62 protein-coding genes (2 of these 62 cut by a window edge) are annotated in these 53,415 nt (G+C 63.9%); 29 read left to right on the forward strand and 33 right to left on the reverse strand.

The features are described from left to right. The 5 genes from JCM7686_RS01355 to JCM7686_RS01375 all read right to left on the reverse strand — a co-directional run. Window positions 1–816: the 5' portion of a serine hydrolase domain-containing protein gene (locus tag JCM7686_RS01355; RefSeq protein WP_020949071.1), read on the reverse strand. 321 nt of this gene lie to the left of the window's left edge; the window shows 816 of its 1,137 coding nt (coding positions 1–816); it begins with the start codon at window positions 814–816; its stop codon lies off the left edge, out of view. A gap of 118 nt (window positions 817–934) precedes the next feature. Then, window positions 935–1,879, reverse strand: coding sequence for an esterase-like activity of phytase family protein (locus JCM7686_RS01360; RefSeq protein ID WP_020949072.1), 945 nt, complete (start codon window positions 1,877–1,879; stop codon window positions 935–937). Continuing rightward, entirely contained in the window at window positions 1,852–2,733 is an 882-nt protein-coding gene (mepA, locus tag JCM7686_RS01365; RefSeq protein WP_020949073.1) for a penicillin-insensitive murein endopeptidase, read from the reverse strand. Before mepA ends, JCM7686_RS01360 begins: the two co-directional genes overlap by 28 nt. Next, a complete protein-coding gene (locus JCM7686_RS01370) occupies window positions 2,730–4,106 on the reverse strand; it encodes an MFS transporter (RefSeq protein WP_020949074.1) in 1,377 nt (458 codons plus the stop codon). Before JCM7686_RS01370 ends, mepA begins: the two co-directional genes overlap by 4 nt. A gap of 41 nt (window positions 4,107–4,147) precedes the next feature. Continuing rightward, on the reverse strand, window positions 4,148–4,720 hold the full coding sequence (locus tag JCM7686_RS01375) for an acyl-CoA thioesterase (protein WP_020949075.1): 573 nt from the start codon (window positions 4,718–4,720) through the stop codon (window positions 4,148–4,150). A 148-nt stretch (window positions 4,721–4,868) separates the two neighbouring features. Between JCM7686_RS01375 and JCM7686_RS01380 the strand changes: the two genes are divergently transcribed. Together JCM7686_RS01380 and recQ are read left to right on the forward strand one after the other, a co-directional pair. Beyond that, window positions 4,869–5,162: a YggT family protein gene (locus tag JCM7686_RS01380; protein ID WP_020949076.1), complete on the forward strand. Its 294-nt coding sequence runs from the start codon at window positions 4,869–4,871 to the stop codon at window positions 5,160–5,162. A gap of 1 nt (window position 5,163) precedes the next feature. Then, complete coding sequence (gene recQ / locus JCM7686_RS01385; RefSeq protein ID WP_020949077.1) at window positions 5,164–7,185, forward strand: DNA helicase RecQ; 2,022 nt, start codon at window positions 5,164–5,166, stop codon at window positions 7,183–7,185. Here the strand turns inward: recQ and JCM7686_RS01390 are convergent. The 9 genes from JCM7686_RS01390 to fliF form a co-directional block, all read right to left on the reverse strand. Beyond that, window positions 7,182–10,262, reverse strand: coding sequence for an efflux RND transporter permease subunit (locus JCM7686_RS01390; protein WP_020949078.1), 3,081 nt, complete (start codon window positions 10,260–10,262; stop codon window positions 7,182–7,184). The genes recQ and JCM7686_RS01390 overlap by 4 nt on opposite strands. Then, on the reverse strand, window positions 10,259–11,356 hold the full coding sequence (locus JCM7686_RS01395; RefSeq protein ID WP_020949079.1) for an efflux RND transporter periplasmic adaptor subunit: 1,098 nt from the start codon (window positions 11,354–11,356) through the stop codon (window positions 10,259–10,261). Before JCM7686_RS01395 ends, JCM7686_RS01390 begins: the two co-directional genes overlap by 4 nt. Next, entirely contained in the window at window positions 11,353–12,510 is a 1,158-nt protein-coding gene (locus JCM7686_RS01400) for an efflux RND transporter periplasmic adaptor subunit (protein WP_020949080.1), read from the reverse strand. Before JCM7686_RS01400 ends, JCM7686_RS01395 begins: the two co-directional genes overlap by 4 nt. After that, window positions 12,507–13,685 (reverse strand): aminotransferase class V-fold PLP-dependent enzyme, encoded by a 1,179-nt coding sequence (locus tag JCM7686_RS01405; RefSeq protein ID WP_084621010.1) that lies wholly within the window; start codon window positions 13,683–13,685, stop codon window positions 12,507–12,509. Before JCM7686_RS01405 ends, JCM7686_RS01400 begins: the two co-directional genes overlap by 4 nt. A 196-nt stretch (window positions 13,686–13,881) precedes the next feature. Further along, window positions 13,882–14,709 carry an aldo/keto reductase gene (locus JCM7686_RS01410; protein ID WP_020949082.1) on the reverse strand — a complete coding sequence of 276 codons (828 nt, stop codon included), beginning with the start codon at window positions 14,707–14,709 and terminating at the stop codon, window positions 13,882–13,884. Between the two features lie 107 nt (window positions 14,710–14,816). Next, entirely contained in the window at window positions 14,817–15,560 is a 744-nt protein-coding gene (fliP, locus tag JCM7686_RS01415; protein WP_020949083.1) for a flagellar type III secretion system pore protein FliP, read from the reverse strand. Then, window positions 15,557–15,814 (reverse strand): FliM/FliN family flagellar motor switch protein, encoded by a 258-nt coding sequence (locus tag JCM7686_RS01420; RefSeq protein ID WP_020949084.1) that lies wholly within the window; start codon window positions 15,812–15,814, stop codon window positions 15,557–15,559. The genes fliP and JCM7686_RS01420 overlap by 4 nt, the downstream gene beginning before the upstream one ends. Continuing rightward, window positions 15,811–16,377, reverse strand: a complete 567-nt coding sequence (locus JCM7686_RS01425) for a FliH/SctL family protein (RefSeq protein ID WP_020949085.1) — start codon at window positions 16,375–16,377, stop codon at window positions 15,811–15,813. Before JCM7686_RS01425 ends, JCM7686_RS01420 begins: the two co-directional genes overlap by 4 nt. After that, the gene (gene fliF / locus JCM7686_RS01430) at window positions 16,374–17,954 is read right to left on the reverse strand and encodes a flagellar basal-body MS-ring/collar protein FliF (RefSeq protein ID WP_051201496.1); all 1,581 of its coding nucleotides are present in this window, start codon (window positions 17,952–17,954) and stop codon (window positions 16,374–16,376) included. The genes JCM7686_RS01425 and fliF overlap by 4 nt, the downstream gene beginning before the upstream one ends. 240 nt (window positions 17,955–18,194) lie before the next feature. Between fliF and JCM7686_RS01435 the strand changes: the two genes are divergently transcribed. The 13 genes from JCM7686_RS01435 (at window position 18,195) to JCM7686_RS01500 (ending at window position 27,527) form a co-directional block, all read left to right on the forward strand. Then, on the forward strand, window positions 18,195–18,668 hold the full coding sequence (locus JCM7686_RS01435) for a flagellar basal body-associated FliL family protein (protein ID WP_020949087.1): 474 nt from the start codon (window positions 18,195–18,197) through the stop codon (window positions 18,666–18,668). Beyond that, window positions 18,665–19,015: a hypothetical protein gene (locus JCM7686_RS01440; RefSeq protein ID WP_020949088.1), complete on the forward strand. Its 351-nt coding sequence runs from the start codon at window positions 18,665–18,667 to the stop codon at window positions 19,013–19,015. The genes JCM7686_RS01435 and JCM7686_RS01440 overlap by 4 nt, the downstream gene beginning before the upstream one ends. Continuing rightward, window positions 19,008–19,547 carry a MotE family protein gene (locus tag JCM7686_RS01445; protein WP_020949089.1) on the forward strand — a complete coding sequence of 180 codons (540 nt, stop codon included), beginning with the start codon at window positions 19,008–19,010 and terminating at the stop codon, window positions 19,545–19,547. Before JCM7686_RS01440 ends, JCM7686_RS01445 begins: the two co-directional genes overlap by 8 nt. Before the next feature lie 9 nt (window positions 19,548–19,556). Further along, on the forward strand, window positions 19,557–20,423 hold the full coding sequence (gene motA / locus JCM7686_RS01450) for a flagellar motor stator protein MotA (protein WP_020949090.1): 867 nt from the start codon (window positions 19,557–19,559) through the stop codon (window positions 20,421–20,423). Further along, window positions 20,420–20,692, forward strand: a complete 273-nt coding sequence (locus JCM7686_RS01455) for a hypothetical protein (protein ID WP_020949091.1) — start codon at window positions 20,420–20,422, stop codon at window positions 20,690–20,692. Before motA ends, JCM7686_RS01455 begins: the two co-directional genes overlap by 4 nt. After that, on the forward strand, window positions 20,689–22,773 hold the full coding sequence (locus tag JCM7686_RS01460) for a flagellar biosynthesis protein FlhA (RefSeq protein WP_020949092.1): 2,085 nt from the start codon (window positions 20,689–20,691) through the stop codon (window positions 22,771–22,773). Before JCM7686_RS01455 ends, JCM7686_RS01460 begins: the two co-directional genes overlap by 4 nt. 34 nt (window positions 22,774–22,807) lie before the next feature. Then, window positions 22,808–23,563 carry a flagellar biosynthetic protein FliR gene (locus JCM7686_RS01465; RefSeq protein ID WP_020949093.1) on the forward strand — a complete coding sequence of 252 codons (756 nt, stop codon included), beginning with the start codon at window positions 22,808–22,810 and terminating at the stop codon, window positions 23,561–23,563. Continuing rightward, entirely contained in the window at window positions 23,560–24,714 is a 1,155-nt protein-coding gene (flhB, locus tag JCM7686_RS01470) for a flagellar type III secretion system protein FlhB (RefSeq protein WP_020949094.1), read from the forward strand. The genes JCM7686_RS01465 and flhB overlap by 4 nt, the downstream gene beginning before the upstream one ends. Continuing rightward, complete coding sequence (locus JCM7686_RS01475) at window positions 24,711–25,100, forward strand: hypothetical protein (protein ID WP_020949095.1); 390 nt, start codon at window positions 24,711–24,713, stop codon at window positions 25,098–25,100. Before flhB ends, JCM7686_RS01475 begins: the two co-directional genes overlap by 4 nt. Before the next feature lie 510 nt (window positions 25,101–25,610). Then, window positions 25,611–26,270, forward strand: a complete 660-nt coding sequence (locus JCM7686_RS01485; RefSeq protein WP_020949097.1) for a TetR/AcrR family transcriptional regulator — start codon at window positions 25,611–25,613, stop codon at window positions 26,268–26,270. Window positions 26,271–26,468: 198 nt separating this feature from the next. Further along, the gene (locus tag JCM7686_RS01490) at window positions 26,469–26,798 is read left to right on the forward strand and encodes a hypothetical protein (protein WP_020949098.1); all 330 of its coding nucleotides are present in this window, start codon (window positions 26,469–26,471) and stop codon (window positions 26,796–26,798) included. A gap of 26 nt (window positions 26,799–26,824) precedes the next feature. Continuing rightward, complete coding sequence (locus tag JCM7686_RS01495; protein WP_020949099.1) at window positions 26,825–27,103, forward strand: I78 family peptidase inhibitor; 279 nt, start codon at window positions 26,825–26,827, stop codon at window positions 27,101–27,103. A gap of 88 nt (window positions 27,104–27,191) precedes the next feature. Further along, the gene (locus tag JCM7686_RS01500; protein ID WP_020949100.1) at window positions 27,192–27,527 is read left to right on the forward strand and encodes a DUF2794 domain-containing protein; all 336 of its coding nucleotides are present in this window, start codon (window positions 27,192–27,194) and stop codon (window positions 27,525–27,527) included. Between the two features lie 10 nt (window positions 27,528–27,537). Here JCM7686_RS01500 and JCM7686_RS01505 read toward each other — a convergent pair whose 3' ends face one another. From JCM7686_RS01505 to cobA, 4 genes are read right to left on the reverse strand one after another with little or no spacing between them, the layout of a single operon-like run. Beyond that, window positions 27,538–28,464, reverse strand: coding sequence for an AEC family transporter (locus JCM7686_RS01505; RefSeq protein WP_020949101.1), 927 nt, complete (start codon window positions 28,462–28,464; stop codon window positions 27,538–27,540). After that, window positions 28,464–28,733 carry a sulfurtransferase TusA family protein gene (locus JCM7686_RS01510; protein WP_020949102.1) on the reverse strand — a complete coding sequence of 90 codons (270 nt, stop codon included), beginning with the start codon at window positions 28,731–28,733 and terminating at the stop codon, window positions 28,464–28,466. Before JCM7686_RS01510 ends, JCM7686_RS01505 begins: the two co-directional genes overlap by 1 nt. Then, a complete protein-coding gene (locus JCM7686_RS01515) occupies window positions 28,730–29,242 on the reverse strand; it encodes a DUF2478 domain-containing protein (RefSeq protein ID WP_020949103.1) in 513 nt (170 codons plus the stop codon). The genes JCM7686_RS01510 and JCM7686_RS01515 overlap by 4 nt, the downstream gene beginning before the upstream one ends. Before the next feature lie 36 nt (window positions 29,243–29,278). Beyond that, window positions 29,279–30,052, reverse strand: coding sequence for a uroporphyrinogen-III C-methyltransferase (gene cobA / locus JCM7686_RS01520; RefSeq protein WP_020949104.1), 774 nt, complete (start codon window positions 30,050–30,052; stop codon window positions 29,279–29,281). A gap of 134 nt (window positions 30,053–30,186) precedes the next feature. Here cobA and JCM7686_RS01525 point away from each other — a divergent pair, with 134 nt between their 5' ends. From JCM7686_RS01525 to plsY, 5 genes are read left to right on the forward strand one after another with little or no spacing between them, the layout of a single operon-like run. After that, entirely contained in the window at window positions 30,187–31,146 is a 960-nt protein-coding gene (locus JCM7686_RS01525; protein WP_020949105.1) for an aspartate carbamoyltransferase catalytic subunit, read from the forward strand. After that, a complete protein-coding gene (locus JCM7686_RS01530) occupies window positions 31,143–31,823 on the forward strand; it encodes a hypothetical protein (RefSeq protein WP_020949106.1) in 681 nt (226 codons plus the stop codon). The genes JCM7686_RS01525 and JCM7686_RS01530 overlap by 4 nt, the downstream gene beginning before the upstream one ends. Then, window positions 31,816–32,340, forward strand: a complete 525-nt coding sequence (locus JCM7686_RS01535) for a hypothetical protein (protein WP_020949107.1) — start codon at window positions 31,816–31,818, stop codon at window positions 32,338–32,340. The genes JCM7686_RS01530 and JCM7686_RS01535 overlap by 8 nt, the downstream gene beginning before the upstream one ends. Then, window positions 32,337–33,608 carry a dihydroorotase gene (pyrC, locus tag JCM7686_RS01540; RefSeq protein ID WP_020949108.1) on the forward strand — a complete coding sequence of 424 codons (1,272 nt, stop codon included), beginning with the start codon at window positions 32,337–32,339 and terminating at the stop codon, window positions 33,606–33,608. Before JCM7686_RS01535 ends, pyrC begins: the two co-directional genes overlap by 4 nt. Further along, window positions 33,605–34,189 carry a glycerol-3-phosphate 1-O-acyltransferase PlsY gene (plsY, locus tag JCM7686_RS01545; RefSeq protein WP_020949109.1) on the forward strand — a complete coding sequence of 195 codons (585 nt, stop codon included), beginning with the start codon at window positions 33,605–33,607 and terminating at the stop codon, window positions 34,187–34,189. The genes pyrC and plsY overlap by 4 nt, the downstream gene beginning before the upstream one ends. Before the next feature lie 76 nt (window positions 34,190–34,265). Here plsY and JCM7686_RS01550 read toward each other — a convergent pair whose 3' ends face one another. The 7 genes from JCM7686_RS01550 to JCM7686_RS01580 form a co-directional block, all read right to left on the reverse strand. After that, window positions 34,266–35,141 (reverse strand): 3-hydroxybutyryl-CoA dehydrogenase, encoded by an 876-nt coding sequence (locus JCM7686_RS01550; protein WP_020949110.1) that lies wholly within the window; start codon window positions 35,139–35,141, stop codon window positions 34,266–34,268. A 190-nt stretch (window positions 35,142–35,331) separates the two neighbouring features. Beyond that, window positions 35,332–36,258 (reverse strand): electron transfer flavoprotein subunit alpha/FixB family protein, encoded by a 927-nt coding sequence (locus tag JCM7686_RS01555; protein ID WP_020949111.1) that lies wholly within the window; start codon window positions 36,256–36,258, stop codon window positions 35,332–35,334. Further along, complete coding sequence (locus tag JCM7686_RS01560) at window positions 36,258–37,016, reverse strand: electron transfer flavoprotein subunit beta/FixA family protein (protein WP_020949112.1); 759 nt, start codon at window positions 37,014–37,016, stop codon at window positions 36,258–36,260. Before JCM7686_RS01560 ends, JCM7686_RS01555 begins: the two co-directional genes overlap by 1 nt. 119 nt (window positions 37,017–37,135) lie before the next feature. Continuing rightward, window positions 37,136–37,708: a cob(I)yrinic acid a,c-diamide adenosyltransferase gene (locus JCM7686_RS01565; RefSeq protein ID WP_020949113.1), complete on the reverse strand. Its 573-nt coding sequence runs from the start codon at window positions 37,706–37,708 to the stop codon at window positions 37,136–37,138. Continuing rightward, window positions 37,708–37,908, reverse strand: coding sequence for a twin transmembrane helix small protein (locus tag JCM7686_RS01570; protein WP_020949114.1), 201 nt, complete (start codon window positions 37,906–37,908; stop codon window positions 37,708–37,710). Before JCM7686_RS01570 ends, JCM7686_RS01565 begins: the two co-directional genes overlap by 1 nt. 9 nt (window positions 37,909–37,917) lie before the next feature. Beyond that, a complete protein-coding gene (locus tag JCM7686_RS01575) occupies window positions 37,918–38,739 on the reverse strand; it encodes an SDR family NAD(P)-dependent oxidoreductase (protein ID WP_020949115.1) in 822 nt (273 codons plus the stop codon). Further along, window positions 38,736–38,927 (reverse strand): hypothetical protein, encoded by a 192-nt coding sequence (locus JCM7686_RS01580; protein WP_041527050.1) that lies wholly within the window; start codon window positions 38,925–38,927, stop codon window positions 38,736–38,738. Before JCM7686_RS01580 ends, JCM7686_RS01575 begins: the two co-directional genes overlap by 4 nt. Before the next feature lie 183 nt (window positions 38,928–39,110). Between JCM7686_RS01580 and parC the strand changes: the two genes are divergently transcribed. Next, on the forward strand, window positions 39,111–41,339 hold the full coding sequence (parC, locus tag JCM7686_RS01585) for a DNA topoisomerase IV subunit A (RefSeq protein WP_041527051.1): 2,229 nt from the start codon (window positions 39,111–39,113) through the stop codon (window positions 41,337–41,339). 78 nt (window positions 41,340–41,417) lie between these two features. On the opposite strand, the gene JCM7686_RS01590 is transcribed toward parC, so the two are convergent. The 5 genes from JCM7686_RS01590 to leuD form a co-directional block, all read right to left on the reverse strand. After that, window positions 41,418–41,609, reverse strand: a complete 192-nt coding sequence (locus JCM7686_RS01590; protein ID WP_041527052.1) for a hypothetical protein — start codon at window positions 41,607–41,609, stop codon at window positions 41,418–41,420. A 118-nt stretch (window positions 41,610–41,727) separates the two neighbouring features. Further along, complete coding sequence (locus JCM7686_RS01595) at window positions 41,728–42,339, reverse strand: cytochrome b/b6 domain-containing protein (RefSeq protein WP_020949117.1); 612 nt, start codon at window positions 42,337–42,339, stop codon at window positions 41,728–41,730. Continuing rightward, window positions 42,339–42,791, reverse strand: a complete 453-nt coding sequence (locus tag JCM7686_RS01600; protein WP_020949118.1) for a c-type cytochrome — start codon at window positions 42,789–42,791, stop codon at window positions 42,339–42,341. The genes JCM7686_RS01595 and JCM7686_RS01600 overlap by 1 nt, the downstream gene beginning before the upstream one ends. 130 nt (window positions 42,792–42,921) lie before the next feature. Further along, a complete protein-coding gene (locus JCM7686_RS01605; protein ID WP_236635863.1) occupies window positions 42,922–43,983 on the reverse strand; it encodes an endonuclease/exonuclease/phosphatase family protein in 1,062 nt (353 codons plus the stop codon). 2 nt (window positions 43,984–43,985) lie between these two features. Beyond that, the gene (gene leuD / locus JCM7686_RS01610) at window positions 43,986–44,591 is read right to left on the reverse strand and encodes a 3-isopropylmalate dehydratase small subunit (RefSeq protein ID WP_020949120.1); all 606 of its coding nucleotides are present in this window, start codon (window positions 44,589–44,591) and stop codon (window positions 43,986–43,988) included. Window positions 44,592–44,690: 99 nt separating this feature from the next. On the opposite strand from leuD, the gene JCM7686_RS01615 reads away from it, so the two are divergent. Then, window positions 44,691–45,281: a hypothetical protein gene (locus JCM7686_RS01615; RefSeq protein ID WP_041527493.1), complete on the forward strand. Its 591-nt coding sequence runs from the start codon at window positions 44,691–44,693 to the stop codon at window positions 45,279–45,281. A gap of 3 nt (window positions 45,282–45,284) precedes the next feature. Here the strand turns inward: JCM7686_RS01615 and leuC are convergent, their stop codons facing one another. Then, the gene (gene leuC / locus JCM7686_RS01620; RefSeq protein WP_020949122.1) at window positions 45,285–46,724 is read right to left on the reverse strand and encodes a 3-isopropylmalate dehydratase large subunit; all 1,440 of its coding nucleotides are present in this window, start codon (window positions 46,722–46,724) and stop codon (window positions 45,285–45,287) included. A gap of 297 nt (window positions 46,725–47,021) precedes the next feature. Here leuC and JCM7686_RS01625 point away from each other — a divergent pair, with 297 nt between their 5' ends. From JCM7686_RS01625 to JCM7686_RS01645, 5 genes are all read left to right on the forward strand, one after another. Then, complete coding sequence (locus tag JCM7686_RS01625) at window positions 47,022–48,371, forward strand: mechanosensitive ion channel family protein (protein WP_020949123.1); 1,350 nt, start codon at window positions 47,022–47,024, stop codon at window positions 48,369–48,371. A gap of 90 nt (window positions 48,372–48,461) precedes the next feature. Beyond that, complete coding sequence (locus JCM7686_RS01630) at window positions 48,462–48,854, forward strand: hypothetical protein (protein ID WP_041527053.1); 393 nt, start codon at window positions 48,462–48,464, stop codon at window positions 48,852–48,854. 211 nt (window positions 48,855–49,065) lie between these two features. Continuing rightward, window positions 49,066–49,455, forward strand: a complete 390-nt coding sequence (gene rsfS, locus JCM7686_RS01635) for a ribosome silencing factor (protein WP_041527054.1) — start codon at window positions 49,066–49,068, stop codon at window positions 49,453–49,455. A 3-nt stretch (window positions 49,456–49,458) separates the two neighbouring features. Beyond that, window positions 49,459–49,926, forward strand: coding sequence for a 23S rRNA (pseudouridine(1915)-N(3))-methyltransferase RlmH (gene rlmH / locus JCM7686_RS01640; RefSeq protein ID WP_020949126.1), 468 nt, complete (start codon window positions 49,459–49,461; stop codon window positions 49,924–49,926). Between the two features lie 312 nt (window positions 49,927–50,238). Then, on the forward strand, window positions 50,239–50,931 hold the full coding sequence (locus JCM7686_RS01645) for a spermidine synthase (protein WP_020949127.1): 693 nt from the start codon (window positions 50,239–50,241) through the stop codon (window positions 50,929–50,931). Between the two features lie 51 nt (window positions 50,932–50,982). Here JCM7686_RS01645 and JCM7686_RS01650 read toward each other — a convergent pair whose 3' ends face one another. Beyond that, window positions 50,983–51,813 (reverse strand): LOG family protein, encoded by an 831-nt coding sequence (locus JCM7686_RS01650; RefSeq protein WP_041527055.1) that lies wholly within the window; start codon window positions 51,811–51,813, stop codon window positions 50,983–50,985. 94 nt (window positions 51,814–51,907) lie between these two features. Here JCM7686_RS01650 and dapD point away from each other — a divergent pair, with 94 nt between their 5' ends. After that, a complete protein-coding gene (gene dapD, locus JCM7686_RS01655) occupies window positions 51,908–52,732 on the forward strand; it encodes a 2,3,4,5-tetrahydropyridine-2,6-dicarboxylate N-succinyltransferase (RefSeq protein WP_020949129.1) in 825 nt (274 codons plus the stop codon). Between the two features lie 96 nt (window positions 52,733–52,828). After that, on the forward strand, window positions 52,829–53,080 hold the full coding sequence (locus JCM7686_RS01660; protein ID WP_041527495.1) for a GlsB/YeaQ/YmgE family stress response membrane protein: 252 nt from the start codon (window positions 52,829–52,831) through the stop codon (window positions 53,078–53,080). An 89-nt stretch (window positions 53,081–53,169) separates the two neighbouring features. Here JCM7686_RS01660 and JCM7686_RS01665 read toward each other — a convergent pair whose 3' ends face one another. Next, a protein-coding gene (locus tag JCM7686_RS01665) for a TIGR00645 family protein (RefSeq protein WP_020949131.1) crosses the window boundary here: on the reverse strand, window positions 53,170–53,415 show its final stretch. Its footprint extends 279 nt past the window's final position; the window shows 246 of its 525 coding nt (coding positions 280–525); the start codon falls outside the window, past its right edge — the gene reads right to left on this strand; the stop codon is at window positions 53,170–53,172.

The raw sequence follows: 53,415 nt of genomic DNA on the forward strand, positions 1-53,415 counted from the left end.
CAGCGCGGCCTCGGCGGTGCCCGCCATGCCGCCCCCGCCCGAGGGGAAGGCCGAGAGATCGGTGATGCGCTCGGGGTCATAACTGAAACGATAACCCTCGGGCAGATTGCCCTGCGCATGGGTCACGCCCTCCATCCGGCGCGGCTCGGGCCGGGCATCGGTATAGGCGGCGGCCAGATTTTGCGTGCCGGGCAGGAAATAGGCAGCATCGAGCGCCAGCGGCCCGGTCACGAGATCGGCCATGGCGAAGGGCAGGGCATTGTCGGTCACCGCCTCGATCACCGCGCCCAGCACGTCGGTTGCGACCGAATAGCGCCAATCTTCGCCCGGCGTCAGATCGAGCGGCACGCTCGCGATCCGGCGGATGTTTTCGGCCAGCGAAATCGCGCGCTCGGAAATCCCATCCGAGACCCCCGCCGTCTCATAGCTGCCACCCGGAAGCTGGCCAAAGCCATAATCGAGCCCCGCCATATGCGACAAGAGATGATTGACCGTGATCTCGGGGCGGGTGCCATCGGCAAAGGCCGGGGTGAAATCGGGCAGCCAGCGCACGACCGGATCCTCGGGCGAGAGCCGCCCGTCTTGCATCAGGCGCAGCGCCGCCACTGTGGTGAAGGGCTTCGAGACCGAGGAGTAGCGAAACCAAGTCGCCGGCGTGACCTCGCGCCCGGCCTCGCGATCGGCGAGCCCGGCGTTGCGGGCGTAAACGGTCTCGCCATCCTCGGCCATCAGCACCGCTGCGCCGACGATCCGGTTCTCGGCAAGCGCGCTGTCGATGGCCCGGTCCAGAGCCTCGGTCGCGGTCATCTCACTCATCGCTCTCCCTCCCTGTCGGTGCGCCGATATGGAAAGGTGGAAATGCCTCCAAGTAAAGCAAAGGCTGCGCGGGGGGCGGAAATCGGCTGGTTGCAACTCGCAAATGGGCCGGGCGAGCTTAGTCGCGGATGCGGTATTCGACCAGCTCTGTGCGCTGGAGGAAATAGAAATTATCGTCTGAAATCATGGTCAAACGGATGCCCTGATCGTCCTTCCAGACCGCGATCCCTTCGAGATTGTCATATTGCATCGGATAGGATTGCAGAAGAATTTCTTCGTTCACCAGCCCCGCATCGGTCAGGTCAAAGCGGCGCACGCGGCTGAGGAATCCCAGCAATCCTTTGAAGTCGCGTTCGAGCAGATAGAACTTGCCATCGGGCCCGATATCCGAGCCGACGGGCAGCCAGTTACCATTGCGCGAGACCGAAAACGGCTGATCCCAGACGCCTTTGCGCCAGCGCCAAACCGGGAAGGGCCGGTCGAGCGCGCCCGAGCGTTCGGGCATGGTCAGAAGCGTGCCGTCCGGGGTGATCGCCAAGGATTCGAGCGCGGAATTGCGCTGCATCTGCTTGAATTCGGGCGGGCCTTTCAGGACCTTGGCAGGCGCGTCGGGCGTGTCATAGCGCGCGACCCGCACCAGCCCCTCGAAGCTGACATAGATCCGGCCCTCGCTGTCGATCGCAATGCCCTCGCTGTCGCCGAGATGACCGGGCGGGAGCGGGCGGCCCTGGCTATCGTGCAGCCGCGACATGCCTTTTGAGACCATGCCGGAGATGCGACCTTCGGCGTCGCGCTCGATCTCGCCCCAGCGCAGGGTCGCGCGGTCGGACAAAGCCATGAAGCTGCGCCCGTCCTCTGTCAGCTCGATCCCGGAATAACCGCCGAAATCCGGCGCATCTTCGTGCCAGACATAGGTGCCGATATATTCGGCCTTGTTCGAGATCTCGCCGCGGGCGTTGACCGTATAGGTCGCCGCCGCCGTCAAAAGAGCAGCAGCGGCGACACAAAAGGCGATCAGGACCGAGAAACGTCCCGTCAGCGTGCGACGGCTATGGCCTGACATTGCTCGGGCATCTCGCTCAGTCGATAGGTCCGGGGATGGCGATAGTTCGGATCAGGCGGCACCGGCTTCACGCGGCTTGGATCGATGCGGTTCTTGATCCATTCCATCGCCTCGGCGCAGCCGTCTCCGGCGGGCGGCGGGTCCTGCTTTTGGCAGACCGAGCCCGCAGGGCAGGACAGGCGGACGTGGAAGTGGAAGTTATGCGCATTGATCGGGCGGATCTTGCGCAGATAGGCGCGGTTGCCGGTCTCTTGCTCGCACATCGCGACCTTGACCACCGGATCGACGAAAAGCCGCTCGACGCGCGGATCGCTGGCGGCGGCGCGGATGATCGAGAAGGTGCCGGGGTTCCAATATTCGGTGAGCTGGGTGCCCGCCTTGTTCACCACCGAAACCGACGAGACATCTTCGCGCTGCGCAGCCGAGAGCTTCAGGCTCGAGGGTGGCAGCATCCAGATATCGGCATCGAGCCCCATCTGGTGGCTGGCGTGACCCGACGAGGCCGGGCCGCCGCGCGGCTGGCCGATATCGCCGATGTACAGCCCGCGCCAGCCCGATTTCTGCGCGGCTTGCGACAGGCCGATCAGGAAATCGATCATCTGGGGATGGCCCCAGTTGCGGTTGCGCGACAGCCGCATGGCCTGCCAGCTCGGCCCGGTTTCCGGCAGCTGGACCGCGCCGGAAATGCAGCCTTTCGAGTAAAAGCCGATGGCGGCGGGCTTGCCTCCGGTCGGGCCAGCCGCGGCGCCGAATACGTCTTTGGCAAGCGGATCCTTGGCCATGGCGGGCGGCGCCGATACCGGCAACGCCAGCGCGGCCAAAGCTGCGGCGGTTGTCAGAATGCGTCTGATCACTGCTCGGGTTCTCCCTCTGGTTTGACCCGAGTTAACAGCAAGAGCGAGAAAATGAACATCACGATGAGCGGAGAGATGCCGATCTGCTGATTGCCGCTGAGATCGGTCGCCACCGCGATCAGAAGCGGGGCGAGAAAGGCCGTGGCCTTGCCCGAAAGCGCATAAAGGCCAAAGGCTTCGGTCGCCTGTTCGGGCGTGGTGTGATGGACCATCATCGTCCGGCTCGCCGATTGAAGCGCGCCGCCCGCGCCGCCGATGGCGATGCCGCAGGCAAAGAAAATCGCATCGGGCAGCTTCGATCCGGGCGGGATTGTCAGGCCGAAGAAGCTCTCGCGGCTCATGCCGATGACGATCAGGCAGACGGCGATCAACACGACCGAGCAGACCGCGATCACCGGGCGCGGTCCCCAGCGCTGATCCGCGCGCCCGCCAAGCCAGGTGATGAGCGCGGCGGAAAACGCGCTGACGATGCCGAAAACCCCTGCGAGAAACACCGGCCAGCCCAGCACCGCCGCCGCATAGACGCCGCCGAAGGCATAAAGCCCGTTCAGCGCATCGCGCGAGAACATCGACGAGATCAGCCAGGCCGTGAGCGAGCGGCGATGGCGCAGGCTTTTCAACAGCGTCCAGAGGCTGCGCAGCGCCGGGCGGATGCCGCTTGCGGCGCGCGTGTTGCTGGCGCTGCGCGGCTCCTTCACCCAAAACAGGAAGGGCAGCATGAAGACGATATACCAGATCGCGGTCAGCGGCCCGGCGGCGCGGGTGCCTTCGCGCAGGGTCGGGTCAAGGCCGAAAGCAGGGGCGAGGCCGATCAGCGTCCGCCCGGTCTGGGTGTTTTCGGCGAAAAACAGCAGCATTACCGCGAGCGAGACCACGCCGCCCAGATAGCCAAAGGCGAAGCCCGTGCCGGAAACGCGCCCGATCTCGGCACGCGGGGCAAGGCCCGGCAGCAGCGCATTGGTGAAGATCGTGGTGAATTCCATGGCGATCAGGCCGATACCGAAGGCCGCGACCACAAGGATCAGATTGTCGCCCGCGGGTGTCAGAAACCACAGCGCGCCCGAGCCCAGCACGTAGAAGATCGAGAAGAACCAGACCCAGATCAGCCGCCGCCCCGCCGCATCCGCGACCGAGCCCAGAATGGGCGCCAGCACCGCAATGCAGATCCCGGCGATCGCCAGCCCATAGCCCCAAAGCGATTGGGCGCTTGCACCGGCCTCGGCGGGCGATTGGCCGAGCGCGGTGAAATGGGCGCGCGCGGCCTCGGTGAAATAGATCGGGAAGATGAAGGTCATCAGCAGCGTCGAGTAAGGCTGGCTGGCCCAATCGAAGAACCACCATCCCCAGATCCGTTTCTTGTCGAGCACAGCCATTCCCCGTCGCCTCAAATCGCGGCCAATAGGCCAGAAAGGCCCTAGCGAGGCAAATCCTCATTTGGATCTGTGGGCGCAAGCGTGGGCAGGACCGGCGGCCAGGGGCGCTGCGCATCGGCCTCGATCCAGGCGGTGACCCAATCGGGCAGGGGCGGGCTTTGGTCCGGCTCGCCCGCGACCGCGAGCATCCGGGCGGGCGCGACAATGCCCTCGGGCGAGGTGATCGCCGCGCGCACCAGCATATGGTTGCAGCATTCGCCCTTCGACCAAAGCGTCTGCTCCATATAGAGGAAACGCGCATCCCAGCCGATCGTGTGGCTGACCATGGTGAAGCGCTGGAACGCGCGGATCCGGCGGCGGTAGCGCACCGAATTGCCCGCAATGGTGATGCCCCATTTCTCGCGGCGCAGGATCTCGATCAGCCCGGTGCGTTCGGCCAGTGGGATGCGGCCAAGATCGTAAAGCGTCAGCGTGCGCCCGTTGTTCAGCTCGACCCAAGGGTCGATGTCCCAGGGCCAGCAGCGATGGGTCGAGACATGGACCCCGGTCACCGGCAGCTTGGGCTGGCGGCGGGCGCTCCACATCTCCCTGACGAAGCGGATAAACGGATACATCGGCGCTCTCCTCGCGGTTCGGTCCGGGCTAGCTGCGACGATTGGCAGCGTCAACGGCGACCCCACGGCAAGCTGGCTCACGGCAAGCTGGCTTGCACGGCGCGCGCCCGTGGCTTACCTGTCGGGAAGTTCCACGCGAAAGGTTGCCATGACGACGCTCTTCCAAGCTTTGATGCTGATCCTCGACGTGATCTGGTTCGTCATGATCGCGCATATCATCATGTCCTGGCTGATCAATTTTCAGGTGCTCAACCTGCGTCAGCCACTGGTCTGGCAGCTGTGGAACGGCCTGTCGCGCCTGCTCGAGCCGCTTTACGCGCCAGTGCGGCGCTTCCTGCCCAACACCGGCGGGCTTGATCTGGCGCCGCTTGTGGTCTTCATCGCGATCATCATCCTCAAGCAGCTTCTGATCAACAACGCCGGCGCGTTCTACGGCTACTGAGATGTCGGCCGCCCCCCTTCTGCGGCAGGTCTTCGGCTTTGACGGTTTCCGCCCCGGACAGGAGGAAATCGTCGAGGCGGTGGCCGCTGGTCGCGATGTTTTGGCAATCATGCCGACGGGTGGCGGGAAATCTCTGTGTTATCAACTGCCTGCGCTGATGCGCGATGGCGTGACCGTGGTCATCTCGCCGCTGATCGCGCTGATCCGCGATCAGGTCCGGGCTTTGCGCGAGGCCGGGGTGGCGGCTGGCGCGCTGACCTCGGGCAATACCGAGGAAGAGACCGCGGCGGTCTTCGAGGGCCTGCGCGCGGGTGAGCTGAAACTGCTTTATATGGCGCCCGAACGGCTGGCCTCCAGCGGGACGCTGCCGATGCTGCGCCGGGCGGGGGTCACTGCAATCGCCGTCGACGAGGCGCATTGCGTCAGCCAATGGGGCCATGATTTCCGCCCCGATTACCTGCGCATCGGCGAGCTGCGCGCGACGCTGAACGTGCCGCTCGCGGCCTTCACCGCGACCGCCGATGTCGAGACCCGGGGCGAGATCATGCGCCGCCTCTTTCCCGAGGCCGCGCCGCTCAGCTTTCTGCGCGGCTTTGATCGCCCGAACATCCACCTTGCCTTCGCGCCCAAGGACGGGCCGCGCCGCCAGATCCTCGATTTCGCCCGCGCCCGAGACGGCCAGTCGGGCATCGTCTATTGCGGCACCCGCGCCAAGACCGAGACCCTGGCGCAGGCGCTGCTCGATGCGGGCCTTCCGGCGGTTGCCTATCACGGCGGCATGGAGGCCGGGCCGCGCCGCGAGGTCGAGGGCCGCTTCCAGCGCGAGGATGGGCTGATCGTCGTCGCGACCGTGGCCTTTGGCATGGGCATCGACAAGCCGGACATTCGCTGGGTCGCCCATGCCGATCTGCCGCGCTCGATCGAGGCCTATTATCAGGAAATCGGCCGCGCCGGGCGCGATGGCGGTCCGGCGGAAACCATGACGCTTTACGGGCAGGAAGACATCCGCCTGCGCCGCAGCCAGATCGACGAGGGGCAGGCGCCGCTGGAGCGCAAGACCGCCGATCACGCGCGGCTGAATGCGCTTCTGGGGCTGGCCGAGGCGGCGACCTGTCGGCGCCAGTATCTCTTGGGCTATTTCGGCGAAGAGGCCGGGCCCTGCGGCCATTGCGATATTTGCAACGACCCGCCCGAGACCTTCGACGGGACCGAGCCGGTCCGCAAGGCGCTCTCGGCCGTGCTCCGCACCGGCGAGACTTATGGCGCGGGTCATATCATCGACGTGCTGATCGGCAATGCCACCGAAAAGGTCACCCAGCGCGGCCATGACCGCCTGCCGACCTTCGGCTGCGGCAAGGATATCGGTAAGCTCGCCTGGCAGGCGATCCTGCGCCAGATGCTCGGTCGCGATCTGCTGCGTCCCGATCCCGAACGTCACGGCGGTCTGGTGATCACCGAGGCCGCCCATCCGGTGCTGCGCGGCGAGATCCCGGTGATCCTGCGCCGCGATCTGATCGCCAAGGCGCGACCTGCGCCGGTGGTGCGCGCGCAGGTCTCGGATGAGGATGCGCAGCTCTTTGCCGCCCTGCGCGCCAAGAGGCGCGAGCTAGCCGAGGCGCAGGGCGCGCCCGCCTATGTCATTTTCGCCGACAAGACCCTGATCGAAATGGCCGCGACCCGGCCGATGACGCTCGATCAGATGGCACGGGTCAGCGGGGTCGGCGCGAAGAAGCTGGAAAGCTATGGCCGCGATTTTCTGGCGGTGATCGCAGGCGAGGTTCCGGCGATGCATCCGGCGCGCCGGGCGCTGGCGGGCAGTGCGGCGGGTGAGCTGTTCGACCGCCTGCTTGAGGCACAAAACCGTCTGCTGCGCGGCACGGATGGGACGGAAAAGCCGCTCTCGGTCTCGACTTCGGTGCTACGCCGCATCGCCGAGGACCGGCCCCGCGATCTCGCGCGTTATCTCGACCCCGCGCGCTTTGACCGCTTCGGCGAGGCTTTCGCCGAAGAGATCGCAGCTTAGGCCGTTTCGGCGGCGGGGTTTGGCGCTTCGTCGGTTTCGGGTGGCTGGACCTTGAAGATCGCGCAGTAAAGCGCGGGCACAAAGACCAGCGTGACCAGCGTGCCGGCAATGATGCCGCCCATCATCGCATAGGCCATCGGCCCCCAGAACACCTGCCGCGCGATCGGGATCAGGGCGAATGAGGCCGCCGCCGCCGTTAGAAGGATCGGGCGGGCGCGGCTGTCCGAGGCGTGGAAAACCGCCTCCCAGCGCGAATGGCCGCTGGCCCGCAGCACCTCGATTTCATGGACAAGAATGACCGAGTTGCGGATCAGGATGCCGATCAGCGCGAGGATGCCCAGGATTGCGACAAAGCCCATGGGCACGCCGAAGGGCACCAGCACCGCGACCACGCCGATCAGGCCCAGAGGTGCTGCGGCGAAGACGATGAACATCAGCCGGAAGCTTTGCATCTGGATCATCACCAGCGTCGCCATGATCAGCAACATGATCGGCACGACCGCGATGATCGGTTGCTGGCTGTCGGCTGAATTCTCGACCGCGCCGCCAACCACGATCTTCACATCCGCGGGCAGGGTCTTTTGATAGGCCGCGACACGTTCGGCCAGCGCATTGACCAAGGTCGCGGGCTGATCCTTGGTCGAAATCCCGGCCATGACCGTCACCGTCGGACGCCCGTCGCGCTGCATGATCAGCGGCTGCTCGGTGCCGTAATCCAGCGTCGCCAGCGAGGCCAGTGGGATCGGCGTGCCGGTGACGGTGGCGAGCTGGAGATTGCGGATCGATTCAAGCGAATGACGATCGGCGGCCGCGCCGCGCGCCACGACATTCACAAGGAAAATTCCGTCGCGCATTTGGGTGATGGTCTTGCCCGAGAACAGCGCCGCCAGTGAGGCCGAGATATCCTCATTGGTGATGCCAAGCTGGCGCGCTTTGTCCATATTCACGGTCAGCCGCACGACCCGGGCCGGCTCGGTCCAGTCCATGGCGATATCGCTCAGGCGGCTGTCCTGCGAGATCACCGAGGCCAGCCCGCGCGCCGCATCGCGCGCATCGTCGATCTGGCGGGCCGAGACGCGATATTGCACCGGGCGCCCGACCGGAGGCCCAAGTTCGAGGTTCTTGATATAGACATCGGTCCCGATCAGCTCTTGCTTGGCAAAGGCGTCCAGCTTGACGCGCAGCGCATCGCGGGCGGCAAGATCATGGGTCTGGATCAGGATCTGACCCATCTGCGGCCCCGGCGTCGGAATATCGAGCGCCAGCACGAAGCGCGGCGCGCCGCGTCCGACATAAGAGGTCCAGAAGGCGGTCTCGGGCGCCGCGCGGATGAAGGCCTCGAGCCGGTCCATATCGGCCGTGGTCTTGACGATCGAGGCATTGTCGCGCTCGGTGATATCGACCAGAAGCTCGGTCCGATCCGAGCTTGGGAAGAACTGCTGCTCGACAAAGCGCATCCCCCAGACCGAGACCGCGAAGAGCAGAATCGTCACCGCGATGGTCGCCCATTTGAACCGCATCGCATGGATCAACAGCCAGTGGAACCCGCGCCGGAGCGCGCCCGGTTGGGTCTCGTGCTTGGCCATCTTGGTCGAGAGGAAGGTCACGCCCAGCAGCGGTGCGAACAGGACCGCGACCACCCAGCTCACCAGAAGCGAGACCGCGATCACCACGAACAGCGAGAAGGTGAACTCGCCCGCCGTCGAGGAATTGAGCCCGATCGGGATGAAGCCCGCGACAGTCACCAGCGTGCCGGTCAGCATCGGAAAGGCGATCGAGGTCCAGGCATAACTGGCCGCTTTGCCAAGCGTATCGCCCGCTTCGAGCCGTGAAATCATCGTCTCGATCGCGATCATCGCATCATCGACCAGAAGCCCCAGCGCGATGATCAGTGCGCCAAGCGAGATCCGTTGCAGCGTGATCCCGTAGTAATCCATGATGGTGAAGGTGATCGCGAGCACGAGCGGAATGGTCAGTGTCACGACAAAGCCCGCGCGCAGGCCAAGGCTGACGAAGCTGACGAGCAGGACGATGGCAATCGCCTCGGCGAGCGCGCGGACGAAATGGCCCACGGCCTCGTCGACGACATGGGGCTGGTCGGCAAATTTCGCCATCTCGATGCCGACGGGCAGGTCGCGGGCGATGCCCTGCATCAGCCCCTCGACCTCTTGGCCGAAGTCCAGAATATTGCCGCCCTTGCGCATGCCGATCTGCAGCCCGATCGCTTCCTTGCCGTTATAGCGGAACAGCTGCTGCGGCGGGTCCTGATAGCTGCGGGTGACCGTCGCCACATCCGAGAGGTTGAAGAACCGGTCGCCGACGCGCAGGTTCACATCGCTAATCGCCTCGGCGCTGTCGAATTGACCGCCGACCCGCACCAGAACCTGCTCAGGGCCAGTCTGGATGATCCCGGCTGGCGCAATCGCATTCTGGGTCGCGAGGCTTTGCATGACCTGCACCTGGTTCAGCCCCAGCGAGGCCAGCCGCGCGGGCGAGAACTCCAGATGGATCTCTTCGTTCTGCACGCCCAAAAGCTCGGTCCGGCCTGCATCGGGCAGGGCCTGAACCTGCTTGCGGATATCCTCGACCCGGTCGCGCATCTCGCGCTGGGAAAAGCCGTCCGAGGTGAAGGCATAGATATTGCCGTAAACATCGCCGAAGTTGTCGTTGAACTGGAAGCCTTGGAATTCCTGCGGAAAATCAGGGCGGATGTCGTTCATCATGAAGCGGATGCGCTTGAAGGTCTCTGGTCCCGCCGTGCCGCGCACGCTTGACAGCAGCTCGACGTAAACCACCGAAATCCCGGGCATGGTGACCGAGCGGGTGAATTTGAGCTCGTCAAGTTCCTCGAGTTTGGTCTCGATCCGTTTGGTGACCTGATCCAGCGTGTCCTCGATCGTGGCGCCGGGCAGCGAGGCCGAGATCACCATGACCTTGATGGTGAAATTCGGATCTTCCTCCCGACCGAGCCTTGTGTAGCTGATGATTCCCGCGATCATCGAGACGATCAACAGGAACCACACCAGCGAGCGGTGATGCAGCGCCCAGTCCGAGAGGTTGAACGAGCGGTTGGTCATGGCGCGACACTCCGCCCGACCGGCTCGCCTTCGCGCAGCGAATGGACGCCGCGCGTCACGACTTCTTCGCCCGCGCGCAGGCCCGAAGCGATGGCAATACGCCCGCCGATCGCGGGGCCCTCGGTCGAAATTGCGCGCAGGCTGACCGCCGCGCTGTCGCCCTGACGCGAGACGACCCAGACATGGGGCCGGTCGTTCTGGATCAGGATCGCGGCGCTCGGCAGCGAAAGGATCTGATGCTGCGACGTGGCCGGGCGCGCGCGGATCAAGGTGCCCAGACGCAGCCCGTCGGGGTCGTTCAGCGTCAAGCGGACGCGCCGCGTGCGGGTTGCGGCATCGGCCACCGGCTCGATCAGGCTGACGGTGGCGCGGATGATGTCTTGCGGCGCGCTTTCAGACCAGACATCGAACTCATCGCCCGCCGTGACCGAAACCAGCGCGGTTTCGGGCAGGTCGATGCGGGCTTCGAGCTGGTCATCGGCCGAGAGCTTCAGGACCGGCGCGCCGGCGGAAACCACCGCCCCCGCATTTGCATAGACATCGCTGATCACCCCGGCGAAAGGCGCATTCATCTTGGCATAACCTTCTGCGTCGCGGGCGCGGTTGAGTTCGGAATTGGCCTGCTGAAAGGTCGCCTGCGCCGAGACCAGCGCATTTTCGACCTGCTCAAGCTGCGCGGCAGAAGACACGTTGCGCGCGACCAAGGCGCGCGTGCGCTCGGCGGTGGATTGGGCGGTCTTGAGATTGACCTCGGCCGCCTCGACCGCCGCGGTTGCTGCCGCGACATTGCCCTGAAGATCATCGGGATCGAGCGCGGCGAGAAGCGCGCCTTCGCTGACGGTATCGCCGACATCGACCCGCCGCTCAATCAGGCGGCCAAGGGTCTGAAAGCCCAGCACGACCTCGATTTTCGAGGTGACAACGCCGGGCACCGAGCGCTCGCGCTGGGGGCGGTCGTCAAGGATTTCGCTGACGACGGGACGCGGCGGGGCGGGCTCTGCCTCGGGATGCTGCCAGGGAAAGGTGAAGGCCGCAGCGGGGCCAACCTGTGCCGCCAGAAGGAAAGCCGAAACGAGGGACAGAAGACGGGTCACGGCGCATCTCCGGCTGCGGCGATCTTGCGACCGGGAAAGAGCATCTGCGACCCGGCGCCGACGACCTGCGCGCCCGCCGAAAGCCCCGAGGCGACGACGACGCTTTCGGTGGTGAAGCGTTCGATCGTGATGGGGGTCAGCGTCACGCGCATCTCATCGGTCACGGTCCAGACCGCCGGGCCCTCGGCATTGGCGGTCAGCGCAGTCCAAGGCACCGAAATGCCGCGACCGGCGGGGAAATGCACGGTCCCCCGCACCGCAGCCCCCAGAAGCGCCGTATCGGTTGCGACCCCGTCGATATAGGCGCGGACGGTCACCGAGCCGGTATGCGGATCGACCAGAGGCGAGATTTCGCGGACGCTGGCCTTCATCGCAGGCAGATGCAGATCAATCCCCTCGATGCTTACGGGAACCCCCAGCGCGTTCTTCAGAAGCGGCAGGTCGGGGGTCTGGAACACCGCCTCGAGCCCACTTGTCGCGGCGAGCGAAATCACCGTTTGGGCTGCGGCGACGATCTGTCCGACCTCGACGCTGCGGTTGGTCACGACCGAATCCGTCGGCGCGCGCAACACGGTGTCTTCCAGCGCCCTCTGCGCCTGCTCAAGCTCGGTCCGGGCCTGCGTGACCCCGCCCTCGGCGGCCGAAAGTGCCTGATCGGCGCTGTCGAGGCCCGCGCGCGTGCCCACCCCATGATCAAGCATCGCGGCGGCGCGGGTGCGCGCCTGCGCCGATTGATCGCGGCTGGCCTCTGCCGAGGCAAGCTTCGCTTGCGCCACATTGAGCGCCTGTTCCTGCTGCAGCGCGTCGGTGCGTGCGAGCGGCTGATCCTTGGTGACGTGATCGCCCTCGGAGACCATGACTTCGGCAATGCGCCCGCCCTGGCGAAAGCCGATATTCACAGTGTCGCGCGCCTGAATCGAGCCGGCCAATGTGGTGTCAAAGGTCAGCGGGGCCTCTTTGACGGTCACGATCTCGACCAGCAGCGGGACCTCGACCTGCGCCGGAGCCTCGGCGCGCAGGGGCGTCGCGGCCAGCAGAAGGAGAAAGGGCAGGATGAGCGACTTCATATCCAAGGCACGGTTTCCATCATGGCCGCGATTGACCTCAGCTTCGCGGCGATTGTCCAGCCTCTCCCGGTCGTGAGCCCGCGTCATAGGGTCGCGAGCGCCTGTTCCAGCGCGCGCACCGCAGGATCTATGTCTGAGAAATCATTGTAAAGAGGCGCGAAGCCGATGCGCAACCGATCCGGGGCAGGGCAGTCAGCGATAACGCCCTGTGCTTGCAGGCTTTGCGTCAAATGAGCGGCTTTGGGGTGGTGATAGATCAGCTCGGCCCCGCGCGCCGCCGCGATTCGCGGCGAAATCAGCGTGAGGCCCGGGCAATGGGCATCGACCTCTGCCAGAAAGGCCTGCCCGAGCGCGCCCGCGCGTTGGCTGATCGCCGTCAGATCCAGCCCGGCCCAGAGATCGAGAGCCGCGTCGAGCGCGGTGAGCGCGATCAGCGACGGCGTGCCCAGCCGCAGGCGGTCAATCTTGCGCGGCGGGTGAGGATCCGCAGCCGTTTGATCCGGAGAGGATGGCCGGTCGGCCTTTTGTCCCTGCAAAGCGGGGGTGACGCGGTCGATGAAGCGGTTTGACGCCCAGAGAAAGGCCGGGGCTCCGGGGCCGCCGTTCAGATATTGCTCGGTGCGTCCGACCGCAAAATCGGCGCAGGCACCAGCAAGATCAATCTCCAGCGCCCCGACCGCATGGGAGAGATCCCAAACCGTCAGCGCGCCCGCCTCATGTGTAAGCCGCGTCAGCGTGGCGATGTCGCGCCGCTCGGCGGTTTGGACATTGACCGCCGACATCGCCAGCACAGCCACGTCATCGCACAGGCAATAGCAGATCCGCGTGGGATCAATGACGCGCAGACGGCAACCCAGCGCCCGGGCGATCCCCTCCATCACCGCGAGATCCGAGGCCGAATTGCTGGTGTCGGTCAGAACGACGGTCCGTTTCGGTCCGGTGTACAGCGAGACCGCCGCGGAAATTGCCTGAAAAAGCTGGAGCTGGAGCGTTTCCCCCAGCGTGACCTCGCCCTGTCTCACACCGATCAGGGGCGCAATCTTGTCCCCGATCCGGCCCGGCAGATCCTCCCAGTCCGCCGTGAACCGCTCAGAGCCCAGATCCGCCGCTCCACCCGGCATCATCAGGCGACAGAGCCGCTCTTTCGCCGACCGTGGCATCAGGCCAAAGCGGGAACCCGCAAGATAGACCAGCCCGTCGGGCAGATCGAAAGCGGCCTTGCTGCGCGCGAAAATGCTGCCGTCTTCGCTCACCCTTGTCATGCCTCCTGCCGGGAGCTCTCTCGGAAAGGCTAGGGGCGAATGATGAAGAAAATCGGAAATTAAGGCAGACCGTGAAAATGCACGGCATTAACGCGACCAGCGTGCCGCTGAAACGACTTGCCGCCCCGCCTTGGGGCCGGGCGGCTTTCGCAGTCCGCGACCGCTGAAACAAGAAGAGGGTCGCGGTTGCGGGGGCTTAGGTGGCGCCGAACTCGTCGGGATTGGGGCCAAAGCGATGCGCGCGATCCATCTGGTCGAGCTTGGTCATCTCGTCATTCGACAGATGAACCTTGAGCGCGCCGAAATTCTCGGCAAGCCGGGTTGCGCGCAGGGTTTTCGGGATCACCGAGAGGCCATGGCCCAGATGCCAGGCCAGAATAAGTTGCGCCGGCGTGACGCCATGAGCCTTGGCCATCTCGACGATGTCGGGGTCCGAGAGCAGAATGGACTGACCAAGCGGGCTCCAGCTTTGGGTGATGATGCCCAAAGCGTCATCCTTCGCGCGCATCGCCGTCTGAATGAGATGCGGATGCAGCTCGATCTGGTTCAGAACCGGCACGATCCCGGTCGCGTCGATCAACTGGTCCAGATGGGCGGCATGGAAATTGGCCACCCCGATCGAGCGGACACGGCCTGCGTCGCGCAGTTCGATCATCGCCTTCCAGCTTTCGACGGCCAGATTCTGGGCCGGGACCGGCCAATGGATCAGATAGAGATCGAGGTAATCGAGCCTCAGCGCGGCCATCGATTCATCGAAGGCGCGCAGGGTCTTGTCGCGTCCCTGATCCGCGTTCCAGAGTTTCGTGGTGATGAAAACCTCGTTACGCGGGATGTCCGAACCGGCCAGCCCTTCGCCGACGCCGCGCTCATTGCCATAGATCTTCGCGGTATCGATCAGGCGATATCCCGCCTCGAGCGCCGCGCGCACGAGGGCGGGCGTATCGCTGTCGGGCACTTGCCACACGCCCGCGCCGAGCTGGGGCATCCGGTGGCCATCATGAAATTTGAGATAGGGTTGGGTCATTCGCTGTCCTTCCGTTCCGCTCGCCGCAGATCTTCGGCCCGGTCTCAACGCGGCGCGGGCCGGAGCGTTCCGCAGTTCAGTTTCGCGGCTCTCATCCGTGGCGGCGGTTATTGATAACTTCGCACCAAGGCAGTGGCGATCATTTCCCAACCGTTCACCGTCACGAAAAACGCCAGTTTGAAGGGCAGCGCGACCACGGCGGGGGGCACCATCATCATCCCCATCGACATGAGCACGGCCGAGACGACAAGGTCGATGATCAGGAAGGGCAGCGCGATCAGAAAGCCGATTTCGAAGGCGCGTTGAATCTCGCTGATCATGAAGGCCGGGATCAGCGTGGCGAGATTTTCGGGGTCTGCGGCGCCGCCCGGCGCGATCTCGGCAAAGCTTGCGAGCGTTTCGGGATCGGTGCGCTTTTCCATGAAGCCGCGGAACGGAGGAATGCCGCGCTCGATGGCCTGATCGAGCGTGATTTCGCCATTGCGCAACGGCGCCCCGGCGACCTGCCAAGCTTCGGTCAGCACCGGATTCATCACGAACCATGTCAGGAAGATCGACAGGCTGACGATCAGCATGTTCGGGGGCGATTGCTGCAGCCCCAGCGACTGGCGCAGGATCGAAAGCACAGTCACGATAAAGGGAAAACAGGTGACGGTGATCGCGATCCCGGGCGCGAGCGACAGTGCGGTCAGCAAAAGCACCATGCTGATCGCATTGCGCCCAACGCCGCCGGTCATGGCCTCGAGGCCCGCGCCGGCCGGACCAAGCGCGTCTTGTGCGGTGGCAAGCCCGGGCCAAGCGCCGATGGCCAGCGCGGCGGCGAACCCGAGACCGAGGGAAAGCCGGTTCATCCGTTCTCTGCCGGGCCAAGGATGCGCACGCAGAGCCGGTCTTCGGCGCCCTCCATCGTGGTCAGCTCGCCGCGCGCGATGATCTTTTCGCCGATGCAGAGCTCGACGCCCTGCGTCATGTCCTGATCGAGCGCGACGACATCATCCGGCCTCAGCCGCGAGATTTCCGCGACGGTCAGCCGGGTCGCCCCGAGGCGCACGGTCAGCTCGACCTGAATGTGATCGGTCGCGATCAGTCCTGTAACTTCGCTCATTCCGGGTTCTCCTCGAGGAGATCATTGATCCGCGCGGCAATGCGCGCCATGACGATACGGGGGTCGAAGGCGATGACACCGCCGTCGACGGAAAGCTCGAGCCCGTCGAAACCGGCGTCTTCCTCGACCCGGATCTGCGCCGGGCCAATCTGGTCGACGCAGCTTTGGACGACGGCGGCGAGATCGGGATTGCAGCGGATCGTGCAACGCTTGTAGGGCGCATTCTCGACCAGCCGCGACAGCTCGGTCATCAGCATCTCTTGCAGCCGCTCCAGAACGCCCCGGGGACCGACCGCGCCAAGGATCGCGGCCAGAATCGGCGTCAGCGCGGCTAAGGCCGCCCGGCGTCCGTCCTGAGCCTCCTCGCGCGTGGCGTCGAGCTGCCGAGACAGCTGCGCGATCTCCAGCGTCAGCGTGGCGATTTCGCTGGATCGGCCCTGCTCGAACCCCTCGGCCAGACCGAGTTGATAGGCGCGGTCCAGCGCTTCGGGGTCGGGCGGAGCCTCGACGGGAGCGGGCTCTGGGCTTGAGAAACAGTCGAGGCGCAGGACATTCGGGGTCAAATCGCGTCCTCCGGCTTTTCAATCCAGCCCGAGAGAACCTTGAGGCTTTCCTCTTGCCGTGCCTTCATCAGTTCCTTCAGGCGCGACACCGGATCTTGCGGCGTGGCATCCATCGGCACGAAGTCGAATTCAGGAGTCGAAATCGAGATCGAGGCCATGTCGTCATTGTCGAAGCTCACCGTATCGAAGCTGTTCATCGGCATGGCGTCAGGCGGCGGCAGGCTGGTGTCGAGCGCCGGAGCTGGGGTTCCCGCCAGCTTGGCGCGCAGGATCGGACGGAACACGAGCAGGGCGAGCGCAAGAGCGAAAATGCCGACCAGCGCGATTTTCGCCAGCGTGTTCAGATCGAGCCCGGCCATCAGGCTGTTCGTGGCGGTGGTGCCTTCGTCGCCAAATCCCGCGAAGGGCAGCGATTTCACCGTGAGCTGATCGCCACGGTTTTCATCCAACCCGACCGCCGAACTCACCAGCTCGCGGATCGTCTCGAGCTCGGCATCGCTGCGTTGCGCCGGGGTGCCATCGGCTGCGGCTGGCGCTCCGGTCGTGCCATTTACCAAAACCGCGACCGAGAGGCGGCGGATATCGCCGGGCTGCTTGCGGATTTCGCGCGTCAGCTTGCTCACCTCGTAATTCGAGCGTTGGCGGGTCTCCGAGCGCGCGGATTTGTTCTGCTGGTTGCCAGAGTTCTGGCCTTCCGGCAGGTTCGAGGCCGCCGTCACCGCGCCAGAGCCGGAGTTCGTGTTCTGATCCGAAGATTCCTCGTTCTCCTGCGACAGCAGCGCGCGGCTGGCGGGATCGAATTTCTGCTCGCTCAGCAGCTCGGTTTCGGTGACGAGATCGAGATGCAGCTCTACGATCGCATTGCCCGGACCGACATGGGCCTCAAGGATGCGCTCGACGTTGCGCTTCATCTCGCTTTCGCGGTTTTCCGAGGCCATGTCGTCGGCTGAAGCAATGATCCCGCGCGCGCTGTCGATGACGGCGACCTGCTCGCTGGCCATGCCGGGCACGCCCGCCGAGATCAGATAGCGCAAGGCGCGGGCCTGAACCGGAGAGATCGGCGTGCCGGTCGTCGTGATCGTGACCGAGGCAGAGGGCGGCGCTTCGCGGCGATAGCCGCGCCCGCCCGGCACCGCGAGATGAACCCGCGCCGTCTTGACGTTGGGCAGAGCCAGAATGGTGCGGGCAAGCTCGCCCTCCTTGGCACGCCAGTAGGCCGCGTCAAACATCTGCGAGGTCGTGCCGAAGCCCGACATGCCGTCGAGCAGCTCATAGCCGCTGCCGCCGGTTTGCGGCAGGCCCTGACCGGCCAGCTGCATCCGCAGCTCATCGCGGCGCGTCTCTGCGACCCAGATCGAGTCGCCGCGGATCTCGTAGGGCACGCCCTCTTTCTCGATCGCGGAAATGATCACGCCGGATTGCTGTGGTTCGAGACCGGAATAAAGCAACGCCATCGAGGGGCGCGCCGCATACCAGGCGAAGGCGATCACGCCCAGGAATGTTGCGATAAACGCGCCGGCCATGATGGCTTTTTGCCTCATGCTTTGCCCGCGCAGGAAGTCTTGCAGTTTCAGCAAAACCGGTTCCTCTCGAATCGATGCCGTTCTTCTTTCGTCCGAGATTGCACAGAGGCGCTTAATTATTGGTTAGCTCTGATGATTTGGGCAGAGCCTGGCCGAACTCTTTCGCGGCGCCGCTATCCAGTCCTGGAAACGCACCGGATTTTCTTTGGCCTTCGCCCGGGCGCTTTCTCGGGCAGCCTTAAGCTTTGATTAGCGGGTCGCTGCTAATCCTGCTCCAGAAGATGGAGAATCAGGATGACTGACCTAGCCGATGTCGAAGGGGAAACCGGGAAGAAGGGCAGGGGCGGCCTATTGATGATCGCGCTGCCCGTGCTTCTGTTGGGAGCGGGGTTCGGGACGACCTATCTCGGGTTGTGGTCGCCACTGTCGCTTTTTGCCAAAAGCGAAGCCGAGCCCGCCGCTTTTGCGCCGACGGCTGTCTTTGTCGATTTGCCGACAATCGTGACCGCGCTGCCCGGAGGCCGCGGGCGCAGCGTCGTGCTCTCGGCCAAGATCGAAACCGATGCGGCCCATCAGGCGCAGGTGCAATATTTGCAGCCGCGCATTCTCGATGCGTTCAACACATTCCTTGCCGATATCGATCCCGCCGCTTTCGAGCGTCGCGGCATTCTCGACATCCTGCGCGCCGAACTGACGACGCGGCTCGGCTTCATTCTGGGCGACAAGGCCTTCTCTGACCTCCTCATCACGGAGTTCCGGATTCAATGACAATTTTTCAAATGCTCGAAGCCCTTTTGCTCGTGGGTTCCGCCGTTTTGGGTTTCTTCTGTTTCTCGCTCTCGCGCAAATTGCGGCGGCTCAACGATCTGGAAAACGGGATCGGCGGGGCGATTGCCGTGTTGATCAGCGAATGCACGCGACTCGAGCAGGCGATGGCCCATGCGCGCAGCGAGGCGACCCGCGCCTCGGCCGCTCTGGCCGCCGATATCGAACGCTCGAAACAAGAGCGTGCCTATTGGGTGCTGCAACAAAGCTTCACTCCCCCCGCCGAGGCTGGCCATGGGCCGCGCCTGCGTCGGCGGCGCGCCTCGGCGACGGAGGGGCTTGATGCGTAAACACGTCCTTTCGGCGCTCGGCTCGACGCTGTTTTTGCTCGCGGCGGCTCAGGCGGTCTTTCTCTTTGGCAGCCCGCGCTTCAGCGCCGTCGCCGCGCCGGTCGATCTGCTCAAGGGCTGCGCCGATGTCCCCGAGGCGGTCGCGCTGGCCCAGACCCTGCAAGAGCGCGCACTGCGGATCGAGCGCTATCTCCAGGATATGCAGGCGCAAAAGGCCGAGATCGCCACGGCGCGCGAGGCTTTGACCGCCAAGCTGGTCGAGCTGCGTCAGCAAAAACAAAAGGGCGGCGAGCAGAAGACGGCGAATGTGCAAACCGTCACCGATGAAATCGACAAGATGGTCGCGCTTTACGACCAGATGAAACCTGATCTGGCCGCGGGGGTGATCTCGAATATGCCGCCCGAAGTCGCGGCCGAGCTTTTGATGCGGGTGCGTCCCGAAAACGGAGCGCGGATTCTGGCCGGGATTGACCCGAAACAGGCCGCTCTTTTGACCTCTTACATGGGCGCGAGCAGCGCTGCCAGAAAGTGAGCTACGGCGATGATGGGATTTATCGGCATCGCGCTCACCTTTGTCATGGTCTTTGGGGGCTATGTTCTGGCGGGCGGCAAGATGGGGGTCATCCTCCATTCACTGCCCTTCGAATTGATGATGATCGGGGGCGCGGCGGCAGGGTCCTATGCGCTCTCGAATGACAGCTCGACGATTAAACACACGATCTCGGACATTATGCGCGCCTTCAAAGGGCCGAAATGGAGCGAGGCCGATTATCAGGACATGCTCTGTCTGCTCTTTCAGCTGCTGCGCATGGCGCGCAACAGCCCGGTCGAGCTGGAGGAGCATATCGAGAATCCCGAGGCTTCGGTGATTTTCCAAGCCTATCCGAAGCTGCTTGGCGATCACGAGGCGATCGAGCTCATCACCGACACCCTGCGCTCGGCCAGTCTGAACTATGACGACCCATATCAGGTCGAGGATATGCTGGCGCGCCGGATCGGGTTGATGAAAGACGAAACGCTGCATGTCTCCCATGCGCTGCAGAATATGGCCGATGCCTTGCCGGCGCTGGGAATCGTCGCGGCGGTGCTGGGGGTCGTGAAGACCATGGCCTCGATCGACCAGCCGCCCGAGGTTCTGGGCAAAATGATCGGGGGCGCGCTGGTTGGCACCTTTCTTGGGGTCTTTCTGGCTTACGGACTTGTGGCACCGTTGGCGCAGCGCCTGACCGCGGTGGTCAAGCAGGACCAGTCGTTTCTTGATGTGATCAAGGCCGCGCTGATCGCGGGGCTGCACCAACATGCGACCAATCTTTGCGTCGAAGTGGGGCGGCAAGCAGCCCCGAGCCATGTTCGGCCAAGCTTTGTCAGCGTCGAAACCGCGCTGCGCGAGATCAAGAGAACGCCATGATCGCCGCGCTGCTGCTTCCCGTTTTTCTGCTGGCGGACGCGCCTTTGGGCGATGCGGGGCCACGTGAGGCCCTGATTGCCGAGGCGCTTGAGGCCCTGCTGGACGGTCGGTCTCTGCCCGCGGACACCGATGAGCAGCTTCGCGCGCTGTCCCCTGCTGATCGGCTTGAGGTCCTTGTTTTCCTGCGCCGCTCTGGTCTGCTGATCGGCCCGACCTGGCCTGTCGAGCGCCTGCTTGCGCCCGGTTCTTCGGAAGGGAGCGGCGAATGAGCGCTTTGTCTCGGTTCCTGCCGCAAGGCGCGGCGATGCGTCCGCTCGCGATCACCGGCGCCTTGGTGCTGATCGTCATGTCGATGGTCGTGCCGATGCCTGCATCGGTGCTCGACGCGGGCTTTGCGCTGTCGATCGCGACGGCCATGCTCATTCTGGTCATGGCCTCTCTGGTCGAGCGCCCGACCGATTTCCAGGCCTTTCCGGTGCTTTTGCTGATCTCGCTGGTGATCCGGCTGTCGCTGACCGTGTCATCCACCCGGCTGATCCTGACCGAGGGCGACAAGGGCAAGGAGGCCGCGGGCCATGTCATCAGCGGCTTCGCGCAATTCGTTGCGGGCGGATCACTGCTGATCGGGTTGACGGTCTTTGCCGTGATCTCGGTGGTGAATTTCATGGTCATCACCAAGGGCTCGGGCCGGATGGCCGAAGTCTCTGCGCGCTTTGCTCTCGATTCGCTGCCGGGCAAACAGCTCGCGATTGACGGCGACCTGAACTCTGGCGCGATTGATCACGAGGACGCCAAGCGCCGCCGCGTGCAGGAACAGCGTGAGATCAGCTTTTACGGCTCTCTGGACGGCGCCTCGAAATTCGTCAAAGGCGATGCGATTGCCGGTCTGGTGATCACCGTCATCAACCTGGTGGTCGGTTTGGCAGCCGGGATTATCGTCCACGGAATGCCTGCCTCTGAAGCGCTTTCCACCTATTCGCATCTGACCATCGGCGACGGGCTCGTGGCCCAGATCCCCGCGCTCATCACCTCGATGGCGGCGGCGCTTTTGCTGTCGCGCGGCGGCGCGACCGAGACGACGGCGGATCTTCTCTCGCGGCAGTTTGGGCGCAACTGGCAGGCCCCCGCCGTCGTCAGCTGCGGCCTTGCGATGATGTCGATCATCCCGGGAATGCCGACCCTGATCTTCCTGATCTTCGCAGGCATTCTCGGCACCAGCGCCTATTTCGGCTATCGGCGCTCGACGGTTGCTCCGCCCGAGGAGACCCCACTTCCCGAGCCCGTCCTGCGCGAGCCGGAAAGCAGCATGGGTGATCTCCTCGATACCGATGATATCAACGTCGAGATCAGCCCCTCTCTGGTGACGATCGCCCTCGACGAAGGGCGTGGTCTCGGCGTGCGCATCAACAATCTGCGGATGCATATCGCGCGCAGCTTTGGCCTGATCCTGCCCGATGTGCGCATCACCGACAGCAAGGCCTTCATGGGCGGAGATTATCTCATCCGCATTCAGGGCGTCGTGCGGGGACGCGGGTCGCTCGAACGTGACGGCGTGCTGGCTTTGGGCAGCACCGAAGTGCTCGACACGCTGCCGGGCGAGACGATTCAGGAGCCGGTCTATGGCACGACCGCGAAATGGATCGACCCCGAGCTGCAAGAGGATGCTTCGATCGCCGGGGCGACCGTGGTGACGCCGATGGAGGTGCTCTCGACCCATCTGCTTGAGGTCGTGCGTGCCAATCTGCCGGCCCTTCTGACCATGTCGGGCCTTCAGCGGCTGTTGCAAGAGCTGCGCCAGGTCTCGGACGAACACCGCGCCCAGCTCAACCAGCGCTTTTTTGACAGCATGATCCCCGACAAGGTCGCGCCCGAATTGCTGCTTTCGATCCTGCGGATGCTTCTGGGTGAGCGGCTGTCGATCCGCAACCTCAACCTGATCGTCGATGCGATCTATGAATCGCGCAGCGCCGAGGCTCCGGCAGCCATTTATGAGCTGGTGCGTCGCCGCCTGCGCGGCCAGATCACCGAGCAATTCACGACCGAGGACGGACGGCTCGAGATCTTGCAGCTGCATCCGCAATGGGAGGCCGAGTTCGCCCGTGCCGAGACCGATCAAAGCCGACAAAGCCAGCTGCCGATCCTGCAGATCCAGCGCCGCCTTGCCGAAGCGGTCCGGACCACCGTCTCGACGGTCGAGACCCGCGCGCCCGCGGTCCTCGCGGTTGCCGATCACCGGCGCAGGCTGATCCGCTCGCTGCTCGATACCTCCGATCTGGGGCTTTCGGTGCTGGGCCTCGACGAGATCGATCCGGCCGTGCGCGTCGAGGTCGTGGGCGTGGTCGCGGCATGACGGGCGCGGAGATCAAGGACCGGATGGGGACGGCATGATCCCAGCCGTCACGCCAGAGATCGAGCTGTGGTTTATCGGCGCCCTGCTGGTCTATTGCCGGATTCAGGCCTGCCTGATGGCAATGCCCGCTTTCTCGGAAAAGCTGCTGCCCGCGCGCATCAAGATCGCGCTGGCGCTGGCGCTGACCCCGGCTTTCGCGAGGCTCGGCGTCGGTGCGGTCGCCCCCGAGGATCTGATGATGCTGGCCGTGGCCGCCGGGGCCGAGATGGTGACCGGGCTGGTCCTCGGGCTTTTGGTGCGGCTGATGGCGCTGGCGCTGGATGTTGCCTCATCGGTGATCGCGACCACCTCGTCTTTGTCGCAGCTGGTCGGGGTCACGAATGAATTCGCGCCCCATCCGATTGGCAACCTCCTTCACTTGGCTGGGCTCGCCGTCCTGATGGCACTCGGCTTTCCGCTGCTTGTCTGCGACCTGATCGGGCAAAGCTTCACGCTGCGTCCCGTCGGCGGCATGGTCGAGATCCAGGCGATCTTGACGACCGTTGTCACGCTCACCGCTGACAGCTTCACGCTGGCCCTCTTGCTGGCGGCGCCCTTCATTCTGGGCGGGTTTCTCTTTCAGGCGCTGTCGGGCGTGGTGAGCAAGGTCATGCCCGCGCTGCCGGTGGTCTTCATCGGCGCGCCCGCCGCCATTCTGATGGCGCTCATCGGGCTCATGCTGCTAGCCCCGGCGATCGTGGCCGTCTGGTCGGATCGGATCATGAGCTTTCTCGTGCCGGTGCTGCGATGAGCGAGAGCAGCGACGAAGAAAAGACCTTCGACCCGACCGAGCAGAAGCTTCGCCGCGCGCGCGAGGAAGGCGATGTCCCGCGCTCGATGGAGCTCAATTCGGCGCTGCTCTATCTCGGATTATGGGCTGCGGTCGGGGTGATCGGCGCGGTGGCTGTGCCCTCTTGGACGCGAATGGCGGCGCGGGCGCTTGGTGATGAGCCTTGGCCTGCGGCGGGTCCGCGTCGCATCTTCGATCTCGGTTGGGCGATGGGCGGGCAGGCGGCGCTGGCTGTCAGCGGCGCGATTGGAATGATCGGCGTGCTGATCTTGCTTGGGATTTTGGCCCAGCAGGCCTTTACCTTCACGCCAAAAAAGCTCGTGCCCGATCTCAAACGGATCAACCCGCTCAAGAACGCCAAGCAGAAATTCGGCAAGACCGGGCTCGTGACCTTCGCGATCTCGCTTGGCAAGGTCTCCCTGGTCTGCATCGGGGGCGCGCTGCTCTATCGCTCGCTGCTGGGCTATCTGCTCACGGCGGATTTCACCCAGGACCGGCAATGGCTGCTCGGGCTCGGCACGATTTTGCGGCAGGTGATCTTGCTGGCGCTGGCGGTGTCGCTGCTTTTCGCCGGGGTCGATCTTCTGTGGAAGTTTCTCGAGCATCGGCGGCGCAACCGGATGTCGCGCAAGGAGATGCTGGACGAGCACAAGGAAAGCGAGGGCGATCCGCATTTCAAGGCGGCGCGAAGGCAGAAGGGGGTCGATATCGTCCTGAGCCAGATGCTCGCGGATGTCGAAAAGGCCGATGTCGTGATCGTCAACCCGACCCATTACGCGGTGGCCTTGGAATGGAAACGGGGCAGCGGCAAGGCGCCGGTCTGTCTGGCCAAAGGCGTGGACGATCTGGCCCGCCGCATCCGAGAGCGCGCGCGCGACCATGACGTGCCGATCTTCTCGGATCCGCCCGCCGCGCGCGCGCTTTATGCGACCGTCGAGATCGGCGAAGAGATCCGGCAAGATCATTTCGCGCCGGTCGCCGCCGCCATCCGTTTCGCGGAAATCATGCGGCGCAAGGCCCGTGCCGGATGGGGCGGCGGGCTTCGCTTGTCTGAAAGCCGCGGGACTTCTGGCCCGGGCGCGGGTTCTGGGCGCAAGGGGCGTCGGCGATGAGGCTAGATCAGCGCGCGCTCGCGCGGCTTGAACGTCTGGCGCGACTGCGCTCGGATATCGAGATGCGCCGGTTTTCGGCCTTCCGCACCTCTGTCGAGGCGGCGCGCGGTCGGATTTCGGCACGCGAAGAGGAGCTCGGCGCCCTGTTTCGCAGCGACGCTCCCTTTTCGCTGGCCGAAGCCCGGCTCACGAATGCCATGACGATTGACCATCTGCGCGAAATTCGCCGCGAAGAAGAGGAGCTGCGCCGGATCTTGCCTCGCTATGAGACCGCGCGGCAGGCGGCCTTGCGTGCGTTCGGTCGGGCCGAGGTCATGGGCAAGATCCGGCAGGATTTGGTTACCGACGAACGGGCGCGGAAAAATGACACCGATTCCTCGCTGTAATCTGGCGCTTTTGCCGGTTGTCCGCCCCGGTGTTCGAGGCGGGCAGGGCCGCGCAAGCAGCGCCTTCCGTCATGCAAATGCAACAGTTTGAGCGCGGCATTTCATCCATCGCGGTGCCGAATCGGCGCGGCTCGGGGCCGGGAGAGGCGTTGGGCCGCGACACCGGGGCGCGAGGCTTCGATAAACTGCTCGCTGTGTCGTTGTGCGCTTTGGCCCGAGATCGCGCGCATGAGCAGATTAGCGCCCATGCTTGTGACCCTGCCGCAGGGTGGTTCCGGGTCTCGACGAAAAATGACGCTGCGGAAATTCGGGACATGGTTGAGAAGTGGATTTGTTTTATAAGGACAATTTGTCTAGAGCAATTCCGCGCACATCCGGGAGCTGATCAGACCGTTTAAGGCGCCAAAAAACAGAACCGTTCAACTCGCCGGGCCGCGCCTGTTATGCACAATTTGTATTAACGTAGAGTGGGTGTGTTTAGAGTTATGGTCGAAAGAGAGGTTGTTCTCGATGCCAAAGGTTTTGCCCGTCACACGTGGGCGCAAATTCACGCAGGTGCTGGAAGGTGCCAGAAGCGTATTCCTGCGTGACGGCTTCGAGGGCGCAAGTGTCGATGATATTGCCCGCGAGGCTGGCGTGTCCAAGGCGACACTCTACAGCTATTTTCCCGATAAGCGCCTGATGTTCATCGAGGTCTTTCGCGCCGAACTGGCGCGCGATTCCACCGATATCAGCGCTTTGATCGAGGTTGATCTGCGCATCGAACAGGTTTTGCCCTTCATCGTGCAGATGATTTCAGCCCATTTGATTTCCGATCTGGGGGTGCGGGTGTTTCGGGTCAGCGTCGGCGAGGCCGAACGTTTTCCCGCACTCGCCCGTGAATATTACGAGGGCGGTCCGGCGCGGCTGCGCGATCAGCTGATCCAGTATTTCCAACGCTGCGTCGAGCGCGGCGAATTGGCGATTGCCGATTTTGAGTTGGCAGCCGAGCAGTTGATCGAATTGGCGAGCGTTTCCGTCCATCACCGCGCGCTCTTTCTGGGCTCTGAGACGGTGGACAAGGACAGCTTGCGCCGGGTCAATCGCGGGGCGGTTCAGATGTTTTTGTCCTGCTACGGTGTCGTGGATCCTGAAAACGCGACTCCGGCAGGGAGGCTGCGTGTGACCTGAGCCTTTGGCCTGGGGCAATGCGGCCGCCTCTGTCATCCCGCAGCGGCTGCTGCGCGTCCGGTTGAGTCTCTGGCGACACAATCGGCAAAATCCGGCTGGACGGCCGTCATTCCGGGTTCTCAAAACCGGTCTAGGCTCCTATAAGTGCTGCGGTTTTACGACATCCCGCCCTCACCTCCCGATCTGGATTAGCGAAGAATGAACAAAGTTCTGATTGCACTCTTGGCGATTTCGCCGCTCGCAGCCTGCGCCCCGGCCCCGGCGCCCGAACCGATCGCTGTTCAGCCGGCCCCGATTGCGCAGGTTGCCGGGATCAGCGGCCTTGAATCGCGTGAGCCCGATGCCTGCCACGCCAAGACCTACACCTCGTCGCTGGGTCAGCCCGGCTCGATCATCCCGAGCCTTGGCGTGACGCGTCAGTTCCGCGTCGTCGAATATCGCGGGATCGAGCCGCAGGAATACAATCCCTTGCGCATCGTTTTCCGTCTCGACCAAGCTGGAAACATCTATAACATCGACTGCGGCTGATCCTGTAACCGCGTTGGAGTTCGTCCATGCTGCGTCTGATGTGTATTGCCCCGCTTCTGCTGCTTGCCGCCTGCGTCAAGCCAGAGCCTGAATCCATCCTGCTCGATCCGGGCACCGATGCCTGTCACGCCGCACAATACCAGTCGCTGATCGGCCAGAAGGCCGGCGTGCTAGGCAAGACGGCTTTGCCTGCAGGCACCCGGATCCTGAAGCCGAATATGGCGGTGACGGCTGATTACCGCGCTGACCGTCTGAACGTCGAGATTGGTCGGAACGGCACGGTCACCAAGGTGAGCTGCTTCTAAGCGCCATCTGACGCGAGTTTGAGTGAGGGCGGCCATAGGGCCGCCCTTTTCAGTTGAAAGCGCGGCGCGCTGCTGTCACCATCCTGTCATGCTTGACCCGCAGCCCCCCGGCCAGCCCGATTTCGACCGCGTGGTCTTTGACCGCCATGAGCTTGGCGTGATCCTGTCGGTCTACGGGCGCATGGTCGCGGCCGGAGAGTGGCGCGATTACGGCATGTCCTTCCTGCGCGACGTTGCGATCTTTTCGGTCTTCCGGCGTGCGACCGAACATCCGCTTTACCGCATCGAAAAGCGCCCCAAGCTGCGCGCGGCCCAAGGGCTTTATGCGGTGATCGGGATGGACGGGCGGATCCTCAAGCGCGGCCATGATCTGCGCGCGACGCTGCGGGTGCTGGAGCGCAAGCTGATCCGCTCGGTCGAATAGGCTTTCATCCTCAACCGGTGATCCAATGGATGACCAGCGGGATCGTCACGATGCTGGCGGCGGTCGAGATCAGGATTGCGGTCGAGACCCGCTGCACCGCCACGCCGAAATATTGCGCGAGAATATAGACATTCCCGGCCACCGGCAAAGCGGCGGCGGCGATCATCACGCCAGCTGCGAAGGGCTCGACCGCGAAGACCCCAAGCGCGGCGAGGCCGACCGCCAGCGGGTGCAAGACCAGCTTCTCGACACTCAGCCAGATCGCCGGGCCAAGGCGCTCGGCTGACTTTCCGGCAAGGCTCGCGCCGATGGCAAAGAGCGCGCCCGGCGTTGCCGCCGCGCCAAGAAGCGTCAGGAACTCGTCAAGCGGTTGCCACATGCCGAGGCCGAGCCCCGACCAGATCAGCCCCGCGACCATGGAGACGATCATCGGATTGCTGACCAGCCCGCGCGCAAGCTGGGGCAGCACCGCCAAGGACAGCCGCCCGCTGCGCGCACCGGTCACGATCAGCGTCACCAGCGTCGAGAAGACGATCATGTCGATGATCAGGATCATCAGGACCGGGCCAATCGCGCGCTCGCCCAAGATGACGACCAGCATCGGCACGCCGAGAAAGCCGGTGTTGCCGGTCATGCCGGTATGGGCCTCCATCGCGCAATCCGCGAGCGGCAGGCCGCGCGCCCGGGCCACCGCAAAGCCAAGTGCCCAGACGACGAGCGAGCCGGTCAGATAGGCGAGTGCGAAGTGCAGGTCGAAGAGCTCGGACAGGTGCAAGGTTCCGGCAAAGCGGAAGAGCATGGCCGAGAGCGCGAAGAAAAAGACGAATTTCGTGAGCCAAGCGGTCGCTTCGGGCGGGAAGATGCGGAAGCGTCCGGCGCCCCAGCCAAGCCCGATCAGGGCAAAGAAGGGCAGGGTCTTCAGGAAGATGTCGAGCATCAGCCGATCTCGCCGCTTCCTTTGACGGCGCGCTCGGCGGCGGCGGGGCCGCGGGCAACGGTATAGGCGGTGGCGCCGTTCCCCTGTGGCTCGGTCGCGATCAGGCTGTGACCGGCCTCACGGCAGAAATGCGGCACGTCGATCACCGCCGCCGGATCGGTCGCAATCAGCCGCACCAGCGCGCCTTGCGGCAGCGCCAGCAGGCGTTTGCGCAGCTTCAGAACCGGCAGCGGGCACAACAGGCCCCGTGCGTCGATGTCGAGGGTCATTGCGCGGCGACACGCACCGCGCCGAGGCACCAGTCGCGGGCTGCTTCATGTGAAACAGCCTCGGCGAAATCGCCTGCGAATTCGGAAAAGGCGTCCTCGTAGCCCTCGGGGACATAGGTCAGGACCGGCACGCCGCGTTCGAGCGCCGCGGCGATGACCTCGCGAAAGCCGCGCCCGAAGGCTTCCTGTTTCGCGAATTTGTTGAGAATGACCAGTTCGGCGCCTTGATCGAGCACGCGCTGGACCCGCGCCACCGCGGTTTCAAGCGCGCCCGCATCAAGCCGGCAACCCTCCGATCCCGAGCCGAGCGATTGCGAGATGCGGACAGGCGGGCCGTCGTCGCCCAAAACCTCAAGGTCCATGTCGCAGGCGCAATCCGGGCCGAGGTCGATGTTGATCTGGACCGCGCCCGCGACGCGCAGCCCCTCGGCGCAGAGCCCCTGAGCAAGCCCAGTCAGCAGCAGATCAGCCTCACCCGGCGTTCCGCTCATCGAAATATAGCCCAGCATTGTCGCACTCCGCCCTTGGTTGCGCCAGAATACGCCTCAGCTTGCGGAAGGCAACCGTTGAGCATGGCCGGGAAGATCGGCCAAGGGGCCGTAAAAGATCAGCGCGGGATGGGGGCTTGGCCCTTCGGCGGCCAAAAGGGCGGCGAGCTCTGCCACAGTCAGACGCAAGATGCGCTGATGGGGATGGCCGACGGCCTCGGCCAGAAGCGCGGGCGTGGTCGGGGGCAGGCCGCGCGCGATCAGCTCGGCCGCCATGGCGGGGAAGGTGCGCTGGCCCATGAAGACCGCCGTCGTCGCCGCCGGATCGGCCAGAGCGGCCCAGTTCTGGTTCTCGGGTAGATCGCCGGTGACATCCGCCCCGGTGACGAATTGCAGCCGCCGCGAGGTCAGCCGCCGCGTCAGCGGAATGCCCGCCGCCGCCGCCGCCGCCAAGGCAGAGGGCACGCCCGGCACGATCTCGAAGGCGACATCGGCGGCGAGAAGCGCGGTGATCTCTTCTTCGAGCCGCCCGAAAATCCCGGCATCGCCCGATTTCAGCCGCACCACGCGGCGCCCGGCCTGCGCATGTTCGACCAGCAGCGAATTGACCTCGTCCTGCCGCGCCGAGGGGCGCCCGGCGCGTTTGCCGACGCTGATCAGCTCGGCCCCCGGGCCTGCCTGCTCGAGAATCGGACCGGCGGCCAAGGCGTCGTAAAGCACGACATCGGCCTCGGCCAGACGGCGCACGGCGCGGACGGTCAGCAGCTCGGGGTCGCCGGGACCCGAAGACACGAAAGAGACAAAGCCAGAGGCAGGGCGCAGATCACTCATGCCAAATCCGTGATCGAAATGCCGCGCTGATGCAAGTCGAATAGGAGGCGGCTCACAGAGAAGGACCAGCCGCGACTTGCCCGCGAGAGCGTCATTTGCGATAGAGAGCGGAACCGCACCGGGGGACCCATACCATGTTTCGCGCCCGCCACCTTCTGGGGATCGAACCGCTCGCCCCGGCCGAGATCACCACGCTTCTTGATCTGGCCGAGACCTATGTCGAGCTGAACCGCCGCACCGTCAAACGCTCGGATGCTTTGGCGGGGATGACGCAGATCAACCTGTTCTTTGAAAATTCGACCCGGACCCAATCCAGTTTCGAGCTGGCGGGCAAGCGTCTGGGCGCCGATGTGATGAATATGGATGTCGCCCATTCCAGCGTGAAGAAGGGCGAGACGCTGATCGACACCGCGCTGACGCTGAATGCGATGCATCCCGACCTTTTGGTCGTGCGCCATCCGCAATCGGGCGCGGTCGATCTTCTGGCGCAAAAGGTCAATTGCGCGGTCCTGAACGCGGGCGACGGGCGGCACGAGCATCCGACGCAAGCGCTGCTCGATGCGCTGACCATCCGCCGCGCCAAGGGGAGGCTGCACCGCCTGACCGTCGCGATCTGCGGCGACATCGCCCATAGCCGGGTTGCGCGCTCGAACATGCTGCTCTTGGGCAAGATGGAGGCCCGTCTGCGCCTTGTCGGCCCCGCGACCCTGATGCCCTCCGGCGCGCGCGAGCTGGGTGTCGAGGTTTACGAGGACATGCGTGAGGGGCTGAAGGGCGCCGATGTGGTGATGATGCTGCGCTTGCAGAAAGAGCGCATGGATGGCGGTTTCATCCCCTCGGAGCGCGAATATTACCACCGCTGGGGGCTCGACGCCGAAAAGCTGGCGCTCGCCGCGCCCGATGCCATCGTCATGCATCCCGGCCCGATGAATCGCGGTGTCGAAATCGACGGCACGATTGCCGATGACATCAATCATTCGGTGATCCGCGATCAGGTCGAGATGGGGGTCGCCGTGCGCATGGCCGCGATGGACCTTCTCGCCCGCAACCTGCGCGCCGAGCGTGGCCGCGCCGCCTCTGGGGTCATGGCTTGAGCCAGACCCGCTCCTCCTCTGGCCCCTCGGCTGGCCCCGTCATGGGCGTCAGCGCCCCGGGCCTTGGTCCGACGCCGGAGGATTGGGCGCTGATGCTCGAGCCGGGCGAGACCATGCTCTGGTGGGGGCGACCGCTGTCGGAGGGGCGCGCAGATAGCGGCACCCGGATCCTGACGCTGATCGGCGGGCTGTTCTTTCTGATTGGTGCGCTCTTCACACCAATCGGGATCTTGGCCGATGCAGAGCTCATGTTCCGGCTGATCTTTTCCGGGCTCGGCCTGATCTTCGCGATCACCGGCGCGGGGCTTTTGATCGTGCCGCGTCTCCAGCGCCGCCGCCGCGCCGCGCTGACGCAATATGCGCTTTCCGATCGGCGCGCTTTGGTCTTTGACGGTGAAACCTTTCAGAACTGGCCGATCCAGCCCGGAATGCGTCTGGACTATCAGCCGGGTCAGCCCGGCTCGCTGATCTTTGGCGAAGAGCGTCAGGCGCTGATGGTCAACGACCGCCCGACCTACCGCCCTTGCGGGTTTCTCAATATCGCCGATGCCGCTCAGGTGCTCGGCCAGATCCGCGCGCTTCAGGCCAATCAGCTTCAGGCCAACCAGCTTCAGCGGACCGGCGCCGCGCCCGAAAACCCGCCCAAGACCGATCAGGACGAGACCCATTATGGCTGACGCACCCGGCTGGCAGGGCCTTCTCGACGACGGCGAACAGATCCTGTGGCAGGGCCGTCCGTCCAGCCGGATCGATTGGCTGGATGGCGACTGGCGCTCTGCGCTCATGGGTCTGGTCATGGTCGCCTTCGCGCTGTTCTGGATGTTTCAGGCCGCGAAATCCGGGACGGGCATGTGGGTCTTCGGGATGCTGTTTCTCGTGATCGGCCTGCGCACCGCTTTGTCCGAAAACGTCCTGCCCGCCTATATCCGCTCGCGCAGCTGGTACACGCTGACGAACCGCCGCGCGATTGTTGCGACCGATATGCCGGTGCGCGGCCGCAGGCTCGCCTCCTTTCCCATCACCGCCGCGACGCCGGTGGTGCTCGAGCCCGGCGACCCCGGTTCGATCTTTTTCGGCCCGCTCGCGCTTTCCGAACGGAAGGGCGAGGGCTTTCTGCTGATACCCGAGGCCGACAAGGTCATGCGGATCATCCGCAAGATCCAATCCGGCGAAGAGACGAAAGACGCGCCATGATCCAGCATTTCCACAATGTCCGCCTGATCGACCCCGAAAGCCAGACCGACGCGCCCGGCAGCCTGACCCTCGCCGATGGGCTGATCGTGGCGCGCGACGAGGAGGCACCCGCCGAGGCCCGGATCATCGACGGCGGCGGCAAATGCCTCGCGCCTGGGCTGATCGACTGGGGCGTCAAGATCGGCGAGCCGGGCGAGCGCCACAAGGAAAGCTTCCGCTCGGCCGGGCTCGCAGCGGCGGCAGGCGGGGTCACCACGGTGATCGCGCGCGCCGATACTCTGCCCGCGATCGACGACCCCGAGGCGCTCGAATTCGCCACCCGCCGCGCCGCCGATGCCCCGGTCCATATCCGTCATATGGCTGCGCTGACCCGGGGCCGCGAGGGCCGCGAAATGGTCGAGATGAGCTTTCTGCAGGACGCGGGCGCGGTGGCCTTCAGCGATGGCGTGCGCGTGGTGCCCGAAACCCGGCTGCTCTCGCGCTGCATGACCTATGCCAAAGGGCTCAATGCGCTGATCATCGGCCATCCGCAGGACCGCAGCCTCTCGCAAGGCGCAGTGGCGACCTCGGGCAAATTCGCCTCGCTCTACGGGCTCTCGGCGGTCTCGCCGCAGGCCGAGGTCATGGGGCTCGACCGCGATCTTAGCCTGGTGCGGATGACCGGCTGCCGCTGGCATGCCGATCAGATCACGGTCGCGGCGAGCCTGCCTGCGCTGCGCCGCGCCAAGGAGGAACGCCTCGACGTGACCGCGGGCACCTCGATCCACCACCTGACACTCAATGAATTCGACATCGGCGGCTATCGGACCTTCTTCCGCTTCACGCCGCCCCTGCGCGCCGAGGACGACCGTCTCGCCATGATTGAGGCGGTGGCCGAGGGGCTGATCGACGTGATCGCGAGCTTCCACACCCCGCAGGACGAGGAATCCAAACGCCTCCCCTTCGCCGAGGCGGCACCGGGTGCGGTCGGGCTGCAAACCCTGCTGCCGGCGGCGATGCGGCTCTATCATCAAGGCGGGCTCACGCTGCCGCAGCTCTGGCGCGCGATGTCGCTCAACCCCGCCCGCCGCCTCGGTCTGGCCGCAGGCCGGCTGAGCCTCGGCGCCCCCGCTGATCTGGTGCTCTTCGACCCCGACGCGCCGTTCATCCTCGACCGTTTCAAGCTCCTGTCGAAATCGAAGAATACCCCCTTTGACGGCGCGCGCATGGAGGGCAAGGTGCTTGGCACCTGGGTCGCGGGAACCCAGGTCTTCGGAGAACACGCATGACCCTCATCCTCTGGGCCGCGATCGGCTACCTGCTCGGCTCGATCCCCTTCGGCCTCGTCATCACCCGCGCGCTGGGTCTGGGCGATCTGAGACAAATCGGCTCGGGCAATATCGGCGCGACCAATGTGCTGAGAACCGGCAACAAGGGTGCCGCTCTGGCGACGCTCCTGCTCGATTCCGGCAAGGGCGCGATCGCCGTCCTGCTCGCACGCTGGCTCGCCGGTCCCGAGGCCGCGCTCTTCGCCGGGGCCGCCGCCTTCCTCGGCCATCTCTTCCCGGTCTGGCTGGGCTTCAAGGGCGGCAAGGGCGTCGCGACCTTCCTCGGCACGCTGCTCGCACTCGACTGGCGGGTCTGCCTCGCCGCCTGCGCGATCTGGTTGGTCACTGCGGCGCTTTTGCGGATCTCATCGCTCTCGGCGCTGGTCGCCGCAGCCATTGCCCCGATTGTCGCGCTGTGGCTCGATGGCTGGCCGCTCGCTTTGACGACGGCGCTGATGTCGGTGCTGATCTATATCCGCCACCACGCGAATATCGCGCGCCTGATTGCCGGGACCGAGCCCCGGATCGGCAAGAAGGGCTGATTTCTTCATCACCCAAATACCCAAATGAAAGGGCGCGCCAAAGGCGCGCCCTAGGACATTCGAGCGGGTCGCACGCTCAGCGCGTCGGAACCGGAACCTCGCCCGAGTAATCGTAGAAGCCGCGCCCGGTCTTGCGGCCAAGCCAGCCAGCCTCGACATATTTCGTCAGCAGCGGGCAGGGGCGATATTTGGTATCGGCGAGCCCTTCATGCAGCACGTTCATGATCGCAAGGCAGGTGTCGAGACCGATGAAATCGGCCAGCTCGAGCGGGCCCATCGGATGGTTCGCCCCAAGCTTCATCGATTCGTCGATCGACTTGACCGAGCCCACGCCCTCATAAAGCGTATAGACCGCCTCGTTGATCATCGGCATCAGGATGCGGTTGACGATGAAGGCCGGGAAATCCTCGGCGCTGGCGGCGGTCTTGCCAATCTTCTCGACGACCTCGTGCAACTGACGATAGGTGTCTTCATCGGTGGCGATGCCGCGAATGAGCTCGACAAGCTGCATCACCGGCACCGGATTCATGAAGTGGAACCCCATGAACTTGTTCGGGCGGTCGGTGCGGCTGGCGAGCCGGGTGATCGAGATCGACGAGGTGTTCGAGGTCAGGATCGTCGAGGGTTTGAGATGCGGGACGAGATCCTCGAAAATCGCCTGTTTGACGGTCTCGCGCTCGGTTGCGGCCTCGATCACCAGATCGCATTGACCGAGATCGGAAAGCTGCAGCGTCGTCGAGATCCGCTTGAGCGCGGCGTCTTTATCCGCAGCGGTGATCTTGTCGCGGCTCACCTGGCGGTCGAGATTGCGCCCGATCAGCCCCACGGCCTTGTTGAGCGAATCGCTTGAGATATCGGTGATCAGCACATCATAGCCGGCGAGCGCGAAAACATGGGCAATGCCATTCCCCATCTGTCCTGCGCCGATTACGCCCACTGATTGAATCGCCATGTCTCATCCTTTCGTCGATCAGCGCGGACGATAGGCGCAAGCGCCCTCGTACTACAATGACAAAACTGCCCGTGGGTTGCGGGCAGTTTCGATCTTTTTCGATGAGGGGCGCTGCCCCTCGGCGCGTTGCGCCTCACCCCGGGGTATTTCTCGTGATGAAGAAAGCCGGGGCGAGGGGAGGTTTTGCCGATCAGACCTTGCTGGTCAGTTCGGGAACAACCTGGAAGAGATCGCCGACGAGGCCGAAATCCGCGATCTGGAAGATCGGGGCTTCTTCGTCCTTGTTGATCGCGACGATGACTTTCGAGTCCTTCATCCCTGCAAGGTGCTGGATCGCGCCCGAGATGCCGATGGCGACATAAAGCTCGGGGGCGACAACCTTGCCGGTCTGGCCGACCTGCCAGTCGTTCGGGGCATAGCCCGAGTCGACTGCGGCGCGCGAGGCACCAACCGCTGCGCCGAGTTTGTCGGCGAGCTGCTCGATGATCGCGAAGTTTTCCTTCGAGCCAAGCGCGCGGCCACCCGAGACGACTTTGCCGGCCGAGGTGAGTTCCGGGCGGTCGGATTTCGCGACCTCATCGGCGACCCAGGACGAGAGGCCCGGATCGGCGGCGGCAGCGGTTGCCTCGACCGGGGCCGAGTTGCCGTCTGCGGCGGCGTCGAAGCTGGCGGTGCGGACCGTCAGGACTTTTTTGCCATCCGAGGACTTCACCGTCTGGATCGCGTTGCCGGCATAGATCGGGCGTTCGAACGTGTCGGCATCGACAACTTTCGAGACATCCGGGATCACCATGACATCCAGAAGCGCCGCGACGCGGGGCAGGACGTTTTTGGCATCCGTGGTCGAGGGCGCCACGATATGGCTGTAATTGCCCGCGAGGCTCACGATCAGCGCTGCGGTCGGCTCGGCCAGACGGTGGCCATAGAGCGCGTCCTCGGCGAGCAGCACTTTCGAGACGCCGGCAATTTTCGCGGCTTCTTCGGCGGCGGCTTTGGCGGAGGCGCCTGCGGCCAGAACCGTCACATCGCCAAGGCCCTTGACCGCATTGACCGCTTTCGCGGTCGCGTCGTGGTTCAGCTCGCCATTGGTGACTTCTGCAAGAAGGAGAACGGCCATCAGATCACCCCTGCTTCTTTGAGTTTCGAGACCAGCTCATCAACCGAGCCGACCTTGATCCCGGCCTTGCGGCCTTCGGGTTCGCGGGTCGAGACGACGGTCAGGCGCGGGGTGACATCGACGCCGTAGTCGGCGGCGGTCTTTTCATCCAGCGGCTTTTTCTTCGCCTTCATGATGTTCGGGAGCGACGCATAGCGCGGCTCGTTCAGGCGCAGGTCGGCGGTGACGATGGCCGGAAGCTTGACCTCGATCGTTTGCAGACCGCCGTCGACTTCGCGCGTGACTTTCGCTTTGTCACCCTCGATTTCGAGCTTCGAGGCAAAGGCCGCCTGGCCCCAGCCCAAGAGCGCCGAGAGCATCTGGCCGGTCGCGTTCATGTCGTTGTCGATCGCCTGTTTGCCAGCGATGACCAGACCCGGCTGTTCCTGATCGACCACGGCTTTCAGGATTTTGGCAACCGCAAGGGGCTCGATGTCTTGATGGACATCATCGGCGGCGACCACGAGGATCGCGCGATCCGCGCCCATCGCCAGAGCCGTGCGCAGCGTTTCCGCCGCCTGCTTGACCCCGATCGAGACGACCACAACCTCTTCAGCCTTTCCGGCCTCTTTCAGACGGATCGCTTCCTCAACCGCGATCTCGTCGAAGGGGTTCATGGACATCTTTACGTTCGCAAGATCAACACCCGAACCGTCGGCCTTCACCCGGGCCTTCACGTTGTAGTCGATCACGCGCTTGACTGGCACGAGAACCTTCATCGGCTCCTCTCCCTTGATTTGCGTCATGTCGAGAGATTTGTTAGCGGGACTGTACAGGCTTGCACAGAGTAAAAGCGACCATCCCCTGTCGGGAACGACGCTTTGGCGAAATGTTATGGCTAACGACTGCCGCCGGGCACCCAGAGCACGTCGTCATGGCCGTCGTTATTCGCGATCCGGCCTGCGACGAACATCCAGTCTGACAGCCGGTTGAGATATTTCACTGCGGCCGGGTTGGCATCCTCGGTTTCGGCGAGGGCGGTGGCGGCGCGCTCGGCGCGGCGGGCGACCGTGCGGCACAGATGAAGATGGGCCGCGAGCACCGAGCCGCCGGGCAGGATGAAGCTGCGCAAAGGCGTCAGCCGGGCATTCATCACGTCGATTTCCGCCTCAAGCCGGTCGACCTGGCTGTCGATGATGCGCAAAACCGGATAGGGCGCGTCGGCATCTTCCTGCATCCGGGGGCGCGACAGATCGGCGCCGAGGTCGAAAAGGTCGTTCTGGATCGTCGCGATCTGGCCCGCAAGCTCACCCGTGGCATGAAGCCGGGCCAGCCCGAGCGTCGCATTGAGCTCGTCCACAGTGCCATAGGCATCGACCCGGGCCGAGTGTTTCGCGACACGCTCGCCATTCGACAGAGCAGTTTCGCCCTTGTCGCCGGTGCGGGTGTAGATCTTGTTGAGAACGACCATCAAAGCCCCCTCGACCACAGATAGGTCATCATAATGACAATGGCGATCGCTTGGGCGATCAGGCGCCAGCGCATCAGGCGGTTGCCATTGCGGCGGTTGAATTCTCCGCCTTTTGCAAAGCCTCCGACCCCGGTCATCAGAACGGCGAGGACGACAAGGCAGGAAAAGGCGGCGAGGTAGAATAGGGGATCTTTATGCATCTGACAGACCTAGCTTCGGCGTGCGAACCAGTCCAGAGCGCGCGTCGACAGGATGCGGCGCCCGATGCCGGACAAATAAGTGGGCGTGGTCACATAATAGCGAGCACGCGGATGGGCGCTTTCCAGCGCCTGCGCAATCTTTTCACTAACCGCGCGCGGAGGCAATTCAAATCGGTCCTTCTTGGCGGCGGGCTGGTACAGCCGTTTGAGCAGCGTCGCGCGGTATTGTTCGCGGCGCGGGCTGTTTTCCCAATCAATCCAACGCTCGAAATGGGGGATTGATTTGAGCCGGATGTCGGTGCCGATCGGGCCGGGCTCGATCAGCACGATCTTGATCGGCGTATCGGCCATTTCGAGGCGCAAGATATCGGTCAGCCCCTCCAGCGCGAATTTCGTCGCGGCATAGGCGCCGCGCCACGGCACGCCGACCAGACCGAGGACCGAGCTGATGGTAACGACGCGGCCCTCTCCGATCTCGCGAAATTGCGGGATCAGGCGGCGGGTCAGGTCATGGGTGCCAAAGAGATTGGTCTCGAAGATCTCGCGCAGGCCGCCGCGTGGCAGGTCTTCGACCGCGCCGGGCAGGGCATAGGCGCCGTTGTTCACCAGCGCATGGACCGGCCCCAAGGACAGCGCATGGGCGACGCCGTCGGCTACGCTGGTGTCCGAGGCGAGATCGAGTGCGAAGCTTTCCAAGCCCTCGGCGCGCAGGGTGGCGGCATCCTCCTCGCGCCGGCAGGTGGCGAGAACGTGCCAGCCGCGGGCTTTCAGCAGATGCGCGGCATCCCGCCCGATCCCGGACGAGCAGCCGGTCAGAAGCGCAGTCTTCATTTCTCGCTCGAAACCCGCAGGATGTGCATATTCGCATGGTTGGGGTTGTCGGATGCGGAAAAGCCGTAGCTGGACAGGGTCGGGGTGCTGGCAGGCGTCATCACACGTTCGCGGTTGAATTCAGGAGCATTTGCCAGCGCGACTACAATGAAAAGGCCGATCAGGGTCAACAAGATAACGCGATACATCAACAAACTCCGTCATTTCGCCTGAGTGCCAGCGCCGGGCGAGGGTGTGGCGGCCCAGACGGGCCTTTCATCACAAACCCGCCCCAGCCGGGCTTTGTTCCATCAGCAGATATTGGACCTTGGTCGCCCTCCGGCGAAAAATCCCGCTGGACCGAAGCGCGGCCCGGCCCTATTCACGAGCCTATGTCAGACGATCCGAACCGCCCCGAAGGCGAGACCGAGAACACCGTTTCCGAACAGCTGTCGCGCGCCATTGGCGAGCGCTACCTGACCTATGCGCTCTCGACGATCATGAACCGCGCGCTGCCCGATGCGCGTGACGGTCTGAAGCCGGTGCATCGGCGCATTCTCTATGCGATGCGCGAGCTTCGGCTGTCGGCAACCGGTCCGTTCCGGAAATCGGCGAAGATCTCGGGCGATGTCATGGGCAATTATCACCCCCATGGCGACAGTGCGATTTATGATGCGATGGCGCGCCTCGCCCAGCCTTTCGTCATGCGCTACCCGCTGGTCGATGGTCAGGGCAACTTCGGCAATATCGACGGCGACAACCCGGCCGCCTCGCGCTACACCGAGGCGCGTCTGACCGCTGCCGCCGAGGCCCTGCTGGAAGGGCTCGCGGAAGATGCCGTCGATATGCGCGCGAACTATGACGGCACGCTTGAAGAGCCGGTGGTGCTGGCGGCGGCTTTCCCGAACCTGCTCTGCAACGGCGCTTCGGGGATTGCGGTCGGCATGGCCACGAACGTGCCGCCTCATAACCTCCATGAAGTCGTCGATGCCTGTCTGCATCTGATCAAGGCCCCCGATGCGCGCGACGAGACGCTGATCTCGATCATGCCGGGCCCCGATTTCCCGACCGGCGGCGTGCTGGTCGAAAGCCGCGATGTCATTGCCGAGGCCTACCGCACCGGACGCGGCAGCCTGCGCCTGCGCGCGCGATGGGCGGTCGAGGATCTGGGGCGCGGCCAATGGCAGATCGTCGTCACCGAGATCCCCTATCAGGTCGCGAAATCCAAGCTGATCGAGCGTCTGGCCGAGCTTATCCAGATCAAGAAGGTCCCGATTCTCGCCGATGTCCGCGACGAATCGGCGGAAGACATCCGCATCGTGCTGGAGCCCAAGACCCGCGCGGTCGATCCCGAGCAGCTGATGGCGGCGCTCTTCCGCACCTCGGATCTCGAAGTGCGATTCGGGCTGAACATGAACGTGCTGATCGACGGACGGATGCCCAAGGTCTGCTCGCTGAAAGAGGTCCTGCGCGCCTTCCTCGACCACCGCCGCGAGGTTCTGGTCCGGCGCTCGAACTTCCGGCTCGCCAAGATTGCGGCCCGGCTCGAGGTGCTCGAAGGCTATATGATCGCCTTCCTCAATCTCGACCGCGTTATCGAGATCATCCGTTACGAGGAGGATCCGAAAGGGGTGATGGTCGCCGAGTTCAAGCTGACCGAGGTGCAGGTCGAGGCGATCTTGAACATGCGCCTGCGCGCCTTGCGCCGCCTCGAGGAAATGGAGCTGCGCGACGAGCAGAGCCGCCTTCTCGACGAACGCGCGGGGCTCGAAGGAATGCTCGCCGACGAAAGCCTGCAATGGGCCGAGATCTCGAACCAGCTGCGCGACGTGCGCAAGCAATTCGGGAAATCCGCGCCCGGCGGCCAGCGCCGCACCGAGATCGCTGAGGCCGAGGATGTCGGCCCGATCGACATGGATTCGATGATCGAGCGCGAGCCGATCACCGTGATCTTGTCGAAAATGGGCTGGATTCGCGCGATGAAGGGCCATCAGCCGCTCGATGCCGAGATCAAGTTCAAAGATGGCGACGGCCCGTTCATGGCCTTCCATGCCGAGACCACCGACAAGCTGATGGTCTATGGCGCGAATGGCCGCTTCTACACGCTGATCGGCGCGAACCTGCCAGGCGGGCGCGGCATGGGCGAGCCTTTGCGCCTGATGATCGACCTGCCGAATGACGCCGCTGTCATCGACATGTTCGCCTGGCGCGACGGCGTGAAATATCTGGTTGCCTCGAAAGAGGGCGATGGCTTCATCGTCGGTGCCGCCGATATTCTGGCGCAGACCCGCGCGGGCAAGCAGGTGCTGAACGGCGAGGCGCTGCTTTGCAAGGTCGTGTCGGGCGATCACGTCGCGGTCGTCGGCGAGAACCGCAAGGTGCTGGTCTTCCCGCTCGACGAGCTGCCGGAAATGGCGCGCGGCAAGGGTGTGCGGCTTCAGAAGTTCAAGGACGGCGGGCTCTCGGATGCGAGCTTCATCACCTTGGCCGCGGGGCTATCGTGGAAAGACCCGGCGGGGCGGACCCGGCGCGAAGAAGATCTGACCGAATGGCTGGGCAAGCGCGGCACGGCGGGCCGGATGGCACCGCGCGGCTTCCCGCAGGACAACAAGTTCAACTGATCTTTGCCCTTATGGGCGTTGAAAACGAAGGCGCGGGGAAGCTTTTCCACCGCGCCTTTTCTTTTGGGAATGGCCCGCTCAGTTCGAGCTGGTGAAGGGCATTCTCAGCCCCGAGGTTTTGGTCGACGGCTTGAAGATCGGGCTTTCGCTGCTCGGCGCAGAGATCGAGGATTGCTCAAGCGAACCCTTCTTCGCGCCGCTGCAGGCAAGGGCCGGGACGGCGGTCAAGGCCGTCACGGTCAGGGCAACGGCGAGGGTCTTCATCTTCATGGACAGGCTCCTTCGGGTTGCGGACCCGCAGGGCAGGCGCCCCTTGGGTCGGTGGATCGAAGTCTTCAGTCTGACACGGGCAGGCCATCGGATCAATTCCGCCTGCCCGGATCGGGGATCAGTCGCGCTTGACGTCTTTCCAGCCGGTGAGCATCGGTTTGACCAGATCCTCACGCTTCCAGAAGCAGTAATAAAGGATCACCGCCAGATGCAGCAGCACGAGGACCAGTATGACCGAGCCGCCAAGCTCGTGCAGGCCGACCGCCTTGGACCGTGTGGCCGAGCTGACATAGCTCGCGAGCGGGCCGACGTTGATATAATCGTCGGGGTCAGAGATCAGCCCGGTCGTGACCTGCGCGATCAGCGCGGCCAGCATGGCAATGACCGAGAGCGCGCCAAGCGGGTTGTGACCGGGCCAATGGCTCGGCTCCCGCGCCAGAAAGCCGCGCGCATAGGTCAGCACCGTGCCCGGCCCGCGCAAGAAGGTGGAAAACCGCGCCGGTTTCGGCCCGAGAAAGCCCCAGATCAGGCGGAAGGCCAGAAGACCGATCACGACATAGCCGCACCAGAAATGCAGCGTCATTTTCAGCGGGCCGAACTGGCCCAGACACCAGGCGGCAATGACGAAAAACGCCAAAAGCCAGTGAAACCCGCGCAAAAGCGGGTCCCAAAGGCGGATCTTCTGGCGCTCGTCCGGGCCGGGACCCGCGTTGGGACCCAGATCGGGCATCACTGTTTCTCGCGATAGGCGTCGTGGCAGGCCTTGCAGGCAGCGCCAAGCTTGCCGAGGACCGGCCCGACATTGGCCTGCCCGCCCTTGACCGCCTCTGAGGCACCGGTCGCGGCTTCGCCGAGGGCGGCATATTTCGCCTTGAAATCGTCCATATTGGCCCAGATCTCGGATTTCGCGGCAGTGTTCTTCACGTCTTTGAGCGACGAGCCTTCGACGAAATGCATCGGCAGCGTGTATTTGGTCAGAGCCTCGATATTGGCCGCCGAGGTCGAGGCCAGCATCTCATCATAGGCGATCTCGCCCTTTGCCATGCCCGCAAGCGGCGCCATATTGGCCCCCAGCATCTCGAAAAAGCCTTGCCGGGCTTTCACATTGTCTTCGATCTTGTCATCGGCAAACGCCATGAACGGCAGGGCAATCAGGGTCGCGGTGGTCAGGATAAGACGCATTGGCTGTCCTCTTTGTCGGGGATGGCTGGATCAGCTTGAAGCGTTGCACAGGGTTTTCGGCGGCGCAACCACGCGCGCCGCGCACACGCAAAACTGTGATCGCAAAGGAGATTCGCGTCCGCGTCTTGCCCTAGGGCCAGTCGAGGTCCAGCCAGACCAGCCGGTGGCGCGAGGCCAGCGCGACGGTCTCGGCAACGGGATCGTCCGGCGTGGGCCAGAGCACGGCCGAATCGCGCACCCGCAAGCCGGGGGCGGGCAGCACGACATCGACGCGCAGATTGCCCGCCTTGTCGGGACGCCATTGCGCGGTGTCTTGCGCCGGATCGCCGCGGTGGCTGGCGTTGACGCCGGTTTGCGGCGCAAGCCTGCCGCCCTCGCTGACCGGAGCGGGGTCCTGCACCTGCGCCAGCAGCGCGGTGATCGCCTCATGTGCGCCGTCACCGTCCAGCGGGTCGAGATTGGTGTCGCCCAGCACGACGAAAGGCGCCTCGGGCAGGTGCTGCAACCAGAAAGCGGTCTCATCATGGTTGCGGCGGCGGTTGCGGTCCTTATGGCCAAAGACCGGGGGCGAGGCAGAATAAGCCAAAAGATGCAAGGGCTTGCCCGCGACGATCACCGGCACATCCCAATGCGCCACCGAAGAGAGGCGCTGGACCGCGCTGATCTCGGCGGGCAGGTCCGGCATCCGGTTGCCCGGCAGATCTCGCCAGAGAAAGGCGCTGTAATCAGTGATCTCGCCGAAAGGATGGCGCGAGAGCAGCGCCATGCCGCTTTGGCCGGAAAACGAGCCATAGCCCTGCGCATCATCCGCCGTGCCCAGCCGCCCGTTCTGGTCGAGATCGAGCCCGGTCGCCATACCGCTGTTCGGGCGCGCGGCGAACAGATGGGGATAATCCGCGCCCGCCTTGGCCAGCTGGGCCTGAAGCTCTTTCAACGCCAGCAGGTCACGGTCCCAGTCCATCCCGGTCAAGAGCAGGATGTCAGGATCGGCCCGCGCGATCACCGCAACCACCGCCCCAATCTGCTTGTCCTTGCCGCTAAGCAGATCGCGGTAAAGCAGTCCCGGCCCGTCTCGGGTCAGGTCGGGCGTATAAGTGGCGATTCGCAGCCGCTCGGCCCAAGCGGGGCTCGATGCGCAAAGGGCGACGCCAAGCGCCGCCCCGACCGAAAGGATGCGAGACCGCCAGGTCAAGCTCAGACCCAGGGACGGCTTTGCGCCATCTGGCCTTCGAAGCTGTCGATCTTCGAGGATTTTTCGAGGGTCAGGCCAATGTCATCGAGACCGTTGATCAGGCAATGCTTGCGGAACGGATCCATCTCGAAGGCGAAGCTTTGGCCGTCCGACGTAGTGACCTGCTGATTCTCGAGATCAACCGTCATGCGAGCATTGGCACCTTTGCGGGCGTCCTCCATCAGCACGTCGACGGCTTCTTTCGGCAGAATGATCGGCAGAATGCCGTTCTTGAAGCAGTTATTGTAGAAAATATCCGCGAAGCTTGTCGAGATCACCGCGCGGATGCCGAAGTCGAGCAGCGCCCAAGGCGCATGTTCGCGCGACGAGCCGCAGCCGAAATTGTCACCGGCGACGATGATCTGGCTGTCGCGATAGGCGGGCTGGTTCAACACGAAATCAGGCACTTCCTGCCCATCGGGGGTAAAGCGCATCTCGTCGAACAGGTTCTTGCCAAGGCCGGAGCGATGGATCGTTTTCAGGAACTGCTTGGGGATGATCATATCGGTGTCGATATTGACCAGGGGCATGGGGGCGGCAATACCGGTCAGTGTGGTAAACTTGTCCATATTAGTCCTCACGGTTTGGGTTGGCGGCGTTCACGTCTGTGTGCATATTAGACATGAACTGTGCCGAACTCTTTTTCTGGTGTCTCTATGGTTGAAACGATGACCCCCGCAACGTGGTGGGGATGTATTGGTTATGGCTGGACGCCGGAGATCGGCGATCCGAATATCTGGGGATGGCTGACCGTGCTGTCCTATCTGATCTGCTGCGGGCTTTCCCTTGCCGCAGCGGGGCGATTGCGGGGCCGAGGCGGACGCGGCCTGTGGTGCACGATATCGGGGCTGATGCTTTTTCTCGGCATCAATAAGCAGTTGGATCTGCAAACGGCGTTGACCGATACCGGCCGCTGCCTTGCCCATCTTCAGGAATGGTATGAAGGGCGTCAGCTGATCCAGATGCTGTTCATTGGCGGTCTCTTCGTGATCATTTCGGCGATCTTCGCGCTGGCGCTGGCCAATATGCGCGGCAAGCTGCGCGCGAATCTGTTGGCGTTTCTCGGCCTGTTCGTTCTGCTGACCTTCGTGATGGTGCGCGCTGTGGGCTTCCATCATATGGATGCCCTTATCAGCGCCCAGATCGCGAGCGTCTCGCTGAACTTCGTGTTCGAGAACGTCGGACTGCTCATGATCGCTGCCAATGCCGTCGCCATCCTGCGAGCAACCGCGCCAGAGCGGCGCGGTCAGCCCGCCTGAGGCTTAGGCGACCTCTGCGGCCAGAACCTCGCGCACGTCGGTCAGATGACCGGCGATGCCCGCGGCAGCTGCCATGACCGGCGACATCAGATGGGTGCGGCCCCCGCGGCCCATCCGGCCCTCGAAGTTGCGGTTCGAGGTCGCGGCGCAACGCTCGCCCGGCGCAAGCTGGTCGGGGTTCATGCCCAGACACATCGAGCAACCGGCCAGACGCCATTCAAAGCCCGCATCGGTGAAGATCTTGTCGAGACCTTCTTCTTCGGCCTGAATCCGCACCAGACCCGAGCCCGGCACGATCATGCCGCGCACGCCATCCGCCAGATGCTTGCCCTTGAGGATACCGGCTGCGGCGCGCAGATCCTCGATCCGGCCATTGGTGCACGACCCGATGAAGACCGCGTCGATCTTGATCTCATTGAGCGGTGTGCCCGGGATCAGGCCCATATAGTCGAGCGAGCGGCGCGCGGCTTCGACCTTGCCGCCTTCGAAGTCCTCGGGCGCGGGCACTTTATCGGTGATCGCCAGAACATCCTCGGGCGAGGTGCCCCAGGTCACGACCGGCGCGATGTCTTCGCCACGAATGGTCACGACCTTGTCCCAATGCGCGCCTTCGTCGGTGAAGAGCGTTTTCCACCAGCTGACGGCGGCTTCCCAAGCGGCGCCCTTCGGCGCATGGGGGCGGCCCTTGCAATATTCGTAGGTCTTGTCGTCCGGCGCGATCAGACCGGCGCGGGCGCCGCCTTCGATCGCCATGTTGCAAACGGTCATGCGGCCTTCCATCGAGAGATCGCGGATCGCTTCACCGCAATATTCGATGACATAGCCGGTGCCGCCCGCGGTCCCGGTCTTGCCGATGACGGCAAGCGTGATGTCCTTGGCGGTCACGCCAGGGCGCAGTTTGCCGGTGATTTCCACCTTCATGTTCTTCGATTTCTTCTGGATCAGCGTCTGGGTCGCCAGAACATGCTCGACCTCAGAGGTGCCGATGCCATGGGCCAGAGCGCCGAACGCGCCATGGGTCGCGGTGTGGCTGTCGCCGCACACGACGGTCATGCCGGGCAGGGTCCAACCCTGCTCGGGGCCGACGATATGGACGATGCCCTGACGGACATCCGACATCGGATAGTAGTTCAGCCCGAATTCACGGGCGTTCTTGTCGAGCTCGGCGACCTGAATGCGGCCCTCGGGGTTCTCGATCCCGTTCACGCGGTCGGCGGTCGTCGGCACGTTGTGGTCCGGCACGGCAATCGTGCGCTCGGGCGAATGGACCTTGCGGCCCGCCATGCGCAGGCCCTCGAAGGCCTGAGGCGAGGTCACCTCATGGACCAGATGGCGGTCGATATAGAGCACGCAGGTGCCGTCCTCGGAACGGTCGACCACATGGGCGTCGAAAATCTTGTCATAGAGCGTGCGGGGCGCGCCCGCTTTGGTGTTGCCGGTCATGGCTGTCTCTTTCTCAAAGAGTAGCTTGGGAAACTGGAGAGGCCGCAGCTTGCGGCGAAGGGCACAACGCCGTGCCCGCCACAACGATCAAAGTCGGGCGGTAATCGAGAGGCTTTCGCCATAGAACCGGCCCGGCAGGCGGGCGCGATCATGAATGTCGAAGTAGATGAATCCTCGCATGGCGGATTATTTAAGCCCGAAAGGCATTTCGCGCAATATCCGTAAATCCGAAGTGACCTTTTCGTCCCCTTGCCGAGCGTCGAGGTCGGTGCGCAAGATGGGACGGGCAGGAATGGGATGAAGCCTTTGTCACCAGATGTCTTTGATGCGGCGCAGGCGCTCTGGCTGCAGATTCGCATGTTTGCCAAGGGGATGCTGCTGCCTTGGCGGCTGAACCAGCTTCTTGCCATCGCCGCGCTGTTTCTCATCGCGCATTTCGCTGCCAAACCGATTGGCCATTGGCTGACGACCTGGCTGCGCAAGCGGCAGGGCTGGACGAAATGGAAGCTGCGGCTCGGGATCTTGATCCAGCAGCGGGTGCGGGTGATTCTCTTCGCGCTGCTGGCGTGGATTCTGGTCGCGGTGATGCGCGAGCTGACCTGGCCCTCACGCAGTCAGCTGATCGCGCTGGCCGCCTCGATTGCGACCGCTTGGGCGGCGATCGGCTTTGTCACGCGCATCATCCGCACCCGGCTGCTGCGGCGGCTCGTGCGCTGGTTTGCCTGGATTTTCGCGACGCTCTATTTCCTCGATTTCCTGACGGTCGCCGAGAATCTGCTCGACAGTCTCGCGCTGAGTTTCGGCGAGTTCCGCCTCTCGGCGCTGACGGTGATCAAGGCGGTGGTGGTCACGGTGGTGATGATCGTCGCCGCGCGGCTCTTTTCGCGCTTCGTCACGCGCAAGCTGGCCAAGAACTCGGATATCGCGCCCGAGGTCCAGATCCTGATCTCGAAGGTCTTGCAAGGCGTGCTGATCACGCTGGCGATCCTGATCGGGGTCAAGGCGGCGGGGTTCGATCTGACCGGCTTCACGGTCTTTACCGGCGCGCTTGGCGTCGGTCTGGGCTTTGGTCTGCAAAAGGTGATCTCGAACCTGATGTCGGGCTTCATCATCCTGATGGACAAGTCGATCAAGCCCGGAGACGTGATCTCGATCGGCGACACCTTCGGCTGGATCGAGGAACTGGGTGCACGCTATACCTCGGTGGTGACGCGCGACGGGCGGGAATATCTGGTGCCGAACGAGGATCTCGTCACCGGGCAGGTGGTCAACTGGTCGCATACCAATGACTTCGTCCGGCTGGATCTGTTCTTCGGCGCCTCATATCGCGACGATCCCCATGAGGTGACGAAAATCGCAATCAATGCCAGCCTCAGCGTCAAGCGCGTGCTGGCGCAGCGCACCCCGGTGTGCTGGATCACCGGCTTTGGCGAGCGCTCGGTCGAATATATCCTGCGCTTCTGGATTTCCGACCCGACGGCGGGGATCACCAACGTCAAGGGGCAGGTCTATATGGCGATCTGGGACGCGTTCAAGAAAAACGGGGTCGAGCTGCCCTATCCGCAAATGGAGGTGCGAATGCTGCGCGCCAATCGCGATGAGGAAAATGCTCCGCATTTTCAGATGACGACCAGCCTCAAGGACTAAGAAAGCCCGGGCGATCTTTACCGGTCGTTAACGCTTTGGTCCTAGCCTGACTGCGGAGAATTGACCGTGGCTAGGCAGGAATCGGACGGGATGAGAGTGCAAGAAGACGTGATCGGCGGGATGCGCGCGGTGTTGGGCCTTGTCGCTGTGGTGATGCTTGCGGGGTGCTTTCCGACTGATCTGACCGGGGTGCGTCCCGATGGCACGAAAATCACGATGATGTTCTATCCGGGCGGCAGCCGGCTGGACGATCTGACCATCATCGAAGGGCGGAATTACTTCGGTAAGGGCCAGTATCAGATGGACGATCCCCTTGCCGATGTTGGCTTTCGCATGAAGGACGGGCCTCGGATTCAGGCGGAATGCACGCTGAAGGGCAAGGACATCATGGATCAGCCGGAATGCAAGGAATATACCGTCTACCGTTCGGATTTCGCCCTCATTCCCGAAGGCACCCGCTTTGCCCGACCCGAGATGTTCTGACCCGAAAGCGGTGCTTTCAGCAGATTTCAGGGGAATCTTCGCGTTTACGGGCGGGGCGGCCTGCGGCGGGGCATTGAGAAAACGCGAATCCATGCTATCTTGATCCTATCCCGGCGCCGGGGCTATCGGCGTGTTGTTTGGAGTATGACCCCTGTCCAATCTCGTCTCGCCGGCCGCATCGCCGGCAGCGACCGCCGCGCCCACCAAGGAACTGAGCAGCGACCAGTTATTGGAGCGTGTTCTCGCCTCTCTCGATGATGACAAAGCCGAGGATGTCGTGACCATCGACCTCCGCGGTCGTTCGGCTATGGCCGATCACATGGTGATCGCCTCGGGCCGCTCATCGCGTCAGGTGGCCTCGATCGCCGACAAGCTTGTCGAGCGTCTGAAGGAACAGACCGGCCGTTCGGCCCGGATCGAAGGCAAGGAAACCGGCGACTGGGTGCTGATCGACACCGATGATATCATCATCCATGTCTTCCGCCCCGAAGTCCGCGAGTTCTATCAGCTCGAAAAGATGTGGATGCCCGCCGATGCCCTGCGTTCGGCGACGCTCGACCGCATCCGGGCTGAACATGCGGCCGCGCAGATCACCAACTGATCCATGCGTCTTGTGCTCGCCGCAGTCGGGCGGCTGCGGAAGGGGCCGGAAGCGACGCTGATCTCGGACTACCTTGACCGCTTTGCAAAGGCGGGCCGATCACTTGGCCTGCCTCCGGTCTCGGTGCTCGAGGTCGAGGATAAGCGCGGCGGCGGTATGGCCACCGAAGCCGAGCTTTTGCTGCGCGCCATCCCGGACGGGGCGGCGCTGATCATTCTGGACGAACGCGGCCAGATGCTCACCTCGCCTGAATTCGCAACCCGTCTTGGCAATTGGCGCGATCAGGCGCGCGATGTCTGCCTGGTCATCGGCGGCGCGGATGGCATCGACCCCAGCCTGCGCGCCCGCGCCGATCTGGCGATCAGTTTCGGCAAGATGGTCTGGCCGCATATGCTGGTCCGCGTCATGGTGGCTGAGCAGCTTTACCGCGCTGCGACCATCCTGTCGGGCAGCCCTTACCACCGCGAATAGACCCAAGCCCGCTGCGGATTGACGCGGCGGGGGGCGCGAATTTTCCCGCGCCGGCCCCGGTCTGGACAGATCGACCGTGTCGGGCCATGATGCCCGCTGGCGTTCAGGCGGGTGCAAACAGGATCATGGCGAAAATCAGGGCTGCCTTTTCCCATCCTTCGGCGCTTTTTCCCCTGCTGATCGGTCTTAGGGCCAACAATGGCATGGGGTTGCGCGGCCATTAACCGCCGGCAACCCATAACCCCCGCCTGACCTTGACCGAAAAACCCCACAGCCTTGCGCGTGGGGAAACGTTCCTTTTGGGGAAAAGCCATGACGATCTGGACCGAACTGGCCCGCGCCGCAACGGCGTCGGGCGACGAGATCCTGCTGCGCCAGCGCGGTGCGCTTTACGAAATCCGCTATAACGGCATGGAGCTCATGTCGAACCTGAACCACCATTCCGAGGACCTTCTGGCCGCGAAGGCTCTGCGCAAATGCCCCCATCCCGCGCGTCAAGTGCTGATCGGCGGGCTGGGGCTTGGCTTTACGCTGCGCGCGGTCCTGGACCATCTTGGCCCCGAGGCCCGCGTCACCGTCTGCGAGTTGATCCCCGAGATCGTCGCATGGAACCGTGGCGTGCTCGCGCCTTTGGCTGGGCATCCGCTGAACGACCCGCGTGTGCGGGTGATTACTGGCGATGTGCAGGCGCATCTGGCAGAGGTCGCGGGCGGTTATGATGTCATCTTGATGGACACCGACAACGGCCCCGATCTGACCGTGCGGCCCGAAAACGGCGCGATTTATGGCGCGAACGGGCTGGCTCAGGTCGGGCGCGCGCTGAAGCCGCAGGGGCTCGCGGCCTTCTGGTCGGCGACGGTCTCGCCTGATTTCGAGGCGGCTTTGGCCGGTTGGGATCCGGGCTGGACGCGCGAGGATGTGGCTTTGGTCAGTGGCCGCGTCGATGCCATGCACCACATCTATTACGCCGCACCGAATGCCGTGGCTTTGCGGTTGGCGAGCTGACGACAGGGCCCGTCCCAAAAGGGGCGGGCCTTTTCCTTGCGCGAAGGGGGCTTACTCTTCCGGCAGATCCTGCCAGTTGTCGATGATCGCGACGGCCTCATCGGCGGTTTCGACGAAGCTGATAAGGTCGAGATCCTCGGGGCTGATCGTGCCCGCCTCGGCCAGGGCCTGCCAGTTGATGACCTTTTCCCAAAAAGCGCGGCCAAAGAGGATGAAGGGGATTTTCCGCATCCGCCCGGTCTGAATCAGGGTCAGCGCCTCGAACATTTCATCGAGCGTGCCGAAACCGCCGGGGAACACTGTGACGGCGCGGGCGCGCATCAGGAAATGCATCTTGCGGATGGCGAAGTAATGGAAGTTGAAGCACAGATCGGGCGTCACATAGGCATTCGGCGCCTGCTCATGCGGCAAGACGATCGAGAGCCCGATCGAATGGCCGCCCGCTTGATGCGCGCCAAGATTGCCCGCCTCCATCACGCCAGGGCCACCGCCGGTGCAGATGACAAAGTCGCGCCCCGTGGTCTTGAGGCTGCGCAGCGTCATCTGACGCGCGAATTCGACCGCCTCGGTGTAATATTTCGACAGCTCGCCCAGAGCCGGGGTGCGCGCGCTCGCTTTTTCCTCGGGCGAGGGGATGCGCGCGCCGCCAAACAGCACCACGGTCGAGTCGATGCCGCGCTCGTCGAGCATCATCTGCGGCTTGAGAAGTTCCAGCTGCAGCCGCACCGGACGCAGTTCCTCGCGCAGCATGAAGTCGTTGTCGACAAAGGCCAGCCGATAGGCCGGGGCGCGGGTCTGGGGCGTGTCGGGCGTGTTGTGCAAAGCCCGCACATCTTGCTGGCTGTCGCGGAAGGGATTGTTGCGCTCTTCTTCTTCAGTCATCGAAACCTCTGACATAGGCCCGGCGCGCATTGCACCGGAGGTCCCCCACGCTTATAGCCCGATGACGACAGTTTCCACCCGTGAGAGGCCCCACATGACCTATGCCGCGCTAGAGACCGCCATTGAAGCCGCCTGGGAGATCCGCGACCAGATCACTCCCGCCACCCAGGGCGAAACCCGCGAAGCCATCGAGGCGACGCTGGAGGCGCTGGACAAGGGCGAGCTGCGCGTTGCTGAAAAGCGCGGCAAGGACTGGCATGTGAACCAATGGGCCAAGAAGGCCGTTCTGTTGAGCTTCCGCCTCAAGGATATGGAAATCCTCGAAGGCGGCCCGCAGCATGGTGGCTGGTGGGATAAGGTCGACAGCAAATTCAAGGGCTGGGGCGAGAACCGCTGGCGCGAGGCCGGTTTCCGCGCCGTTCCGGGCAGCATCGTGCGCCGCTCGGCCTATATCGCCAAGAACGTCGTGCTGATGCCGTCCTTCGTCAATATCGGCGCCTATGTCGATGAGGGCTCGATGGTCGATGGCTGGGCCACGGTCGGCTCTTGCGCGCAGATCGGCAAGAACGTCCATCTCTCGGGCGGCGTTGGCATTGGCGGCGTGCTGGAGCCGATGCAGGCTGGCCCGACCATCATCGAGGACAATTGCTTCATCGGTGCGCGCTCGGAAGTGGTCGAGGGCGTGATCGTGCGCGAGGGCTCGGTTCTGGGCATGGGCGTGTTCATCGGTCAATCGACCAAGATCGTCGACCGTGAGACCGGCGAAGTCTTCTATGGCGAAGTGCCTGCCGGTTCGGTCGTGGTCGCAGGCTCGTTGCCCTCGAAAAACGGCGTGAACCTTTATTGCGCTGTGATCGTGAAGCGTGTGGATGAAAAGACCCGCTCGAAAACCTCGATCAACGAGCTTCTGCGCGACTAAGGGAATATTTGGTTCACGCGACTCAAGTGCGTGAACCAAATGGGCTTTTCCGCGTTGTCCCTGCACCTGAACTTGTACCCAAAGGGGGACTTCACCATGCAGGGACTAGGCTGGATTGCTGCGATCGTCGTCGGTGGGCTTGCCGGATGGATTGCCAGCATCATTATGAAGGCCGACACCGGGTTGATCACCAATGTGATCATCGGGATCGTCGGAGCTGTCATCGCGAATGCTTTGCTGAGTTTCTTCGGAGTTTACACGCAGGCCGGAAGCTGGCTCGCGCAAGGTGTCGCGGGGTTGATCGGTGCGATCATCCTAATCTGGCTGTATCGGGCCGTCGCCCGATGAAACTGGCCCAAACGGAATGAAAAAACCCGCGCCTTGGCGCGGGTTTTCGTTTTGGGGGTGGCGGGACTGCCAGCGGGTCCGCGCATCGCTCAGTCGCGGGCGGGTTTGACCTTTTTCAGCGTCTTGCCGTGCTGGGTGATCCAATCCATCAGCGCCAGCAGGACGCCTGAGAGCAGAAAGACCAGATGGATGATGACCATCCAGCGGATTTTCTCGGGCGGGTAGCTGCCGACATCCATGAAGACCTTGAGCAGATGGATGCTCGAAATCGCCACGATCGAGGCGACGAGCTTCAGCTTCAGCCCCGAGAAATCGACCTCGCCCAACCAGTCCGG

Origin of the sequence: Paracoccus aminophilus JCM 7686 (assembly GCF_000444995.1) — a bacterium.
Classification (GTDB): domain Bacteria; phylum Pseudomonadota; class Alphaproteobacteria; order Rhodobacterales; family Rhodobacteraceae; genus Paracoccus; species Paracoccus aminophilus.

Coding starts and splice junctions, on each gene's coding strand:
- JCM7686_RS01360 (WP_020949072.1), bottom strand. CDS start 1,879: ATGTCAGGCCATAGCCGTCGCACGCTGACGGGACGTTTCTCGGTCCTG.
- JCM7686_RS01370 (WP_020949074.1), bottom strand. CDS start 4,106: ATGGCTGTGCTCGACAAGAAACGGATCTGGGGATGGTGGTTCTTCGAT.
- JCM7686_RS01375 (WP_020949075.1), bottom strand. CDS start 4,720: ATGTATCCGTTTATCCGCTTCGTCAGGGAGATGTGGAGCGCCCGCCGC.
- JCM7686_RS01380 (WP_020949076.1), top strand. CDS start 4,869: ATGACGACGCTCTTCCAAGCTTTGATGCTGATCCTCGACGTGATCTGG.
- recQ (WP_020949077.1), top strand. CDS start 5,164: ATGTCGGCCGCCCCCCTTCTGCGGCAGGTCTTCGGCTTTGACGGTTTC.
- JCM7686_RS01390 (WP_020949078.1), bottom strand. CDS start 10,262: ATGACCAACCGCTCGTTCAACCTCTCGGACTGGGCGCTGCATCACCGC.
- JCM7686_RS01400 (WP_020949080.1), bottom strand. CDS start 12,510: ATGACGCGGGCTCACGACCGGGAGAGGCTGGACAATCGCCGCGAAGCT.
- JCM7686_RS01405 (WP_084621010.1), bottom strand. CDS start 13,685: ATGACAAGGGTGAGCGAAGACGGCAGCATTTTCGCGCGCAGCAAGGCC.
- JCM7686_RS01410 (WP_020949082.1), bottom strand. CDS start 14,709: ATGACCCAACCCTATCTCAAATTTCATGATGGCCACCGGATGCCCCAG.
- fliP (WP_020949083.1), bottom strand. CDS start 15,560: ATGAACCGGCTTTCCCTCGGTCTCGGGTTCGCCGCCGCGCTGGCCATC.
- JCM7686_RS01420 (WP_020949084.1), bottom strand. CDS start 15,814: ATGAGCGAAGTTACAGGACTGATCGCGACCGATCACATTCAGGTCGAG.
- JCM7686_RS01435 (WP_020949087.1), top strand. CDS start 18,195: ATGACTGACCTAGCCGATGTCGAAGGGGAAACCGGGAAGAAGGGCAGG.
- JCM7686_RS01440 (WP_020949088.1), top strand. CDS start 18,665: ATGACAATTTTTCAAATGCTCGAAGCCCTTTTGCTCGTGGGTTCCGCC.
- JCM7686_RS01445 (WP_020949089.1), top strand. CDS start 19,008: ATGCGTAAACACGTCCTTTCGGCGCTCGGCTCGACGCTGTTTTTGCTC.
- motA (WP_020949090.1), top strand. CDS start 19,557: ATGATGGGATTTATCGGCATCGCGCTCACCTTTGTCATGGTCTTTGGG.
- JCM7686_RS01455 (WP_020949091.1), top strand. CDS start 20,420: ATGATCGCCGCGCTGCTGCTTCCCGTTTTTCTGCTGGCGGACGCGCCT.
- JCM7686_RS01460 (WP_020949092.1), top strand. CDS start 20,689: ATGAGCGCTTTGTCTCGGTTCCTGCCGCAAGGCGCGGCGATGCGTCCG.
- JCM7686_RS01465 (WP_020949093.1), top strand. CDS start 22,808: ATGATCCCAGCCGTCACGCCAGAGATCGAGCTGTGGTTTATCGGCGCC.
- flhB (WP_020949094.1), top strand. CDS start 23,560: ATGAGCGAGAGCAGCGACGAAGAAAAGACCTTCGACCCGACCGAGCAG.
- JCM7686_RS01475 (WP_020949095.1), top strand. CDS start 24,711: ATGAGGCTAGATCAGCGCGCGCTCGCGCGGCTTGAACGTCTGGCGCGA.
- JCM7686_RS01485 (WP_020949097.1), top strand. CDS start 25,611: ATGCCAAAGGTTTTGCCCGTCACACGTGGGCGCAAATTCACGCAGGTG.
- JCM7686_RS01490 (WP_020949098.1), top strand. CDS start 26,469: ATGAACAAAGTTCTGATTGCACTCTTGGCGATTTCGCCGCTCGCAGCC.
- JCM7686_RS01495 (WP_020949099.1), top strand. CDS start 26,825: ATGCTGCGTCTGATGTGTATTGCCCCGCTTCTGCTGCTTGCCGCCTGC.
- JCM7686_RS01500 (WP_020949100.1), top strand. CDS start 27,192: ATGCTTGACCCGCAGCCCCCCGGCCAGCCCGATTTCGACCGCGTGGTC.
- JCM7686_RS01505 (WP_020949101.1), bottom strand. CDS start 28,464: ATGCTCGACATCTTCCTGAAGACCCTGCCCTTCTTTGCCCTGATCGGG.
- JCM7686_RS01510 (WP_020949102.1), bottom strand. CDS start 28,733: ATGACCCTCGACATCGACGCACGGGGCCTGTTGTGCCCGCTGCCGGTT.
- JCM7686_RS01515 (WP_020949103.1), bottom strand. CDS start 29,242: ATGCTGGGCTATATTTCGATGAGCGGAACGCCGGGTGAGGCTGATCTG.
- cobA (WP_020949104.1), bottom strand. CDS start 30,052: ATGAGTGATCTGCGCCCTGCCTCTGGCTTTGTCTCTTTCGTGTCTTCG.
- JCM7686_RS01525 (WP_020949105.1), top strand. CDS start 30,187: ATGTTTCGCGCCCGCCACCTTCTGGGGATCGAACCGCTCGCCCCGGCC.
- JCM7686_RS01535 (WP_020949107.1), top strand. CDS start 31,816: ATGGCTGACGCACCCGGCTGGCAGGGCCTTCTCGACGACGGCGAACAG.
- pyrC (WP_020949108.1), top strand. CDS start 32,337: ATGATCCAGCATTTCCACAATGTCCGCCTGATCGACCCCGAAAGCCAG.
- plsY (WP_020949109.1), top strand. CDS start 33,605: ATGACCCTCATCCTCTGGGCCGCGATCGGCTACCTGCTCGGCTCGATC.
- JCM7686_RS01550 (WP_020949110.1), bottom strand. CDS start 35,141: ATGGCGATTCAATCAGTGGGCGTAATCGGCGCAGGACAGATGGGGAAT.
- JCM7686_RS01555 (WP_020949111.1), bottom strand. CDS start 36,258: ATGGCCGTTCTCCTTCTTGCAGAAGTCACCAATGGCGAGCTGAACCAC.
- JCM7686_RS01560 (WP_020949112.1), bottom strand. CDS start 37,016: ATGAAGGTTCTCGTGCCAGTCAAGCGCGTGATCGACTACAACGTGAAG.
- JCM7686_RS01565 (WP_020949113.1), bottom strand. CDS start 37,708: ATGGTCGTTCTCAACAAGATCTACACCCGCACCGGCGACAAGGGCGAA.
- JCM7686_RS01570 (WP_020949114.1), bottom strand. CDS start 37,908: ATGCATAAAGATCCCCTATTCTACCTCGCCGCCTTTTCCTGCCTTGTC.
- JCM7686_RS01575 (WP_020949115.1), bottom strand. CDS start 38,739: ATGAAGACTGCGCTTCTGACCGGCTGCTCGTCCGGGATCGGGCGGGAT.
- JCM7686_RS01580 (WP_041527050.1), bottom strand. CDS start 38,927: ATGTATCGCGTTATCTTGTTGACCCTGATCGGCCTTTTCATTGTAGTC.
- parC (WP_041527051.1), top strand. CDS start 39,111: ATGTCAGACGATCCGAACCGCCCCGAAGGCGAGACCGAGAACACCGTT.
- JCM7686_RS01590 (WP_041527052.1), bottom strand. CDS start 41,609: ATGAAGATGAAGACCCTCGCCGTTGCCCTGACCGTGACGGCCTTGACC.
- JCM7686_RS01595 (WP_020949117.1), bottom strand. CDS start 42,339: ATGCCCGATCTGGGTCCCAACGCGGGTCCCGGCCCGGACGAGCGCCAG.
- JCM7686_RS01600 (WP_020949118.1), bottom strand. CDS start 42,791: ATGCGTCTTATCCTGACCACCGCGACCCTGATTGCCCTGCCGTTCATG.
- leuD (WP_020949120.1), bottom strand. CDS start 44,591: ATGGACAAGTTTACCACACTGACCGGTATTGCCGCCCCCATGCCCCTG.
- JCM7686_RS01615 (WP_041527493.1), top strand. CDS start 44,691: ATGACCCCCGCAACGTGGTGGGGATGTATTGGTTATGGCTGGACGCCG.
- leuC (WP_020949122.1), bottom strand. CDS start 46,724: ATGACCGGCAACACCAAAGCGGGCGCGCCCCGCACGCTCTATGACAAG.
- JCM7686_RS01625 (WP_020949123.1), top strand. CDS start 47,022: ATGAAGCCTTTGTCACCAGATGTCTTTGATGCGGCGCAGGCGCTCTGG.
- JCM7686_RS01630 (WP_041527053.1), top strand. CDS start 48,462: ATGAGAGTGCAAGAAGACGTGATCGGCGGGATGCGCGCGGTGTTGGGC.
- rlmH (WP_020949126.1), top strand. CDS start 49,459: ATGCGTCTTGTGCTCGCCGCAGTCGGGCGGCTGCGGAAGGGGCCGGAA.
- JCM7686_RS01645 (WP_020949127.1), top strand. CDS start 50,239: ATGACGATCTGGACCGAACTGGCCCGCGCCGCAACGGCGTCGGGCGAC.
- JCM7686_RS01650 (WP_041527055.1), bottom strand. CDS start 51,813: ATGACTGAAGAAGAAGAGCGCAACAATCCCTTCCGCGACAGCCAGCAA.
- dapD (WP_020949129.1), top strand. CDS start 51,908: ATGACCTATGCCGCGCTAGAGACCGCCATTGAAGCCGCCTGGGAGATC.
- JCM7686_RS01660 (WP_041527495.1), top strand. CDS start 52,829: ATGCAGGGACTAGGCTGGATTGCTGCGATCGTCGTCGGTGGGCTTGCC.